The organism is Nostoc sp. PCC 7524, assembly GCF_000316645.1.
Classification (GTDB): domain Bacteria; phylum Cyanobacteriota; class Cyanobacteriia; order Cyanobacteriales; family Nostocaceae; genus Trichormus.
Map to the genome: position 1 here is coordinate 1,499,459 of NC_019684.1, position 57,671 is coordinate 1,557,129.

The 57,671-nt window shown below is 43.3% G+C and carries 40 protein-coding genes and 1 pseudogene (2 of these 41 running past the window's edge); 23 read left to right on the top strand and 18 right to left on the bottom strand.

What is annotated here, in order from left to right:
- Together NOS7524_RS29255 and NOS7524_RS06205 are read right to left on the bottom strand one after the other, a co-directional pair.
- A pseudogene (locus tag NOS7524_RS29255) lies at positions 1–8,317 on the bottom strand (hypothetical protein) (its annotated part extends 21,776 nt beyond the left edge of the window); the annotation flags it as partial.
- Positions 8,318–8,375: 58 nt separating this feature from the next.
- Positions 8,376–9,116, bottom strand: coding sequence for a SapC family protein (locus NOS7524_RS06205; RefSeq protein ID WP_015137623.1), 741 nt, complete (start codon positions 9,114–9,116; stop codon positions 8,376–8,378).
- A 945-nt stretch (positions 9,117–10,061) separates the two neighbouring features.
- On the opposite strand from NOS7524_RS06205, the gene mgtE reads away from it, so the two are divergent.
- From mgtE to NOS7524_RS27745, 3 genes are all read left to right on the top strand, one after another.
- Positions 10,062–11,414: a magnesium transporter gene (gene mgtE, locus NOS7524_RS06210; RefSeq protein ID WP_015137624.1), complete on the top strand. Its 1,353-nt coding sequence runs from the start codon at positions 10,062–10,064 to the stop codon at positions 11,412–11,414.
- Positions 11,415–11,531: 117 nt separating this feature from the next.
- The gene (locus NOS7524_RS06215; RefSeq protein WP_015137625.1) at positions 11,532–12,536 is read left to right on the top strand and encodes an aspartate carbamoyltransferase catalytic subunit; all 1,005 of its coding nucleotides are present in this window, start codon (positions 11,532–11,534) and stop codon (positions 12,534–12,536) included.
- Positions 12,537–12,810: 274 nt separating this feature from the next.
- The gene (locus NOS7524_RS27745) at positions 12,811–16,110 is read left to right on the top strand and encodes a GAF domain-containing protein (protein ID WP_015137626.1); all 3,300 of its coding nucleotides are present in this window, start codon (positions 12,811–12,813) and stop codon (positions 16,108–16,110) included.
- Between the two features lie 471 nt (positions 16,111–16,581).
- Here the strand turns inward: NOS7524_RS27745 and NOS7524_RS06225 are convergent, their stop codons facing one another.
- Positions 16,582–17,043, bottom strand: a complete 462-nt coding sequence (locus NOS7524_RS06225) for a peroxiredoxin (RefSeq protein ID WP_015137627.1) — start codon at positions 17,041–17,043, stop codon at positions 16,582–16,584.
- Between the two features lie 159 nt (positions 17,044–17,202).
- Positions 17,203–18,450, bottom strand: a complete 1,248-nt coding sequence (locus NOS7524_RS06230) for an RNA-guided endonuclease InsQ/TnpB family protein (protein ID WP_015137628.1) — start codon at positions 18,448–18,450, stop codon at positions 17,203–17,205.
- A 187-nt stretch (positions 18,451–18,637) separates the two neighbouring features.
- Here NOS7524_RS06230 and NOS7524_RS06235 point away from each other — a divergent pair, with 187 nt between their 5' ends.
- Complete coding sequence (locus NOS7524_RS06235; protein ID WP_041555589.1) at positions 18,638–19,738, top strand: acyltransferase family protein; 1,101 nt, start codon at positions 18,638–18,640, stop codon at positions 19,736–19,738.
- A 40-nt stretch (positions 19,739–19,778) separates the two neighbouring features.
- On the opposite strand, the gene NOS7524_RS06240 is transcribed toward NOS7524_RS06235, so the two are convergent.
- The 5 genes from NOS7524_RS06240 to NOS7524_RS29260 form a co-directional block, all read right to left on the bottom strand.
- Positions 19,779–20,363 (bottom strand): Uma2 family endonuclease, encoded by a 585-nt coding sequence (locus NOS7524_RS06240; protein ID WP_015137630.1) that lies wholly within the window; start codon positions 20,361–20,363, stop codon positions 19,779–19,781.
- Positions 20,364–20,457: 94 nt separating this feature from the next.
- Positions 20,458–21,486, bottom strand: a complete 1,029-nt coding sequence (gene obgE, locus NOS7524_RS06245) for a GTPase ObgE (protein WP_015137631.1) — start codon at positions 21,484–21,486, stop codon at positions 20,458–20,460.
- Between the two features lie 204 nt (positions 21,487–21,690).
- On the bottom strand, positions 21,691–22,365 hold the full coding sequence (locus NOS7524_RS06250) for a Mo-dependent nitrogenase C-terminal domain-containing protein (RefSeq protein ID WP_015137632.1): 675 nt from the start codon (positions 22,363–22,365) through the stop codon (positions 21,691–21,693).
- Positions 22,366–22,466: 101 nt separating this feature from the next.
- The gene (locus NOS7524_RS06255) at positions 22,467–23,051 is read right to left on the bottom strand and encodes a Uma2 family endonuclease (protein WP_015137633.1); all 585 of its coding nucleotides are present in this window, start codon (positions 23,049–23,051) and stop codon (positions 22,467–22,469) included.
- Between the two features lie 171 nt (positions 23,052–23,222).
- Entirely contained in the window at positions 23,223–23,447 is a 225-nt protein-coding gene (locus NOS7524_RS29260) for a hypothetical protein (protein WP_144050843.1), read from the bottom strand.
- A gap of 520 nt (positions 23,448–23,967) precedes the next feature.
- Between NOS7524_RS29260 and NOS7524_RS06260 the strand changes: the two genes are divergently transcribed.
- Positions 23,968–25,296 (top strand): hypothetical protein, encoded by a 1,329-nt coding sequence (locus NOS7524_RS06260; RefSeq protein ID WP_015137634.1) that lies wholly within the window; start codon positions 23,968–23,970, stop codon positions 25,294–25,296.
- A 33-nt stretch (positions 25,297–25,329) separates the two neighbouring features.
- Here NOS7524_RS06260 and NOS7524_RS06265 read toward each other — a convergent pair whose 3' ends face one another.
- Complete coding sequence (locus tag NOS7524_RS06265) at positions 25,330–26,694, bottom strand: DUF3370 domain-containing protein (protein WP_015137635.1); 1,365 nt, start codon at positions 26,692–26,694, stop codon at positions 25,330–25,332.
- A 156-nt stretch (positions 26,695–26,850) separates the two neighbouring features.
- The gene (locus tag NOS7524_RS06270; protein WP_015137636.1) at positions 26,851–27,363 is read right to left on the bottom strand and encodes a pyroglutamyl-peptidase I; all 513 of its coding nucleotides are present in this window, start codon (positions 27,361–27,363) and stop codon (positions 26,851–26,853) included.
- Positions 27,364–27,421: 58 nt separating this feature from the next.
- On the opposite strand from NOS7524_RS06270, the gene hisH reads away from it, so the two are divergent.
- Both hisH and rsmD read left to right on the top strand, forming a co-directional pair.
- Entirely contained in the window at positions 27,422–28,057 is a 636-nt protein-coding gene (gene hisH / locus NOS7524_RS06275; protein ID WP_015137637.1) for an imidazole glycerol phosphate synthase subunit HisH, read from the top strand.
- 155 nt (positions 28,058–28,212) lie between these two features.
- Positions 28,213–28,767 (top strand): 16S rRNA (guanine(966)-N(2))-methyltransferase RsmD, encoded by a 555-nt coding sequence (rsmD, locus tag NOS7524_RS06280; protein ID WP_015137638.1) that lies wholly within the window; start codon positions 28,213–28,215, stop codon positions 28,765–28,767.
- Between the two features lie 56 nt (positions 28,768–28,823).
- Here rsmD and petG read toward each other — a convergent pair whose 3' ends face one another.
- Entirely contained in the window at positions 28,824–28,937 is a 114-nt protein-coding gene (gene petG, locus NOS7524_RS28315) for a cytochrome b6-f complex subunit V (protein WP_011320710.1), read from the bottom strand.
- 210 nt (positions 28,938–29,147) lie between these two features.
- Here petG and NOS7524_RS06290 point away from each other — a divergent pair, with 210 nt between their 5' ends.
- Positions 29,148–29,522, top strand: a complete 375-nt coding sequence (locus NOS7524_RS06290) for a c-type cytochrome (protein ID WP_015137639.1) — start codon at positions 29,148–29,150, stop codon at positions 29,520–29,522.
- On the opposite strand, the gene NOS7524_RS06295 is transcribed toward NOS7524_RS06290, so the two are convergent.
- The 4 genes from NOS7524_RS06295 to NOS7524_RS06310 all read right to left on the bottom strand — a co-directional run bounded on the left by NOS7524_RS06295 (position 29,504) and on the right by NOS7524_RS06310 (position 32,524).
- The gene (locus tag NOS7524_RS06295; protein WP_015137640.1) at positions 29,504–29,860 is read right to left on the bottom strand and encodes a DOPA 4,5-dioxygenase family protein; all 357 of its coding nucleotides are present in this window, start codon (positions 29,858–29,860) and stop codon (positions 29,504–29,506) included. The genes NOS7524_RS06290 and NOS7524_RS06295 overlap by 19 nt on opposite strands.
- A 52-nt stretch (positions 29,861–29,912) precedes the next feature.
- The gene (locus tag NOS7524_RS06300; RefSeq protein ID WP_015137641.1) at positions 29,913–30,593 is read right to left on the bottom strand and encodes a hypothetical protein; all 681 of its coding nucleotides are present in this window, start codon (positions 30,591–30,593) and stop codon (positions 29,913–29,915) included.
- A gap of 12 nt (positions 30,594–30,605) precedes the next feature.
- The gene (gene hrcA, locus NOS7524_RS06305; RefSeq protein WP_015137642.1) at positions 30,606–31,703 is read right to left on the bottom strand and encodes a heat-inducible transcriptional repressor HrcA; all 1,098 of its coding nucleotides are present in this window, start codon (positions 31,701–31,703) and stop codon (positions 30,606–30,608) included.
- Between the two features lie 461 nt (positions 31,704–32,164).
- Positions 32,165–32,524, bottom strand: a complete 360-nt coding sequence (locus tag NOS7524_RS06310; RefSeq protein ID WP_015137643.1) for a rhodanese-like domain-containing protein — start codon at positions 32,522–32,524, stop codon at positions 32,165–32,167.
- Between the two features lie 376 nt (positions 32,525–32,900).
- On the opposite strand from NOS7524_RS06310, the gene NOS7524_RS06315 reads away from it, so the two are divergent.
- The gene (locus NOS7524_RS06315; RefSeq protein WP_015137644.1) at positions 32,901–34,556 is read left to right on the top strand and encodes a DUF3352 domain-containing protein; all 1,656 of its coding nucleotides are present in this window, start codon (positions 32,901–32,903) and stop codon (positions 34,554–34,556) included.
- Positions 34,557–34,774: 218 nt separating this feature from the next.
- Here the strand turns inward: NOS7524_RS06315 and NOS7524_RS06320 are convergent, their stop codons facing one another.
- Positions 34,775–35,380, bottom strand: a complete 606-nt coding sequence (locus NOS7524_RS06320; RefSeq protein WP_015137645.1) for a Uma2 family endonuclease — start codon at positions 35,378–35,380, stop codon at positions 34,775–34,777.
- A 302-nt stretch (positions 35,381–35,682) separates the two neighbouring features.
- Between NOS7524_RS06320 and NOS7524_RS06325 the strand changes: the two genes are divergently transcribed.
- Together NOS7524_RS06325 and cysE are read left to right on the top strand one after the other, a co-directional pair.
- On the top strand, positions 35,683–36,174 hold the full coding sequence (locus NOS7524_RS06325) for a hypothetical protein (protein WP_015137646.1): 492 nt from the start codon (positions 35,683–35,685) through the stop codon (positions 36,172–36,174).
- Positions 36,175–36,335: 161 nt separating this feature from the next.
- Positions 36,336–37,097, top strand: a complete 762-nt coding sequence (cysE, locus tag NOS7524_RS06330; protein ID WP_015137647.1) for a serine O-acetyltransferase — start codon at positions 36,336–36,338, stop codon at positions 37,095–37,097.
- Between the two features lie 203 nt (positions 37,098–37,300).
- On the opposite strand, the gene NOS7524_RS06335 is transcribed toward cysE, so the two are convergent.
- Positions 37,301–37,882, bottom strand: coding sequence for an Npun_F5749 family FMN-dependent PPOX-type flavoprotein (locus NOS7524_RS06335; RefSeq protein WP_015137648.1), 582 nt, complete (start codon positions 37,880–37,882; stop codon positions 37,301–37,303).
- Positions 37,883–38,229: 347 nt separating this feature from the next.
- On the opposite strand from NOS7524_RS06335, the gene nrdJ reads away from it, so the two are divergent.
- From nrdJ to bcp, 12 genes are all read left to right on the top strand, one after another.
- Positions 38,230–42,717, top strand: a complete 4,488-nt coding sequence (gene nrdJ / locus NOS7524_RS06340; RefSeq protein WP_015137650.1) for a ribonucleoside-triphosphate reductase, adenosylcobalamin-dependent — start codon at positions 38,230–38,232, stop codon at positions 42,715–42,717.
- A gap of 158 nt (positions 42,718–42,875) precedes the next feature.
- The gene (locus tag NOS7524_RS06345) at positions 42,876–43,094 is read left to right on the top strand and encodes a hypothetical protein (protein WP_015137651.1); all 219 of its coding nucleotides are present in this window, start codon (positions 42,876–42,878) and stop codon (positions 43,092–43,094) included.
- Between the two features lie 373 nt (positions 43,095–43,467).
- Positions 43,468–43,752 (top strand): RNA recognition motif domain-containing protein, encoded by a 285-nt coding sequence (locus NOS7524_RS06350; RefSeq protein WP_015137652.1) that lies wholly within the window; start codon positions 43,468–43,470, stop codon positions 43,750–43,752.
- A 512-nt stretch (positions 43,753–44,264) separates the two neighbouring features.
- A complete protein-coding gene (gene fbp / locus NOS7524_RS06355; RefSeq protein WP_015137653.1) occupies positions 44,265–45,314 on the top strand; it encodes a class 1 fructose-bisphosphatase in 1,050 nt (349 codons plus the stop codon).
- A 296-nt stretch (positions 45,315–45,610) separates the two neighbouring features.
- Positions 45,611–46,759, top strand: a complete 1,149-nt coding sequence (gene tal / locus NOS7524_RS06360) for a transaldolase (protein WP_041555590.1) — start codon at positions 45,611–45,613, stop codon at positions 46,757–46,759.
- 152 nt (positions 46,760–46,911) lie between these two features.
- A complete protein-coding gene (gene zwf, locus NOS7524_RS06365) occupies positions 46,912–48,441 on the top strand; it encodes a glucose-6-phosphate dehydrogenase (protein WP_015137655.1) in 1,530 nt (509 codons plus the stop codon).
- A gap of 89 nt (positions 48,442–48,530) precedes the next feature.
- Positions 48,531–49,910 carry a glucose-6-phosphate dehydrogenase assembly protein OpcA gene (gene opcA / locus NOS7524_RS06370; RefSeq protein WP_015137656.1) on the top strand — a complete coding sequence of 460 codons (1,380 nt, stop codon included), beginning with the start codon at positions 48,531–48,533 and terminating at the stop codon, positions 49,908–49,910.
- A 328-nt stretch (positions 49,911–50,238) separates the two neighbouring features.
- A complete protein-coding gene (locus NOS7524_RS06375; RefSeq protein WP_015137657.1) occupies positions 50,239–51,708 on the top strand; it encodes an aldehyde dehydrogenase family protein in 1,470 nt (489 codons plus the stop codon).
- Between the two features lie 524 nt (positions 51,709–52,232).
- Positions 52,233–52,529, top strand: a complete 297-nt coding sequence (locus NOS7524_RS29265) for a hypothetical protein (RefSeq protein ID WP_015137658.1) — start codon at positions 52,233–52,235, stop codon at positions 52,527–52,529.
- Positions 52,489–54,897 carry a glycoside hydrolase family 31 protein gene (locus NOS7524_RS06380; RefSeq protein ID WP_015137659.1) on the top strand — a complete coding sequence of 803 codons (2,409 nt, stop codon included), beginning with the start codon at positions 52,489–52,491 and terminating at the stop codon, positions 54,895–54,897. Before NOS7524_RS29265 ends, NOS7524_RS06380 begins: the two co-directional genes overlap by 41 nt.
- Positions 54,898–55,073: 176 nt before the next feature.
- Positions 55,074–57,056 (top strand): pectinesterase family protein, encoded by a 1,983-nt coding sequence (locus tag NOS7524_RS06385; RefSeq protein WP_015137660.1) that lies wholly within the window; start codon positions 55,074–55,076, stop codon positions 57,054–57,056.
- Between the two features lie 162 nt (positions 57,057–57,218).
- Positions 57,219–57,671 carry the 5' portion of a thioredoxin-dependent thiol peroxidase gene (gene bcp, locus NOS7524_RS06390; RefSeq protein WP_015137661.1) on the top strand. It continues 27 nt past the right edge of the window, so 453 of the gene's 480 nt are visible here — the first part of the coding sequence; it begins with the start codon at positions 57,219–57,221; the stop codon falls past the right edge of the window.

Below are 57,671 nucleotides of genomic sequence, written 5' to 3' on the forward strand. Positions count from 1 at the left end.
AGGACTTGGCGAGTCCACTGACTTTATTGCTGGCCAAAATTCCGCTACCACTCATGCCATTAGCACCATAGAAGGCTGCTGCTTTGGCTGTGGCATCATTACTCACTGTGGCATTGAGTTGTGCGGTGGCATCTGCTGTAACGATAATATCCCCCGCCGAGTCAACATTAGTGTCTCGAATGTAAGCCTGGGCGCGAGCCGGAATCTCGTTACCGAAGGGGGATTTGACTTCAATCCAGTGAGCGCGATCGCTGTAATCTTCGCTATTGAGATTGACGTTGGTGCGATCGCCGATTGCTTGATATACTTCCCCTGTTATTAGCTTCACCCAATCCCCATCATTGAGATTAACGGGTTCAGATATGCCATCATTCAGGTCATAATCAACCAGTAACCCTTCAAGTTCATCAGTTAATTCTGAGAGACCAAGGAGAGAATCAAGGGTATTGAAGAGAAGGTTGCGGGAGTCATAGCCCATGCTGTTGAAAGCCAACAAAACACCCACTGCATCAGCCCCAGATGTCGTGGCAGCCAGGGTTTGGGCATCCATTTGAGAGTTGTTAACAGCATCAATAATGACATTACCCCCATTCTTGGTCGTAACCTCAGCATTATCAATATAGGCATCGGCTTTAGTCAGCAGGACATTGGTGGCGATGATGCCGTTGTAAGCTTGGGACTTTCCTCTCCCAAAGATATCGCCCCCAGAAGATTCCACAGTAGTGTCAGCAATGGTTTCCATGAGGGCATTCTCAGTGGCTGAAACCTTGATATCTCCATCGGCTTCAACCACTGTATTCTTAATGGCTGCTTCTACGGTGCTATCCAGTTCAGTGAAAACTACCACACCCCCGACTGCTTGGGAGTCCGAAGGAGTAAAGTTGTTTCCTTGGGGAATAAGTTGGGTTTCTAAGACTTCTTTCCAGTAGTCAGTATTGCTGAAGTCTTCGGTAGTGAGATTGCGAGTGTCTGCTGGATTTCCACCTTTACCCATATATTCATACACACTGCCAGCATTACCCCCGGCTGTGTGATTATTGGCAAGACGAATGCGATCGCCGTATTCTAGATTCCGTTGCCCTTCGCTGCTTACAAAGTCCACAGTTAGAGCGTCACTAATCTGCTCATCAAGGACACTAGCTCCCCCATCGTTGGTGGTGATTGAGGATGAAACTAATTTGACATTGGAGTAAAGCTCTACGTTATCAACGGCGGAAACGAGGATATTGTCACCTGCATCAACACTAGGAGTATTGGGGTCAAAGGTTAAATCTTCGTTGTTAATGAGGGCAGTGGCTGAACTCTTAACTTTGTTACTGGCTACAATACCGCCAGCAGCTTTACCGCCAGCATCGAAGAGGGCTGAGGCTGCCGAACTAGCAGCATTGCTAACGGTAGCATTCATCTTGGCAGCGTTATCCGCTAAAACATTAACCTCTCCTCCTATATCCAAGGAAACGTTGGTAATTGTTGCGGTTGCATTTGCGCCAGTATCTAAGCCAAAGATATCGGAAACAAGGGGATCGCCAATCGAAGCTTCTACCGTTCCTAGCAGGACTCCACTCGCTTCCCAACCCAGTGTATTTAAGGCGACGACAGCACCAAAGGCGGTGTCTCCTGAGAGGGTAGCAGCATTAATGGTGGCATCCACACCGGAGGTATTCATCGCTGCAACGGTAATATCTCCAGTTGTGGTTACTGACCCTCCAGAGACGGCTGCATCGGCTTGGGCTTGAACAATATTCGTGGCAATTAAACCATTAGCTGCAAAAACCTTACCTTCTCCTAGCTCTTTGAAGGCACTCCCTCCTGATGCTGAGATAGAGCTTTCCATAAATGCTTGGAGTTTGGCATTCTCCACCGCTTTGACGATGACTTCGCTAGCGTTCACCGTTGTATTTCTAATGGTGGCATCCACATCACTACGAACATCGTTGAGTACCACCAAACCGCCGTAAGCGCGAGCATCGGAGGCACTCAAGTTACCAATGTTTAGCCCCAAATCTTCAACGCCAAGATTGACTTTTTCCCAGCGAGAACTGTTGAAGTTTTCCTGACTTAAATCAATTGATTCTCCAGATGTTCCACCCTGGAATTCGTAAACACTGCCCTCTGCGAGACGAACGCGATCGCCTACTAGCAGGTTTTTAGTATTAGGATCAGCATCTTCACCCACAGTGACAGAACCTGATGCTGTGGTGTATTTATAGTCGTTTGCACCCAGAGCAACCGCCACATCAACCAAAGCATTAAGATTATTCGTAGCGATCGCATCTACCGCCAAGCGGCTATCCGCAACAATTCCAGCTTTATCTTGGGCATAGACTTCAACTGTGCCACCAACTGTAACGGTGCGAGAACCAGTGTAATCGTTAGAGTAGTCAATCCAAGCTTGAGCTTCACTACTTACCTTGTTACTGGCGAGCATTCCCCCGGCTGCCATCGCTTTTTTACCATAGGCAGTGTTGATCAAGAAAGAATTGGTAGGGGTAGAGGCTTGTTCATTGCCCGTTGTCGCCTTCATGATCGCACTAGAATCTGCTAGAACGTGCAAGTCGCCGTCAGCAGTAACGGTGGAATCTTGAATGTAAGCATAAGCTCTTGCTGGATCTTCCCCAGTTAGTAGCTCTCTCCCCAGCAAGGAATCTATGGCTTGGAAGAGAACATTGGAAGCTTCCCAACCTAATGTGTTGAAGGAAACGACAACCCCGACTGATTCCTCACCCTTAGATCTGGTTAAAGAAGTTGCTTCTAGGGCAGAAACGTTAGTAGCTTCAACTCGTACTTCCCCGTCACCACCTGCTTGCTGAATACTGCTGTTGGTAATATAGGCATCAGCACTACTGCGAAGCTGATTATTGGTCAGCACTCCCCCTTTACTATTGGAGACGGAGCTTATAACACTGGTATCAATGGCTCTCAGGGAGACTGATTCAAGGGCATTGATGACGACATTTGCCAGTCCACTATTAACATCGTTTGGCGTTGCCAGAACGGCATGATCAAGGTAGGCTACAACATCACTATCAATGTCATTGCGGGCAACTACGCCATAGAAGCTTTTCGCTTTTCCAGGATCGAGCTTGTTATCTTTGAGAATAGCGGTGGAGATTGAGGAGGGGATGACATTGTTCTCGCTCAGTTCTTTCCAAAACTCAAAATTGTTGTAGTCTTCGGTAGCGAGATTGCGATTGTCCTCTGTGCTTCCCCCTGCTCCCATGTATTGATAGACTGTACCTGCCTTACCTGCAATTAAACGCCAGTTCCCATCAGTGAAATCAACATCGGTATTAAAGTCCACTTTACCCAGCAAGCTAGTGCCGTTGATGTCGGTATTTCCCAAGTATTCGTAAATTTGCCCTTCCTTCCCATTCCCCACGTCGGAGGAGAGTTCGATCCAATCCCCTTGGGTAATGACACTGGGGGCGTTCTTAGTGGTAGCGTCAACATCATCAAGGCGAACTTTGTCGCCAAATCTTAAACCTTGTGTGCCTGAGTTGCTGGTGTATTGGTAATCCCCGGTCAAGGTATTGAAGAGATCATTGATGATCCCTAGCCCCAGGTCATTTTTCTTGGAGGCTGCTGCTACCATGTTCGTGGTAGCGTCAATGGCAGCATCATCTACCGCAGAGATGGTGAGATTCCCAGCAACTTTAATGTCAACGGTGTTTGTAGCGTTCTCACCACTGTCGATGAATGCTGTGGCTTCTGAACTAACTTTGTTACTGGCAAGTACACCGCTCATGGTCATGGCATTCGCCCCGAAGAGCGCAGATGCTGCTGCGGTAGCACTATTGCTGGTGCGGGCTTCTATCTGCGCCAGGGAATTGGCGGTAACGGTGAGATTTCCATCGGTGGAAATATCGGAGTTGCGGATATATGCTTCAACTTTTGCTGGTTCTTCGTTGCCAAAGACAGGTAAGACGGGAATCCACAAAAGACTAGTGGCGTAACTTTGGGCGCTGTTAGATAAGTCTGGATTGGCGACATCACCGCCTTCGTAGCGATAGATGATATCACCCACTTTAACGCGATCATTTTCCTGTAAAAGGTCTGGCGTGTCAGTGGTTTCGTAGTCAAATTCATTGGGGGCTAATCCGAACAGAGCATCCAAGGTGTCATAGAGGAGATTCTGGGACTGATAGCCAATGGTATTAAATGCCAGAACTACACCATAGGCATCTGCTCCTGTATTGATTGCACTCTTAGTCTCTGCCCCTAGTTGGGCTGTGTTTTCTGCCTTAACTTCAATATCACCAGTGGTTATCACCTCACTATTTTCAATGTAGGCGATCGCGTCACTGAGAACACTGTTGACGGCAATTGTGCCATTGCCAGCGATAGATTTCCCTGTACCAAAGGCACTACCCCCAGAAGATTGGGCGGTGGCATCTGCTACTGCCTGGATAACTGCCTCTTCCCTGGCGGTAACGTTAACAGTATTAGCTCCAATGTCTGCATTCTTGATATAAGCAGTAGCCCCCCCATCAACTTCATTGCGAACTACCATCCCCCCAATGGCAACAGAGTTAGAATCACTCAGATTCATGCCATCGTTTTGAATCTGCGTAGCCAGAAGTTCTTTCCACAGGTCGAGATTGTTGTAGTTTTCAGTTAGCAGATCAGCCGTGTAACCATTTTCCCCCAGATAGGTGTAAGTACGTCCTGATTCACCGAGAGATTTGTCAAAGTTCATTGACAGCGAAACAGTATCACCAAAGTTTATTATCTTTGTTGAGTTACCTGGTGTTAAAGATGCTGTGGTGTAAGTTGGGTTGCCAAACAGAGGAATCAGGGCAGCAGCACCATCATTAAGAACATCAATGCCTCCAGTATTGGTTGTTACCTGGGAAGTGACAATCTTGCTATTGGAGAAGATACCAGCGCGATCAGTTGCTTTAACCGTTAGAGTTCCTTTTGCTTCCAGTTTCTTGCCGTCTGCATCCAGCGCATCTTCCACAAAAGCGAGGGCGGCACTGGCAACCTGATTACTCGCTACCAGACTGCCTACAGCTGTGCCATTGCTGTTAATTAGCGCTTGACCCGTGGAATCTGAAATGTTGCTAACAGTGGCGTTAATTTGTTGCGCTCCATCTGCTGTGACTGTGACATCGCCACTGTTGATCTTAGTATTTTTAATATAGGCTGTGGTATCAGCACCTATTACCTCGCTATCACTGCCTAACTCAATTCCTGTGAGAGTTTCAAAGGTTTTACCGAGTAAGTTACCAAGACTAAAGGCACTATCTGGGGCAATTGAGAGTAATACAGTAGGGCTAGGCTTGCCAATTGAGTTAAAGGCGAAGGTAAAAGCACCTGTGGTATTAGAACCCCCTTGTGCCTTGGCTGTAGCTTCCGATGTGGCATCAATTGACGAGGTATTACTAGCATTAACCCCAAGATTACCGTTTGCTGCTGTAATGCTACTATCGAGAACGTAGGCAGAAACATCACCGGAAATTTCGTTCAAGGCAAATGTTCCGCCAAGACTGAGGCTGGATAGGTTCGCTAATGTTCCCAACAAACCGAAATCGGTAATTGCCATTGCATTTGCTTCCGCCTTAATGGCTTGACTGTTGGCAGCATTGATGGTGATGTTGCCGTTTGTGGCATTTAGGGAAGAACTGTCGGAAACGTAAGCCTGAGTATTTTTGATGACCTTATTAGTTGCAGAGGCTTTGCCAAACTCTACTCTTGTCAGTGACGAGAGGTCTAGATTTGGCTGCTGTAAATCTCGCGATCGCGCTGTGTAACTTGAGTTATCTGTCGCCAAAACCGTAATCGCTTCGCCATTTGCCCCTGGGTCAGCATTAACGGTACTGCCAATAATGTATGCCTGGGTATCACCAACTACTGCGTTACTAGCAATCTTAGCCTCGGCAGTGTAGCTCGAATTGTTGGTTGCTAATACTTCTAGAGTTTTAGTCTGAAGATTGACATTGGTAACATTAGCAATTACATCATCCTGAGTCACGGAAGTTGAGTGAACACCCAAGAAATCAGAATCAATTGTGCTGGTAATATTCCCTGTTGCGGTTGCTAAAACCTCAACCCCCCCGGTGGCTGAGACACCATCTTTACCAACGACTGTCGTGGCTACTAAGGAGTCACCTATGTAGGCTTTGGTATCACGAGCTAGAGTAATGTCACTCTGGACTGCATCAAATCCAATTACATTACTAATGTTAGTGTCAGTGGTGATTTTGGTTTGAAGGTTTGTGTTGTCTGTGGCAATAACAGAGATGCTATTTGGATCAGAAATTACACCAGCATTGATGGTTGCACCACCGTCAATTCCAGCATAGGTAGTGATTGAGATGGGTTTGATATTTGTGGTGACATCAATACTTCCACTGAGGCTAGTTCCTGCGATATCAGCATAGTCAAGGCTGCCGTCGTCAAAGCTAGAACCGCTCTGCTCAAAAGACTCTCCTGCCAACAACTGCGCTAATAATATCAAACCATAATAATGATTTTCAATAAAGCTAGATGCTTCAGGTTGCAGAATACTATCGGGATTGACATATAAATCTAACTGTCCCAAAGTACCATTGTAACCTAATATATCGCTGGTGTGGATAGCAACCACCCGTGTAGCATCGCTACTATTGAGCCGTTCTGCTTCTCCTCGACCTAATGCGCCCTCAAACTCTGGTCCAGCAGGGTCTAGTCCAATAATTAGATTAAGGGAATTTCCAGTAAGCTCTTGATATTTTGCCCCAGCATTACCACTGACATGAGCGCCTAAACTACTACCAATTAAAGTGATGGTGGTGGGGTTAAGACCTGTTAGATTATTGGCAAGAAAGCTACCCAGGGCATTACCAACTCGCAGGGTATCATCGGCTGCGGTGGGATAGTCAAGATTACCAGCCAGATCACTCCAGTCAACGAAGATAATATTGACATTTCCGCCTTCTTTGTCCTGAATTGACTGGAATAGCTGGTCATAATTAGCACTTGATTTAATATCAGATTGCCAACCGTGAGTGACTACATAGGTCGGATTGGTTGGATTAAATTCGTTGGCATCGTCAGCATCCCAAAGGTAGAACTTAACTGAGGCATCCCCTAAGTTGTCCTCTTGTAGCAGGGCAAAGTTGGCGTTGCTGCGAGTCTGGCTATTACCGCCTAAACTTACCGATTCAACGGTTGCATCCGTAAGCTGCACGTTAAAGTCAGTATTGGTTTCAGCAATGACTTCTAGATTATCGGCTTTAATCGTAGCGGTTGAACCAATAATCGCAGTGGCTTCGGAGGTGGAGTTGACCTGAAAGGATGTATTTGAGGCGTTGAAGGTTAAGTTGTTGTGAATGCGTGCTTCTAGCTTGACTTTTCCAGCTTCGATTGTGCCATCAACGGTTATATTGGCTGTGAGTTCAACTGGTTTGAGATCGCTAGTTTGGTTGATGTTGCTAGTCGCGATCGCGCTTAATGTAACGTCTCCTGTTGTTGCAATTTTAGTAGTAGAAGGAACAATAATTGTTTCCGCGCTTAAAGATAAACTGTCACCATTGAGGTAAAGATTTCTGGCAAAATTAACTGTGTCTGCACCAGCATCTCCATCAATCTCTAAAACCCCATCTCCCACCGTAAAGAGATTATTACTATTGCCAATATTATTAAAGGTAAAAATATCGTTTCCTGTACTACCAATGATTTTCTCAATGCTAGTCGTCTTGATGTTTGCAGAATTGGTACTATCTGTAACTACAATTTCTAGAACTCCAGAACTAAACTCAGAAATACTGAAGCTTAGGGCAGTGGTAAGGTTAGCAAAACTCAGGGTATCAAATCCGCTTGAGCCATTTATTTCTAAAGTAGTTCCCCAGTCACTTTGTTGAAAGGTAAAGGTATCATCATTAGTGCTAGGGGAACCTAATAATAAAATTCCACCATAGTTATCTAAAGCTTGCTTACTCAACACAGAAAGAGATTCAAAATCCGTCCCTACTAAAGTATCTATATCCGTCCCTACTAAAGTATCTATTCTTCCTAATAATGGATCTATACTCCCTACTAACCAATCTCCCCCTACCAACGCATCTATACCTGTAATCTCTGTCAATTGACTCTCAGGTAACGCCACACTCAGGTAATCTACAGGGAAAACTCCCCTGGTGAGACTCAGATCCAACCTATTTGGGTACACAGATACAAACTCATCTAGAACAAGAGTGAATTCTGTGTTTTGCCCTAGTGGAGAATTTGCTGAAGCTAGAGGACTAGTTTCTAAGCCATCTAAAGCTAGAGGACTAGTTTCCAGTCCATCTAAAACGGAAAAATTCTGAGCATTGAGGTTAGAGAAATTTTCCATGACTTCGCAATTAAATATAGATAGAGATAGGGATTGATTGGTTGAGAATTATTCAGAGCTATTCAGCCTCAGAATTTGACACCTTAGTACCTTTCTTGGCAAGTTGAGAGAAAAGGTTTAGAGAATGGAGGTGCAGATAAATTAGTTCTAACCAGCCTGTTTGCATTAAGCCAAATACTTGTTCTTGCGAGAGTTTGTTGAGCTTGTCACGACTAATTCCCCAAAAACCACTCAAAGAAGATTTTTTCCCTTCATTGGTTGTAAACTGAGCCTGCATTGGTTCTAGTAAATCCAGTTCTTTAATCTGTTGGCAAAACGCTTCTGTCACTCGAAACTGTGCTTGATAAATCTGGAGGAAATTAATGACATTATTTAAATATTGAGTTTGATTTCCATCGCTGTCGAACAGTCGTTCCCCTGAGCCTGTTTGATTCCAACCGGAAAATTTTTCATCAATACAGAGCGTAAAGGTTTTACCATCGTCTCCGCTAGAGAACACAAAAGGATAGCGCCGGATAAAGGCAGGAATATAGTCTGCTTGCCACTCTCCTGCTTCATTAATAAATAAGTTTTTTTGCTCTTGAAGTCCTACAATCGCTGCTGGCATTAATGTTTCTTCTGTACCAACAAAAACAATAGGGTAGATTGATGCAGATTGAGCAAATTCAGCACTCAGCAAGGGAAACGAGTTCACCTGTTCTGTAAAGAAATACTTATTGTCCATTTTCAGCGACCAGTCGCGATGCTGCTCTTTGGAAATGGAAACTACGTGCTTGTAAATTAATAGCTGATTAGACAACTGCAATACTCCAAAATATTTTATTTACCGTATTCATATTGTTGTGTACCACAATATGGTATTACAATACACACTCCTTACTCTAAAATCTGTTTTCCCATATTGGGATTATGTTTAATATGATACCATCACATTAACAAAAGAGACTCTCCTAGAGTAGCTATGTAAAATTAATACATAATACCAGCTTGAATTATTTCAAGCGAGGAATGCAAGAAAAAAAAGTGTATTTTTATTGAATTTTCATTTTTATATTGCTAAAATCCTGCTATGTTAATTATTCTAGTCTGTTTTTATTGTTAATTTAACATACCTACTCTGGAAGAGGCACAAAAGATTCTGTCAGAGAGAAGTACGTTTATACTTATTGTAAATTTACTTAAATTGCATTAATAGTCTGTACCTTTTTTAATCTTTACTTTTCAGTATACATAACATATTTTCTGTTAAGGACAAGATAGAACTATATAAAGCTTCAAAAAATGAAGCTTTTGACGACTTATCCCTTACAAAATAAATATCATCTTCTAGTCTTCACAAGATAGTTGATAATTAAACAAAATATCAGTTTGACGCATATCCTCATTTGGTTATTCAATCAAGGGTACAATCTAAAATTGTCAATATTTCGCTTCTGTGAAGTTTACTGAGTCATGCTCAGATTGACTTGACATAGACATTGACAGTAGTACAATCTACAACTAAGCAAAATTCAGGCAATAAAGCAAACCTTGTGGGGAAAGCCCAGAGTTGGAGTAGTTTTCCACAATTTCTATGCGGATAAGCAAAATCCGAGTTAGGATATTTGTTTAGTAATGCCTTGATTCCATATCGAGTTCAATTTTTGAGATTTTATGGACAAAAGTCCACAAGACGGCAGTATTATCCTCCTCTGATCTGGTGAGTTAGTCTCCCAGATCAGGGGAGACTATAGGAGGTAGTATCATGCTCACACAGGATATTCGCAATTCAATCATTGATGTTGCTGATTTAAACCAGCTCAAATCTGATTTAAATCAGCTGCCGCCTGTGGATGTAGGAGAATATATTGCACAATTGCCCGAAAAACAACGAGCGATCGCTTTTCGTTTACTCAACAAAAATCAGGCAATTGATGTATTTGAATATTTACCAACAGAAATTCAGGAAGAACTCATCAATTCTCTACATGACACCCAAGTGGTACAACTGGTAGAAGCGATGAGTCCTGATGAACGGGCAGAATTATTTGATGAACTGCCTGCTGTAGTTATTAAAAAGCTATTACGCCAACTTAGCCCCGAACAACGGCAAGCAACTGCAACTATTCTCGGTTATCCCGAAGGCACAGCCGGGCGGATCATGACTACAGAATATGTACGCTTGCGGGAAGGATTAACTGTAGGAGAAGCTCTGAGCAAAATCCGCCGTCAGGATGAAGATAAAGAAACCATCTACTATGCTTACGTCACAGACGATAACCGCAAGCTGGTAAGGGTGGTATCGCTGCGACAATTGTTGTTTACCTTTCCGGAAGTTTTGATTCGTGATATTGCTAGCGATCGCGTCATTAGGGTAAAAACTGATACACCCCAAGAAGAAGTTGCCCAAATCATGAAACGCTATGACTTAATCGCTATTCCTGTAGTTGACAGGGAAGAGAGATTAGTCGGTATTATCACTATTGATGATGTCGTCGATGTTTTAGAAGCAGAAGCAACAGAAGACTTTCAAAGATTGGCAGGTGGTAGCGGGGATGAATATGCTTTGTCACCACCTCTTGTCACCATCCGCAACCGTTTACCTTGGTTGTTGGGAATTATGGCTTTGTATATTGGTGCAGCCAGTGCGATCGCGCCCTTTCAATCAGTAATTGCTGCTGTGCCAGTGTTAGCAGTAATTATGCCCATATTTTCTAACACAGGTGGCACAGTTGGCATTCAAGCCTTAACAGTCACTATCCGCAGCTTGGGTGTAGGAGAAGTCACACCCAAAGACACAATTAAAATTCTCCGTAAAGAAATTCTCGCAGGTTTAGGGACGGCGGTAGTTTTAGCACTAACCATGTTTGCCTTATCTTTAATTTGGGCTAAACCCCAAGAAAGATGGGTAGCTTTAATTGCCGGAGTAGTCATGGCAACTAATACAATAGTAGCTGTGACTCTTGGTACTTTACTGCCCATGGCCTTAAAACGGCTCAAGTTAGATCCAGCCCTCATGAGTGGCCCCTTAGTCACCACCATGCTAGATACAATTGGGTTTCTCACTTTCCTAAGTATGATTTCCATCGCTTTGAAAGTTTTTAATTTACCCAGTTAGGAAGCAGGGGGAGGGGGTAGAAGGCAGAGGCAGCAGAGGCAGCAGGGGAGAAATGTTTACCTCAATGTCCAATGCCCAGTACCCAGTCACCAGTCCCCAATCCCCAATCCCCAATCCATGCCTACCTCCACTTGGAATCGTCATCACGTCCTTTCTTTAGCTGACTTCACTGCTGGTGAATACGATACTGTTTTACAAACGGCTGCGAGTTTTCAGGAAGTGTTATCACGGCGAACAAAGAAAGTACCAGCTTTGCAAGGACAGGTAGTGGCAAATTTATTTTTTGAACCATCTACCCGCACCCGCAGTAGTTTTGAAATCGCCGCCAAACGTCTGAGTGCAGATACACTCAACTTTGCAGCTGCTACTTCTTCCATGACGAAGGGTGAAACAATTCTCGACACCGCGAAAACCTATTTGGCCATGGGAACTGATATTATGGTGATTCGCCATAAAGAAGCCGGAGTCCCAAATGCGATCGCTCAAGAAATGGATCGCCTAGGTGTGAAAGTTAGTGTCCTCAATGCTGGCGATGGACAACATGAGCATCCTTCCCAAGCACTACTAGATTTATTTACAATTTGTAGTCTAATTGACCCAGTTAACCCCAGACTGGAATTATTAAATGGTCAAAAAATTGCCATTGTCGGGGATATTCTGCATTCTCGTGTGGCACGTTCTAATATTTGGAGTTTAATTGCCAGTGGTGCGGAAGTACATTTAGCTGCTCCACCGACTTTGTTACCTAAGTTATTCGGTGAGTATATCTGTGAGGAAGGAACAGAAGTACCTCCAGGTGAACTATTTATTCATTGGCAGTTAGAACCCGCTTTAGAAAATGCTGATTTTGTCATGACGTTACGCCTACAAAAAGAACGTATGACTGCCCATTTATTACCAAGTTTGCGAGAATATCATCAGTTATTTGGCATTACTCGCGCTAAGTTACAACTATGCCAGCCTCACGTTAAAGTTTTACATCCGGGGCCAGTTAATCGGGGTGTGGAAATCAGTTCAGATTTAATGGATGATCCGGAATTTAGTTTGATTCAGTCACAAGTGACAAGTGGTGTAGCTGTACGGATGGCATTGTTGTATTTATTGGGTAGTGGCAAGATTTGAAAATTCAAAATTCGACAAGAAAGACACAAGGTATTAACTCGCGGAAATTTTCCACGCGATCGCGGCTTTCAAACTGTTGCGCTCGTCTATAAACACTTTTGATAGGTTAAGGTTTTGTTAATTTTTTATTTTATTTTTTAAGAGAATTTGTCAATTATACTAAAGATAGATTATTATATACTCAGTAATTATTAATAGATTCACTGAGGGCAGGCGTACCATTTCAGGGAAGTGTACCTTCTGCCTTATTTTAGGTATTCCCTAATTATTTGCAATGAACCCAGCAAACGAACAAGAAGCTCAAAGTAGTGTTCAGGAGCAATCAGGTGGTTTGACACAGCAGTTAATGCTACATCGTATCAGCAACCGCATTCGACAATCATTGGAACTGCAAGAAATCTTATCTGCAACCGTTGCCGAAGTTCGTTTGTTTTTGGGAACTGATCGAGTTAAAATCTACCAGTTTCAAGCAGATGGTCACGGTTTAGTTATTGCAGAATCAATTTGTGAAAATCGCCTTCCTTCTCTATTAGATCTGCATTTTCCAGCCGATGACATTCCACCCTATGCCCGCGAATTGTATTTACGCGCACGTCAGCGCACAATTATTAATTTAGATTCCCATCAAATCGGTATCAGCTCATTGGACTGTGTAGAAACAGGTGAATCTCTGGAGAATCAAGATATTCGCTATCGTCCCGTAGACCCTTGCCATCGAGAGTACATGAGTGCAATGGGTGTAAAATCCTCTGTGGTAGTACCGATTGTCATTGAAGCGACAAATTCCAGTAAGACTTTACAACCATCTTTGGCTACCAGCAACTATCTTTGGGGTTTACTGGTATCCCATCATTCAGAGTCACGGGTTGTAACCGAAGAGGATTTATTGTTTATTCAGTCGGTTGTAGATCAGGTATCGATCGCGATCGCTCAGTCGATTTTACTCGAACGTGTACGCGAACAAGCCCAACAGGAAGCCAATATCAACCGTGTTACCGCATTACTCTACACTACACCTACAGTGCAACTACAAGCAGCATTGGAGGAAGTTGTCAAGGTCTTTCAAGGATCTGGTGGCCGGTTGTATCTGTCTAGTCAAAATTCTCAACAGAATGCGGAAATCTATACCTGCGGTACACAACCACAACCCCTGGATTGGGTAACTGGTAGACCCATTGAGGAAAATATCCTGTGGCAGAAGTATCTTAGATCAGTAGTGACAAAAATTGATGACCAAGCTGATTCTCATACTGCTAGTAAACCCTGGTCGGTGCCATGGATGCGGGCAATGTATGCGCTCAAGGAAGTACCGCAAACATTAGAAACGGAGTCTGATATCTGGGCGATCGCTGACATCTACAAAGAACCTCTGTTTCGTACCCTGACTTTTGCATTTGAATCAACGCAGATTCGAGGTGTACTGATTATCCCACTTTACTTTGGTCAGGAAGTGTTGGGTAGCCTGAGTATTTTTCGAGATGAGGTTGACCAAAAATTGACCTGGGCAGGTTATCACCAACCCGACACACGCCAATTATCCCCCCGCAAATCCTTTGAGGCATGGCAGCAAATCAAAAAAGGTCAGGCACAAGCATGGACAGAGGCTAATATCCGCCTAGCTCAAGCCATGAGTGAACGATTTTCCTCTGCTGTCAAACAGTACCAACTATACAATCAAGTGCAGATTCTCAATGCCAATTTGGAGCAACAGGTAGAAATTCGCACATTGGAGTTGCAGGAATCCATAAGCATCGCCAACCAAAAGCGTACTTTGGCGGAGAAACTCGCCAAGGATCTGGCAATTTTTGCAGAGCAACAGCAGACATTGATGGGTGTGATTACCAAAATTCGGGAATCCTTGGATTTAAGCAAAATATTTCAGGCTACCACTCAAGAAGTCCGCCAACTGCTCAATGCTGATCGTGTGGCAGTGTTTCGCTTTGATCCTAACTCTGATTTTACATTAGGAGAGATTATCTCCGAAGATGTGCGTGCAGGTTATGTTTCTGCGATCGCTATCCCCGTTAGAGATGGTTGTTTTCGTAACTATGGAAAGCCAGAATCTCAGAGAAAGTTTTACATACTGGAGGACATCGAGCAAGCGGATCTTGACCCTTGCTATGTGGCAACTTTGGTGAAATTTCAGATCAAAGCCTACCTGATAGCACCTCTGTTTATTGGTGAAACACTGTGGGGGTTACTTTGTATTAACCAGTGTTCAGCTGCGCGCCAATGGCACAGAAAAGAAAAAGAATTTATCACTCAAATTGCTACACAGTTAGGTGTGGCAGTACAACAGGCAAAACTGCTAGAACAAGCACAGAATATGCAAATAGCAGCAGATGCCGCTAACCAAGCCAAGAGCGAGTTTTTGGCTAGCATGAGTCATGAGTTGCGGACACCCCTCAATGCCATCCTAGGAATGTCTGAATGCCTACAGGAAAACATTTTTGGGGAACTAAATTCATCACAAAAAAAAGCGATCGCCACAATTGAAAGTAGCGGCCAACATCTACTCGCTTTGATTAATGACATTCTGGATCTGGCAAAAATTGAGTCTGGCAAGGTGGAATTGCAGATTGCGCCAGTCTCAATCAACAACTTGTGCAGTTTCAGTCTCAGTTTTGTCAAGCAAATAGCCATTAGCAAAAACATCGAACTAAATCTAGACATTCCTGGGAATGTTGATGAGATTACCTTAGACGAATTGCGGACACGCCAAATACTCATTAACTTATTGAGTAATGCCATCAAATTCACTCCAGAAGGTGGATCGGTAACGCTCAAGGTTTGGCTAGAGGAAGCAGAGGGAGTAAATTCTTCCTTTAATTCCCAGTACCCTCACATCAAATTCTCTGTCAGCGATACTGGTATCGGTATTGCTCAAGCAGACATACCCAAACTGTTCCAATCTTTTGTGCAAGTTGATAGCAGTCTGAATCGTCAGTACACTGGTACAGGTTTAGGCCTATCCCTGGTTAGCCGCTTGGTGGAATTGCAAAACGGCAGCATTGATGTGGTGAGTACCGTTGGGCAAGGGAGTTGTTTCACTGTCACCTTGCCTTATTTTGAAATACCAGACAAGGAGCAGCCCGAAGTCTTACAGCCACAGACAATCTCCGAGGAGCAACAATCTACCCCAGAAGCTAGTTATCTCAGCAGCGATGACATACCGGAACAATTGCTGATCTTACTAGCAGAAGATAATCAAGCAAACATCGATACCTTTTCCGCCTACCTCAGTATGCAGGGATATCAAGTAATTATTGCCAAAAATGGCGAGGAGGCAATCAACGCTGCACAAGAGTACAAACCCAAGATTATCTTGATGGATATCCAAATGCCCGGAATTGATGGACTCGAAACCATACGCCGTATCCGCAATCTCTCAGAACTAGCCCCAGTCCAAATTATCGCCCTAACTGCCTTAGCCATGCCAGGCGATCGCGAGAGATGTTTGACAGCCGGAGCTAACGAGTATCTAGCCAAACCAGTTGTTTTAAAAGAACTCCAAGCCACAATCGACAGATGTTGGAACAGATCACAGAGTGATGGCAGAACGATAATACTCTAATCAAGAAAAAAGGTTTGGCTCATCACCAAACCTCTCTTTAAATCCAGTGCATAACAACATCCCGGATTAATCTACCTATTATTCCCATACCTTGGCATCTCCCCACGGGATGTATGCAAATGTCAGAAAAACTGATATTACATTATTTAAGTATTAACCTATACATCTAAGATAACTTATTTCTGGAAATACAGCAGATTCGATGTTTATGAGGTACAGCCAATAATTGAAAAGTAATAAGTAAATTTTTTACTCATTACTCATCACTCATTACTCATTACTCATCACTCATTACTCATTACTCATCACTCATTACTCATTACTCATTACTCATTACTCATCACTCATTACTCATCACGCACAATTTTGAAGAAGTTGCCAAAATGCCAAAATCTTAAATAGACATCTCCAATCCAAAATATAATGTAGAGATGTAGCAGTGCTACGCCTCTACAAGAATTTCAGATGATTTTATTTTGCCGCCAGCTGTTGCAATGTTTTTAATGCTTCCTCAACGTGACCATTAAAGTTAAACATTGAGTCAAATACATAGCGCACTATTCCCTCTTGGTCGATGACATAGGTAACACGACCAGGGAACAGACCAAACGCTGCTGTTGCGCCGTATAGCTTGCGTACTTGGTCGCCTTTATCGCTTAATAGCGTAAATGGTAGGTTGTACTTCGCTGCAAATCGCTGGTGAGATTCGCTAGAGTCGCCACTAACGCCGATGACTTCAGCACCGACATTTTGAAAAACTTCATACTGGTCACGAAAAGCGCAGGATTCTGCTGTACATCCTGGTGTATCGTCTTTGGGATAAAAATAAAGCACCACAGCTTTTTTGCCGCGAAACTCGCTCAGGCTCACTTTTGAGCCATTTTGAGCAGGCAGGGTAAAATCAGGCGCAGTGTCTCCAACTTTAACTGGCATAGGGGGTAACTAAATTGAATTTGTGTACATTTATTAATTATTTGTCAAAGTGTCGTTACCTGACCTTATATATTTGTTCGGTAATTTGTAAATCTTAATAGCTCACCGACAGCAAGCAGGGTAGTTTAGATACTCATCCAGCTTGACATCCTCCCACCACTAATTCGGAGTACCGAATATAGTGGGGGATTCCAAAGATCGCTCTTTGGGTTTCCTCTTTCCGCGACTCGACTTACTTGGAGGGATTTCTCCACCCAAGCAGAGGTCGATGTCTCCAGAGGCGTTAGTTCCGACGTGACCCGCCGTACTTAATCCTTTTTCTAAGATGTTTCGCGCTGCGTTCCAGTCCCGGTCAAGGGTGAGCATACAATGAGGACAAACATGGGTTCTTGTACTAAGAGATTTCTTAACGACCTCACCACAGTTAGAGCAATTCTGGCTAGTGTAATGAGGTGGTACTGCAACAGTCACCACACCAAACACTTTACCGAAATACTCAACCCATTCACGAAACAGCGACCAGGAAGCATCACTAATCGACTTAGCCAAGCGATGATTCTTGACCATATTCCGCACCTGCAAATCTTCATACGCCACAAGGTCGTTAGACCTCACCACGCACCTTGCTGTCTTAATAGCAAAATCTTTACGCTGGCGACTGACTTTGAGGTGCTTACGCGCAAGTTTATTTCTCAACTTGACTCTATTGTTAGAACCCTTTTTAGTCTTAGACAAACGGCGTTGCAACCGTTTCAAAGACTTTTCGCTTTTACGAAGATGTCTAGGGTTTGCAACTGTTTCTCCATTGCTATCGGTGTAGAAATGGTTCAACCCCACATCGATACCAATAGTTTTACCAGTTGGATCTCGTCTTTCTACTCGTTCTTGGTCAATACAAAACTGGGCATAGTACCCATCAGCGCGACGTACAACCCGCACTCTTTTAAACTGCTTAAGTTGGTAGAAATGCAGGTCACGAGTTCCCCAGAGTTTAAAAGTTCCCGCTTTAAATCCATCCGAGAAAGTGACGTATCTGCGGTCATCAGAAAGTCGCCACCCACAGGTTTTGTAATCAACGCTCCCATGTGTTTGCTCTTTCTTGAAACGTGGATATCCTTTCTTTCCTGGCCTAGATTTCTTGCAATTATCGCAAAAACGAGCAATAGCAGACCAGGCTCTTTCCGCACTAGCTTGACGAGCCATAGAGTTCAATTTAGCAACCCAAGGAAACTCTGTATTGGCAGCAAGTACGGCGCAGAACTTATTGAGGTCGTATCGCCCAATGCCCTTGTTATCCATCCAGTAACGGAGGCAACTATTACGCACAAAACGAGCAGTTCTAATCGCCTCATCCAGCGACTGATATTGTTTGTCTGTACCCTCAAGTTTTGCCTCAAATACCAGCATTTATGTAGACTGTTAGTACACAAAATAGTATATCATCTTGTCAAAAACTCAACTACCCTCTTCCCTAATTTTGCCTACGCTCAATCTTGGTCAGAGGGTGTCTCGTTTTTGACCCACAATTCATCTCACCGCCAAGTCTGCGACTATGGCGGGAGTCTTCTTGCAGAGCTTAGATAAAACTCTACCTATGCGCCTGACTTCACTTGACGTATTTCGCGGTATCACGATCGCGGCGATGATTCTCGTTAATATGGCGGGAGTCGCCGATGATGTCTATCTTCCCTTGACTCATGCTGATTGGCATGGTTGCACACCAACTGATTTAGTTTTTCCCTTTTTTCTGTTCATTGTCGGTGTAGCAATGACTTTTTCTTTATCCAAATATACCCAAGACAACAAACCCACCTCAGCTATTTACTGGCGGATATTGCGCCGCGCTGCAATTCTGTTTATTTTGGGTTTGTTTCTCAACGGCTTTTGGAATCAAGGCGTTTGGACTTTTGATTTCACCAGCATTCGCATGATGGGAGTTTTACAACGTATTAGCCTGAGCTACCTACTAGCTTCTTTGATAGTTCTCAAGTTACCACGCAAAGGACAATGGTTACTAGCTGGTGTGCTACTGATTGGCTACTGGCTGGCGATGATGTATATTCCAGTACCAGATTATGGTGCGGGTGTGTTGACGCGAGAAGGTAACTTTGGCGCGTATGTTGACCGATTGATCATTCCCAAAGCCCATCTATATAAGGGTGATGGCTTCAACTTCATGGGAGACCCGGAAGGGCTGTTTAGCACAATTCCTGCCATTGTAAGCGTTTTGGCTGGTTACTTTACTGGTGAATGGATACGTAAACAGCCAGTACAAACACGGACAAGCGTAGGGTTAGCATTATTTGGGATTGGTTGCTTAATGATTGGTTGGGCTTGGGGTTGGGTATTCCCTATTAATAAAAAACTGTGGACAAGTTCCTATGTCGTCTTTACTAGCGGTTGGGCGTTATTGCTCTTAGCTGCTTGTTATGAATTAATTGAAGTGAGATTAATGCGACGCTGGAGTAAACCTTTTGAAATTATGGGACTAAATGCGATCGCTCTTTTCGTCGCATCAGTTTTACTCATTAAAATCCTAGTCAGAACCAAAACCTACAACTGGATATATCAAGACATCTTCGCATCCTGGGCTGGAACATTCAACGGTTCACTATTATTAGCCCTAGCCACCGTCTTATTATGGTGGACTGTAGCCGTCCTCATGTACCGTCAACGCTGGTTTCTCAAAGTCTAAACTTTGCGCCCTTTGCGCCTCTGCGCGAAACAAATTCCTCCTACTCCTCCGCACCAAAATCAACCTTATCGTAAATATCCCCCAGCAAAACCTGACAAGGTACAGAAACCAGAGACAACATTACATCTGGATCATCATACTCAGAAAAAATCCACTTATTATTTTCAGTTTTGCAATACTGCTCAACGTGGATTTTGTACTGGTCAATCAGAATATACTCCTGAAAACTCGGAATTGACCGATAAGCCGCAAATTTTTCATCCCTGTCATAACTTCTGGTGGATTTTGATAACACCTCAGCAATAAACACTGGATTAATCAAAGTATCTCGTCTTCCTTCTGCAAATTCTAGTTTACCTGCGATCGCCATGACATCAGGATACACATACATTCTTTTTTGAGGAATCCAAAGACGCTGTCTGAGGATAAATACTTGATAAGGTTGAAGTTTAAAAGCGAAAAGTAAGGTAGCACCAAAGTTACCCACAACTGTATTATGCTTTGGCGTTTCACTTGGCACAAGAATAATTTGCCCATCAATATATTCGTGTTTTTCCTCTGAATTCACCTCCATTTCTAGGTATTCTTCAGAGGAAGAATAGCGTTGTTCTTGTGCAATGGTCATGATATTTCCACCCCCAAGGTTGCAAGTTGTTGATTTATCTAAAAAGTAGGGAGAGGGCTAAAGCCCTTACTACAAACTTTTTTACCCTGCTGAGTTAACTAAATACCTCTACTTCTTCCACAGCGTTGATTTGATCAAGAATATGCCAAAGTTCTTGTAACATTGGGTCTAAACCAGTACGAGTTACCGCAGAAATTAAGAAAACTGGAGCGTGAGACAGATGATTTAATTGCGTCGCTAATGCTTCTAAATCTACAGTTTCTCTATCAACAGCATCAATTTTATTTAATACCAAAATTTGCATTTTTTCAGCTAAACCGCGTCCATAGGCGACTAATTCTTGCTGAATTGTGTTGTAGTCTCTGATGATATCATCACTGGTTGCATCGATTAAATGCAGCAGTATCCGTGTGCGTTCAATGTGGCGTAAAAAATCATGTCCTAAACCTACCCCTTCGGCAGCACCTTCAATTAATCCGGGGATATCAGCAAAAACAGTACCGTCACCAGTAGGTTTTTTGACTACACCTAAATTTGGTATTAGGGTTGTAAAGGGATAATCAGCGATTTTGGGACGTGCAGCTGATAAAGATGAAATTAAGGTAGATTTACCTGCATTGGGTAAACCAATAATGCCTACTTCTGCCAAGAGTTTTAATTCTAGACGGAGGAGTTTTCTTTCTCCTGGCAATCCTGGGAGGGCGTATTCTGGGGCGCGGTTACGGTTGCTTAAAAAGTGCTGATTACCTAAACCACCTTTACCACCTTCTGCAATTAGTAGCTTTTGGTTAGGTTCAGTTAAATCTCCGATTAAATCACCTGTTTCGGCATCATAAATTACTGTGCCACAGGGAACTTCGATAATTACATCTTTACCGGATGCACCTGTGCAGTTATTGGGGCCGCCACGTCCGCCATTTTCTCCTTTAAAGATGTGGTTGTATCGAAAGTCTAGCAGGGTTTGTAGGTTTTCCACGGCCATGAAAATAACTGAACCGCCCCGTCCACCATTCCCACCGGAAGGGCCGCCAGCTGGTACGTATTTTTCTCGCCGGAAAGCGACAATCCCATCGCCTCCTTTACCTGCTTCTACTTCAATTTGTGCTTGGTCGATAAATTGCATAATTAGTCAATAGTCAATGGTTAATAGGAAATAGGCAATAGGCAATAGGCAATAGTTATTTACCTGCTGAAATCTTATCTACTGATAATAATGGTGCGTCATTGCTATGAACGCACCCTCAACATTCTATGTTGTATAACTAGACTTTTTTGTCTTAGACCTTCTTGTTGCTATTATGCCAAATTAATGACCAATAACTAATGACTAAATGTATGGTGTCACATCTTCTTTACATTCATCTGCCAAATAGGAGAGGGCGCGGAAACGTAAACCTACGAGTTGTTCATATAGTGGGTTAATTTTACACAATGGCGGAATGTGAACTATTTTACGTCCAAATAGGGTGACATCTCGCTCAAAGGGACATTGAGAAGGAATCATTTTACATAAGAACCGGGCGACTCTGGGATCTTTGACATCTAACCCATCTAACCAGTCGCGTAGAGGGTTGAGGGCATCAGGTGAAGGGGCTGTGAGTGCTGCTGATACTAAAGAATCTGCTTGTTCTTTGTCTTCTAGGGTATGGCTTAGGGCTTGTAGGATGTCTGCTGGTTCGCCTAGGGCTTGGCAAAATTCGTGCAGGACTTGATCTTCGCTAGGGGAATATGTACCATCTGCGATCGCTACCATCACAGCTGTACGGAGAAAATTTTCCCCAACGGGTGTATTTTTACCCAAAACGGCAGCTAATTCTGCTGGTGAAATTACTTCCAGTGATTCCCACTCCAGACAAGGGGCTAATTCATCTTTGGTGATACTAGCAATTAATTGCTGTTCTTGTTCGTCAAAGTTACCGTCAGCCCAAGCTATTGTTAGCAGTCCCCGCAACCAAGCGGCAATTTGTTCACTGCTGTAGGGAGATTTAACAACACTCGTCATAAACTTACGCCTCGTGGTTTTCTGAGTCCATGATAAGCTACTGTTCTTGAGGCTAAACTGTTACAAGGCTAACTAAGCATCTCTTAAGATTTGTTTTGCTTTTACTCTTGAGATGGCGTGATTTCAAAAGTTACATCTTCATATACGTCTGCGATCGCACATCGCAAATCTATACTAGCTAAATGTATTTCTTGTTCTTTCTCGTAGGGGTAAAGTACCCATTGTCCATCTTGGTTACGGCGAAAACAATCAACACTCATGCGATTTTGACTGACTAAAACATATTCTTGCAGTGTTTCCATGTGTCGATAGTCAGCAAATTTATCTCCTCTGTCAAAGGCTTCTGTAGAGGGTGATAGCACTTCGATAATTAAGCAAGGATAACGGATAAAATTATCAAATGCTCTATCTCGTTGATCACAACTGACAATCACATCAGGGTAGTAGTAGATATTGCGTGATTCAATATGCGCTTTGGTGTCTGAGATATAAGTTTGACAACCACTCCCACGTAAATGATTTCTCAGCCTAGAAGCAATATTTAAAGAAATTACAACATGAGTATTACTAGCCCCAGCCATTGCATAAACCTCTCCCTGGCGATATTCGTGCTTAATGGGACTGGTTTCCTCGCCTTTGAGATAATCTTCTGGGGAAATGTAGCTATAACTGGGATTTGCAACCATTTGTCATAACCTGTTGTTTAAGGAGGTTAACATACAATAACATCCTAGTACAAAAGGCAAGAGGCAGGAGCAAGAGGTATACAGGGTAAAAGCTGATTACAGAAGCTTTTTCATCTGTTTTGTCTGAATATTTATGAGCATCAAGCTGTACTACTTTATCAGGACGAAAGTCTATTGGTAACTAAACAAGTTGCGTTCGTTACCAACACAAGTCGTTTCGTGACAAATACAATTGCGTTCGTTACCAACACAAATCGTTTCGTTACAAATACAATTGCGTTCGTTACCAACACAAATCGTTTCGTTACAAATACAACTGCGTTCGTTACCAACACAAATCGTTTCGTTACAAATGCTTGTTTGTTTGTGGCAAACACTGATATTTTCGTTACCCAAACATAACTAAAGTGTATTCATTATGACTTTTTTCTTCCCTCAGCACGCTGCTCAAGGCTCCGCTACTGCTAACCAGTAGGATGCGTCAGTATGAATATTTGTTGATATAGCTAGGTTTTCTCGCACTGACGCACCCTAGATTTTGAATATTTTTTATCAAGAAAGGCAGAGGGCAGAGGGCAGGAGGCAGAAGGAATACTGGCCTCTGTCCTCTGCCGCGACCATTCCCCGAAGGGGTTCCCGCAGGGTAGGGAGCAAGGGTTTAAGACCCCCACCAAATTTTCAATTTGGTGGCTCTTGTTTAGGAGGGGTCGGAATCCCCTTCTAAACAAAACCTTCTGCCCTCTGCCTCCTGCCTCCTGCCTTCTTCAATTGAAAATTCCTTAGCACTCAGCATTCACTACTAAATTTGTGTCAACTGCCTAAATATGTATGCTGATAAATCTAGCTGTTGTTAGATGCTGTGATTCTCTCATCAGCCTTAATCTACAACTGTTGCACCGAGAGATAGAGTACACCTGTGGATGTCATATTAGAGCGATCGCACACCCTCAAACAAGCTGTAGTAAATTTTGTTTTAGATGCGGAAGGGGAACTAGCACAAGCATTAGAAACCTATGCAGCCGCACAGTCACGCCGTGGTAGTGGTGATAATACACAGCAAGATTTAATTATTGACAGTTTTATTGTAGAAGGGAGAGTTGATGATCAGTCTCCCATCGATTTATTTATCGCCAGTCAGCCAGATTTAACCGAGAGCGATCGCCTGCTGCTCAATAACTGGCATCATAGTTTTATGGGTTTATTTGCGATTACCCAAATTGAGAGCGATCGCTTAGAGTTAAGAAACTGGTTAACCGATAAATACTATATTGTTAAACCCAACAATACCCAAACATTACAAGCAATTTCTCGCCTCAAGCTAGAAGAAATCCTCTTAACTCGCATAGCACCTATTACTGATAACTACTGGACATTTTTGGGACAATACACACTTCTAGGTAAACTTGGCAGACCCAAATTAGCCGTAGCTATTGGTAATTTTAAAGAAAACTATAAACATCATCTTTATAGTGATGCTCCAGAGTTATTAGAGGCTGCTTGGCAGTCTGTAGCCCAATACCACGAGGATTTTCTAGACTTTTTTGGTAGTGATGAAATTACCTTACCTGGATATCAACTTAATCAAAAAATTGGTGAATTTCAAGAATTAACCACCGAGAAACGCTTGGCAGCCCTAGGAATTGATCAAAATCAGTCTCTTGGTGAATTAGCCGCAGAAGCTGGTGTGTCAGAAGCAGAGATTCAAGCAGCAGCTAAAGAAACTGGTGCTGATGCTAAATTAGTAGCGCAGATATTTAACAACAAAAGTGGCAACAGTAAAATGGTGATGCCAAAAGTTGATTTACCTGCGGAACTCAAACAAGCCGAACAAGTAACCGCAATTTCTCATCCCCGTTGGGGACAGATGTTTTTACCAACATACAGTAAATTACAAGCACTGTTAACAGCAGCCGATTGGCAAAGTATTGATGGTGCAGAGAAACTAATTCGTCATTACCTTGAGGATAAAAATATTAATGCCTTTATTTGGCAACGTTTAGCCCAAAAATACCCCAAGTCATTAGACAAGGCACTACAAGATTACTTGCAACGCCCAGAATTTAACCTTGCTAATGATTTAGATGCACTCTTGCAAGAATTCGATAAACCCCTCAAGCCAGATTTACCAGAAATTGCCAGTGTACCCCTACATCTACACGAGTTATTTCAAGCAGCTGTGGTAGAAGTACACAAGTCTAAACCCAAGGGAAAGGGTAAGAAGAAGTCAGCCAAAGGTTTTCAATAAATCACCCAGTCCCCAGTCCCCAGTCCCCAGTCCCTATTTTTGAGCCTGAGTAGCTACTGTTAAAACCTGTGGTGGTGACGCATCTGGGGGATAGAGAAAGTCTACCTCTACTAAAGAGCGATCGCCTGTTTTCATGTTTAATACAGCTAATGGTTCCCCAGGCTGGCCTCTCCTCTGCACTAAATGAATAAAATTAGTTTTAGGCTGGCCATTTTCGTCTCGATGTCGTATCCGCACACTGCCCCTAAAGAAGACTTGACGGGCTGGAGTAGTAAAAAAGCGCAGTCCTGGTTGTGTCAGTCGGTCTTCTTTGATGGGGGTTTGTAGCGATATAGTTACAGTCTGGGAAGTAGGAGTATTGTTATATAACGGTAACTTCAAACTATATTGAATCCCGTAATTACCATGCGCCTGATAAGCGGTATCAGGATAACGTACCAAAAGCGGCGCACTCTGAATTTGTTCTGTTCCTAAAGTGCCACCATGCAAGCTACTCAGAGGATAAGAAAATGCTTGTCCTGGTTGGGGAATCGTTAAATACTTAGCTTTGGGAGCATCAACGATAAAAGCCCGCCAATGGGTTCCACGCGCCACACCAGCCACCCGTCCATAAATACGGGGTTTACCAGTTTCTTCTAAAGGTGTGGGTACTCTATCGCGGGGGCCAGATACATCACTATTCTGTAAGAGATTTTCCCACTCTTCTAAAGTCGGCGCACGTTCACTACCATCAGCATTAGTCTTAGCAAACATAGCCAAGCTAGCTGCGTAAACTGTACCATTACTCCGCAGTCGTGCCAAAGTCGAGCGACCATTTAAGGGTGGCGTGAGTCCTCTTACCGGAATCGGCTGGTTGAGTAGCATTTGACTTTCCCCTGGTGGAATCACAATTTGGGCAGGGAAAATATCTTGTCGCCTTCCTCTAAGTACATCTAACATAACGCGATCGCCTGGCCCAGCGAACACATTACCCAAAAGATTCTGACTAAAAGAGGGCAACTGAATAAACGGCGCATCCGGTTGACTTAAATAACTCGCCCCTTGCAACACATTCACTGTCATTGGTTGGGTAGTCGGGTTATGTAAAATTATCCCTAAATATAATGAGCGTAAATCCTCCGGTGGTTCAGCCCTAGCAATGTGATGAGCAAACACATCAAATCTACCGCGAAAGGGAAAATTCAAATGGGCTGATGGTACTTTTTTCCCCTCTGGCGGAAAGGTAGAAAGTAAAATCCCTTCTTTTAAAACCAACTCTGGACTATTGCTATTAAAAGTTGGTATTGCATCCAACTGTCCTGGTAATGGGCGCACTTGTTGCGGCTGTACCACTTCTTCTGGCGGCGGTGTAGCAGGAGTTGATTGAGCAACTAAAAAACTAAGTAACAAAGGCAACATAGTATTAAAAAAATCATCTCCCTTTATAACAACAAAGTATTAGGGGCTAGGGACTGGGGACTGGGGATTAGCTATGAACAATAAATTTTCTCTTGTCTCCCTCATCTCCCTCATCCCCCTCATCCCCTCATCTCTGCCCCTCGGACGGTAATAACTCTACAAAAGTGCCAAATTGTTAATAATTAATAAGAAATCTCTCAGAATCTCTACCAAATTTTCTGGATGCAAAACTGGAACATGGACAAATATACAATGTGCTGCCAGTTTATTTTGTCCTAAGTATTCCAGTACAGAATAATAAAGACCTTCGCAAACAAACTTACCGCAGTCGTCACTAATATCAGTTGCCTTTGCTCCCACCACTAATTGTTTGACATCAATTGTAGTTTGTAAAAAGCTTTCTCCCCGACTTGCACCAAGTTCTACACTTAACTTTTGCCGACTAGCAGCCATGCCACAACAAACAATGTAATCTGGTTGGTACTCCTCTATTTTTGCCATCACCCGGTAACTGGCCAGATCAATATTAACGGGTAACAGGCGCAAAAATTTTAAATCATAGGGGAGTGATTCAAGTTTTATCACTTCAAGTAATAAAACATCCGAGGAATTTGACTGTTGATCATCGAGCCAAGTGTCAAAAGAAGTTAATAGTATTCTTTTCTTCATCAGAAATATTATTTAGAATAGAAAAATACTCCATAAATAATTTACAAGGAACAGGTCAATGCCAGTTATTGCGGTTGTAGACTATGACATGGGAAATTTGCATTCAGTTTGCAAAGGGTTAGAAAACGCGGGAGCCACTCCTAAAGTTACAGATTCCTATAAGGAATTAGCTCAAGCAGATGCAGTTGTCTTGCCAGGAGTCGGCGCATTTGATCCCGCAATGCAACATATCCGAGCGCGAGATTTAGAACAACCGATTAAAGATACAATCGCATCTGGCAAACCCTTCTTAGGCATCTGTTTAGGACTACAAATTTTATTTGAATCCAGTGCTGAAGGAACTCAACCAGGATTAGGAATTGTGCGGGGAAAAGTACGGCGGTTTGTCCATGAACCTGGTATTACAATTCCCCACATGGGTTGGAATCAGCTGCAATTAACTCAACCAAAAAGTATTTTGTGGGAGCATTTGCCCCCTCAACCTTGGGTATATTTTGTGCATTCCTACTATGTTGACCCCATTGAGGCGCAAATTCGGGCAGCAACTGTTACCCACGGTACGCAAACTATCACAGCTGCCATTGCCCATGAAAACCTGATGGCAGTCCAATTTCACCCAGAAAAATCCTCTAACATTGGCTTGCAAATTCTGTCTAATTTTGTTTCCCAAGTACGGGAAAAAATCGCCGCATAATATTAAATTGAAACTTAGAGATTCGTCACTTGTCCTCAGTCATTATGTTTTTGCTACATAATATTGACTATTGACCCTTACAGGTTCGATAGTTGCTTTCCGACGCAAGGCGACAGGAACGCATTATCTCACTATTGACTGTTGACCATTGACAAATGAGTCTAAGAATTTACGGGAATCGCCAAATTAAAACTTTACCAGGGCAAGAAACTCGACCCACCAGTGCGCGGGTTAGGGAAGCAGTTTTTAATATTTGGCAGGGAGAAATAGCAGGTTGTCGCTGGCTAGATTTATGCACCGGGACTGGTTCAATGGGTGCAGAAGCTTTGTGTCGAGGGGCAAATCTAGTAATCGGTATTGAAAAATCAAGTCGAGCCTGTGCCGTTATTCAAGAAAATTGGCAGAAATTGGCACACGATGAGCAGCAATGGCGAATATTGCGCGGTGATGTCATCCAGCAGCTAAAGAACTTATCAGGGCAGCAGTTTGACAAGATTTATTTTGACCCACCTTATGCTAGTGGATTATATCAGTCAGTATTAGAAGCGATCGCTCACCATCAATTATTAGATCCCAACGGTGAAATCGCTGTTGAGCATAATCCCCAAGCATGGACAGATATAGCAATTCCTGATTGGGAGATTTGTCGCGAAAAGGTTTACGGTAACACAGCCCTAACTTTCTACCGCATTGGGGAATCAGGGGAGTAGGGAGTAGGGAGTAGTAAAGCTTTCCCCTTCTCCCTCATCCCCTACTCAGAACTCAATCAACCACCCAACTCATTGGGGCGCTTGTATTGTTTGTAGGCGGCGTAAAACAACCCAGAGAGGGTAACGACAATCAAACCAAGAACAATGCCTGAAAGCAGGGGTTCAACCACTTTAAATCTCCTGTTTACGATTATTCAAAATTCATTTCCTGCTTTTGATTTTACCAAATTGGGGATGAATCCCGCTTCATACAATGTTTTTGGGGAATGGCTAACCAGGACAAAAGTCGTAGATGTGCTTGCAGACAGCATCAAGAACTTTTAAGCTATGTGTAGGAAATGAAAATTTTTGAAAACAACTAGACTTTTACAGCACAACTTTTGGATAACCAGCTTACTAAACCTGAAAATCTGATTCAGCAGATCGTTTTATTGGCTCTAGCGATACTGCTAGTGGTCTTTTTGGGCTTTTTTGGTGTTGAGATGGTGCGAGCCTCCGACCCATATGTCAAGAGTGTTCTGGCATTGAAAGGAGACCAAATACAAGGACACGCTATATTTCAAATCAATTGTGCTGGCTGTCATGGTTTAGAAGCAGATGGGCGAGTAGGCCCTAGCTTGCAAGGTGTTTCTAAACGCAAATCCAAGTATGGACTAATTGATCAAGTCATTAGTGGTAAAACGCCGCCAATGCCCAAATTCCAACCCAGCACTCAAGAAATGGCAGACCTTTTGAGTTATTTGGAGAGTTTATAACCTTGTAGGCAGTTGATATTCAGTTCCTGCTTATTTCCTAGCCATAGAGCGTGTGCTGTATGGTCTGTGACATCATCACCCGTCTCAGGGTGGACGAGAATATCTAACCCCTCACGGTTCAGCATTAGCCAAGGTACGACTTGAGGAAATTGGTTTGGTGAGAAGGCGACTTGATACATGGATTTTGGATGTGGCCCAATAGGCTGATCATGCCAGCGTCCAAGCTGCACTTCAAATCTAGCCCCTAATCCTTCCCGTATCCTATCGGCAATTTCACGAGTCTCGGTATCGTAGTAAACATGAGCGTGAAACCCAGTGATGATGCTGTTTTCTTTCATTACCGTTTTTGCTGAGTTGATCGAATCAGAATTTCAGTCAGTTTCTTGAAAATTAACTTGTGATTGATTGTTGCTGACTGGGTGTTAACTCTACACTGATTTCTGGCAACGAGGGACGGACAGACAAATAAATCAAGGGGCCGAATAGGGGAATGAGAGCAAATAACCAGAAAACCTGCTGATTTTGCCAGTCACGACGCACCATATCATCTCTCAATAATGCCGGAAATAATAGGCAAAGTAGGCAAAAATCTAGACTCATGACATGGATAAAGCGGCTAGTTTGCCACTGTTGGATAAAGTTATGCCAATCTCCTTCACGTAAACCATAAGTGACTAGAATCGTCGCCGCCACAGTGAGAACAATACCAGTCACACGGGAATCTAGCAGCTTAATCAAGGCGTTTTTTGACCCCATAAACTGTTGATTCGGTTCCCGTAAAGCTAAATAGGGTAATAAAGCAAATGCACCAACAGCAAAAGATGCAGTCGCAAATAACCAAGCGGGTAGTTTTTGCCCTCTGCCATCAATAAATAGTAATGCACTATAAATCATAGGCCAGATACCCATGAGGTTGAATAGTGCTATGACTAAGGGATTAATACCTTGCCACTGACCAATAGACAGATTTTTAATTAGCTCCCAGGTATCGGGACTATCGGTCGGCGCAAACACAAAAGCATAAATGATGAATCCTAGCCACAGCACCCCAAAGGCAATTTTTCTGACCATGATTTGATGTAATTAACTGAAGGCTTCTGAGAGATAATCAGCCGCAGCCGTGACAACTGCGATCGCACTTTCGTAATCAAGGCGTGTTGGCCCCAAAACTCCCACACTCCCTAATGGGACTGCACCTCGGCGATAGGTAGAAGAAATCAAGGTACAAGTACGTATCGGTTCTAATGGGTTTTCTGAGCCAATACGCACCGTTACTTTTGGTTTGTTCGTATCTTCCGCCTCTGGCTCCTCAAAGATTAATCGCCATAGTTGCTCTTGTTCTTCTTCCAATAGTTGAATAATTGTTTGCACTTGCTGGAGTTGAGAAAATTCTGGCTGACGCAAAACCTCGGCTACACCCCGCACCATAATCTGTGTCGCGGTTGGTGCTTGTGTGCGGTGAGCTAGTTCTGCTACAGAATCTTTCAGGAACTCCCCATAAAGTTGAAATTCCCGATCTAACTGACTCCAGTCTAAGTTGCTGATTTCTAACAGACTTTGACCCCGTAAGTGACTATTCAAAAAGTTAGAAACAATCTGCAACTCCCGATCAATTACTTCTGGATCAGGTTTTGTTTCTTGTCTGGTTGGGGGCAAATCCATCAGCTTAGAATGGGTTTCATAACCATCCATCACCACAATTAGCATGATCCGTCCCGCTTCAATCTGCATTAATTGCAGATGTCGCACAACGGCTGTATTGGTTTGCGGCATGGTAATCAAGCTAATACACCCACTCAAGCTAGCTAAAATCTGTGCTGCTCCTTGCAAGAGAATCTCTAAGCTCCAATCTTCCCAGTGAAGACGCTCTTGAAGTGACAATTCTACCTTTTTTGTCAGGGCTTCCGTTCGCGTAGCGTCTCGCCAAGAGGGTGTAATTAGCTGGTCAACATAAATGCGATAACCTGAGTCAGAAGGTACTCGTCCGGCAGATGTATGTGGTTGGTACAATAACCCAGATTTTTCTAGTACGCCCATCACATTGCGGATTGTGGCTGAACTAACACCCAGGTCGTACTCCTCGACCAAAGCTTTTGAACCAACAGGCTCTGCCGTAGCTATGTAATGACGTACCGTTGCCCAAAGTATATGCTGTTGTCGATTTGTCAACTGGACTTGCATAGGGTTTCTTTGACAGAAAGCAAACTTTTAATCAAGGTTTGAAAAGATTATTTGAATTAAATGCAAATAAATTAACAATAGTTAATTAAAATCATTAAATATCTAACTCTATTGTAACGACTAACATTACAGTCTTAATCCCACATTTTCGTCTAGCAGGGGTTTAAAGAAAAAATATTGATTTAAAGATGTTATTAAGTTTCTCAGTATTATCCCATAATTATATTAAATAAATTGTATTTGAAGATACTTATTTTTAGTTGATAATTTAGCCTTATTTATGGTATTGCCCATCTCCAGGGAAAATACAGTCTCTATTCACAGTGCTGTTAGTGATAGCGCGGCGTTTAGCCGATGCTGTTACTTAGTAGGGCGCGTCAATACGAATAATTTCTAGGTATTTCCAGGTTTTGTCTGACTGACGCACCCTACATAGGGGATATTTTTTGATTTGGAAGTCCCTAATACTGGGGAATTGAACGGTCAACTAAGATAGAGTAAGCATCAATACCGCCCGAAATATTTTTGACATTGGTGAAACCTTGAGCAAGTAACCACTGGCACATTTGGGCAGAACGGATGCCATGATGACATAGTACAAGAGTTTCAGCATGAGGATTAAGCATAGCCGGAACTTGATCTGCCCACTGGGAAAACTCACTCAGAGGCAGATTTACAAAGCCATTAATACTAGCAAGTGATAATTCTTGGGGTTCACGTACATCTATTAACTGAATACTTGCATCATTTTCAGCCAGACGTTGTGCTAGTTCCTCTACACTAATTTGAGAGATGGGTTGACCAGAAATATTCCCTGTCATGTGGTTTTGATAAACAGTCCAATATCATTTATGGTGACAGAAAACCTGGAACCTAGCATAAGTAATCTTGCTTAAAAGCGCCCTACCAGGGGGAAGGCAATAGGCAATAGGCAACAGGTAACAGGTAACAGGTAACAGGTAACAGGTAACAGGTAACAGGTAACAGGTAACAGGTAACAGGTAACAGGTAACAGGTAACAGGTAACAGGTAACAGGTAACAGGTAATAGGCAATAGGCAATAGGCAATAGGTAACAGGTAATAGGCAATAGTCCTGCTCCCCTGCTCATTCCTAGTCCCCAGTCCCCAGTCCCCAGTCCCCAGTCCCTAATTTTCTGGTTAAATGGCTGTAAACCGTTGTTTTAGATAGGTCTATTGTGAACACACAACGCTCAGTCTCCGGTTTTCTGATAGCTGGTGCGATCGCTTTGGTTGTCATTGCGATCGCAGGCTTTTACTGGTTGTTTGCCAAAAGTCCGGTTAGCCTCATTGCTTCTACCTCCCAGTCTGGTGCTGCTATTTTTGTGTCAAAACTAGCACCAGCGACAGTTTCGTTGTTGGCAAATCCAGAACGCTTACAGGCTTTGGAAAGTGCTGGAGAAATATCTAAACTCAAAACCAGTTTATTAGCTCAAAGTGGTTTAGATTATCGCCAAGATATTCAACCCTGGCTAGGAGAGGAAATTACACTGGCTGTTACCACCTTAGATATTGATCGTGACTCCGAAAACGGTAAGCAGCCAGGATATCTCATGGCTCTAGCCACCAAGAAACCAGAAAAAAGCCGTGAGTTTGTGGAGTTATTATTCTCTAAGCGGGTTTTAGCTGGAGCTAATCTAGCAACTGAAGAATACAAAGGTGCGAAACTTCTCTACGATGACGCACAACCAGAGCTAGAACCCTTAGCTAGTGCAGTAGTTGATGGCTTTGTTTTGTTTGCCAATGATCCTAGAGTGTTGCGTGATGCTATTAATAACGTCCAAGCCCCTGATTTAAATTTGACGAGTTCTCCCCAATACCAAAAAGCCACCCAACAGCTACCTAAAGGCTCTTTAGCTGTAGCCTTCTTCAATCTCCCCATATTGGCACAATGGCAAGGGTTAGATTTACCAGAACCAACCTACGACAGTCAAATTTTTGCTCTGACATTGAATCCTCAAGGACTGTTAGCCGAAACTACATTCTTAGCTGCAACCGAAGTCTCACCCACTTCTGCACCATTATCTCAACTTGTGGGAGCATTACAATATATACCCACCTCAGCCGGGTTGGTGATTTCTGGTTCTCATTTGAGCAATTTGGGTGACAGCGATTTAGCCAAACTCTGGATACAAGCAAAAACAGCCATTTCTGGTTCAGGAACTGATGTAATTTCCCGATTAATCAAACCAATACAAGATGTTGAAAAAAGCTGGAGTATCAACTTAGAACAAGATATATTTAGCTGGGTACAAGGAGAATATGCTCTAGCACTCATCCCCCATGCAGGACAAACAACTCCTGGCTGGATTTTTGTCACAGAAAAACTAGAAACTGTACCAGAAGGAATTGCACGTTTAGATGCGATCGCCTCATCTCAAGGACTAAATACTAATTCTTTACGTTTCAATGAGCAAAAAGTTACCGCTTGGACAGATTTAATTGCCAATACTCAAAAAAACGATACTCCAGAGCATCCATCATTCACTGTTGAAGCCAAAGTCAAAGGCATACATACAACCCTAGGAAATTATGAAATCTTTACCTCTGACCTAGAAACAATTAATGAAGTTTTTACAACCAAAGATAATTCTTTCCTCAAAAACCGTAATTTCCAAAAGACTATTGCGGCTTTTCCCGAATCCAATCAAGGTTATGTGTATCTTGACTGGAACAAAAGCCAAAATTTATTAGAGCGTCAACTACCAATTTTGAAGCTTGTGGAAGTAGTTGGTAAATCCTTTTTTGAGAAACTGCGATCGCTCACTTTTAGTAGTTATGGGAGTGACACAGGAACTCTCAAAGGCGGGATTTTCTTCCAACTTGATCATTAATCAATTAGGGGACACGGCAAATTTCGCCAGTTCCCCTTGTCAAGTCGCTTTTCTACGAGACGCTACGCGAACGCTCCAATTCAAAATTCAAAAAAGGTCATGTATTAACGGGATCTCACTGTGAAATACTGAATTGAATAATTTAAAATTTTTCCTATTGGCCAAAAACTCGTTTAATTAATTATTTCGGTGTCCATCCCATAGAGCATCAAAATCACTCAACGAGGTAGGATGTCATCAAGTTGTAGGTGTAGATTAGGCAAAATCCCAGAAGCGATCGCCTCACCAAGACGGTACTGCTGCTGGTAGTAGTCCTCACCACTCAACTGACAAACTGTAAAAGTCGGTTGTTTCGGTCTACCGATAAAAGCTACCCCACCGAGTCCTCGATAGTCGGCAATCCAGTATTCAGGGATTCCTAAAAGGGCGTATTCTTCAACCTGGCGAGCGTAATCAGTTTCCCAGTTGGTGCTAACTACTTCGACAATGAGTTTGACTGAACGGCCGAGAGTGATTACTGGTTCTTGCTGCCAAAGGGGTTCACTGGAAAGAACAGTTTCATCCAGAACCACAATATCTGGTCTCCGGGCAGTCATGGCATCAGCAAAGGGGCGAATCAGGCAAGTCCTAGGAATAAACCAAGGGAGTTGCGCGTTGGTAATAGCAATACCGATTTTGGTCGCTAGTTTGCCGCCGACAGTTTCATGGGAGCCTGTGGGTTCCATATCAACTAATTCTCCGTCAGCCAGTTCGTAGCGAGGGTTGTCGCAGTATTGGTCAATAAAATCCTCAAAGGTGAGAAGTTTTGATGGTGCATGAGTCATGAAACTGTATCCTATAACAGCGATTTACTGACCTCTGAATGACCAAATGACGCAGATGTTCAGGAAGATTTGATTTACTACATATATTAATCCGCTTTGATTGGTGATAGTGCCTCAATATAGCGATCGCACCTGGAAATATTCCAAGTTCCCATGACGGAGAGGGCAGAAAAGAATCTCAAATTCCTTTATATCAGGCAGCACATTATGAAAGTGGCATACATAAGACACAAATTACCGGAATGGCTTAATTAGAATATGTGTATAAGATCACTACTATAAGAGCCTCAAGGAGGGCTACTATGAAATATTGTCGCCCCCGATTTAATTTTAAAAGCAGTTGGATTTTAGTCTTATTTGGTGCTGTAATTGCTACGCCTGTAATCGCAGAAACACCTAATTTTGGTACATTTAGCTTATCATCAGGGTTTGAACCAGCAAAAGGAATAGTTACAGGCTTTACAGGTGGTTCTTATTCCTTGTCTGCCATCAGTAACCGCGATTGCGATAAAAATGCCTGTATCGGTTTTGCTGATCCCAAACCAGATCACATTATGGTTTTAGAAAAAAACTTTGACAAATTAACAATTACCGTCAACAGTGGTGGCAGCGATACAACTTTATTAATTCAAGGACCAGACGAAAATACGATTCGTTGTGGTGATGACACAGGTAAAAATAAAGACGCTAGCATTGTTGATAAAGGCTGGAAAAAAGGGCCTTATCACGTTTGGGTTGGTACATTTAACCCTGGAGTCAAGCGAAATTACACTTTGACAGTACAGGAAAAATAGATAAATCACTAAAGGTTATAAATCCCATCCATAATTTTTTCCCAATCCCCAATCCCCAGTCCCCAATACTTCGACAAGCTCAGTACAAGTCCCCAATCCCCAATCCCCATTAACGATATGATGGGAGAGTAGCTTGTTGTGCTTTCCGAGGATGCTATCTCGTGCTATCTACAATACGTGCTGACTTTCGTATCATCTTTGAACGTGACCCAGCTGCTCGTAATCTGTTGGAGGTCTTGTTTTGTTACCCTGGTTTGCAAGCCCTACTCTTCCATCGGCTGGCTCACTGGCTACATGGTATTGGTATTCCTTTTATCCCTCGCTTGATTTCTCATATCGCTCGGTTTTTGACCGGAATCGAAATCCACCCAGGCGCAACCATCGGGCAGGGTATATTTATCGATCACGGTATGGGTGTGGTAATTGGTGAAACAGCAATCATCGGTGATTATGCCTTAATTTATCAAGGTGTCACCCTAGGGGGAACAGGTAAAGAAAGCGGCAAACGCCACCCTACTTTGGGTGAAAATGTGGTTGTAGGTGCTGGCGCTAAGGTACTAGGAAATATTCAAATTGGTAATAACGTTCGTATTGGTGCAGGTTCTGTTGTCCTGCGGGATGTACCTTCAAGTTGCACTGTCGTGGGTGTACCAGGTCGAATTGTCTATCGTTCAGGAGTACGTGTTGCACCGCTAGAACATAACAACTTGCCAGATTCAGAAGCGGAAGTTATTCGCGCTTTAGTAAATAGAATTGAGGCATTGGAAGAGCAAATACAAACTCTACAGCACCAACAATCTACAGCTAAAACTCCAGTTTTAGTCAGCTATGTAGTCAAAGATGGTGAAATTTTAGAAGATGCTCCTGTATGTAGCCTCAGAGATAAGGTGATACAGCAGTTTTTAGATGGAGCAGGGATTTAATAGGGATTGGGGATTGGGTAAAAAATTCATGCCTAATCCTTTCCTTCTTTAAGTAATGAGTAATGAGTAATGAGTAATGAGTAATGAGTAAATACCCATTACTTATTACTCATTTAATTTGGTTCACCGATGATGACACCAAAACTGTATGAATAAAAAATGGGTAAATCTCATCAAAGTCAACAGCCTACCCCTACACCCTTTTAGGGATTAATCTCTTTGGTAGACCATATTTCGTTGTCTTCACGGTAATAGAGATGACGATTTTGCGGTTCGCCACGTAATTCTAAGTGATCTACTTGCAGTGGGTTGAGTAGGAGTAGGCAAAAATTGGGTACTGGTTGATGAGGATCTGGTGGCGATGGCTCAAAGGCTGCTTTATCTGCTCTCGATTTACCCGGATGCGGCCAAGCAAATTGTAAACGTGCAGCATCACTTAATTCTTGCCACATAGCAATCCGCGCTGATTGAAAATCAGAGGGGGATGCTTCAGAATCTACTAAAGTCAAGTAACCAGTGAGGCGGAATTGTTCTCGTGTGTTAGGGAAATACCAACAAGCTTCTGCCCAAGGTTGCTGGTTTATCTGCTCAATTTTATCACTACGGTTATCGGTAATAAATTTTAGCTGGTTGCTTTCTGCCAAGAAACCACGAAAGACGACAGTACGATTGGCAGGAGAACCATTTGCTCGAACTGTTGCTAGTTGCAGGTAACGGGCATAAACAAGGCTACGGTTGCGGTGGAGGGCATGGGCGATCGCGCTTCGCCAAGGAGCTAGTGACATGATAAAGTTTTGTTCCAATTTATCCAGACCCAGATTTAGCGCAAAGTCGGACAATTGGCAATCTTTTAGTTAAATCTGATTGCTTGATAGTGCCAATAGTTGATTTGAATTGTTATGTGGGAGAAGCTAAATTTTCTCCATACCCATGATTTTTACAATCAAATACTGTCGATAATTGCAACTCAGTGTATAAACTTTCTGGATAGGAAAAGTCATTATACATCATAAATATAGGTGGCAATTTGTACAGTCATGGCATAGCGTAAAGTGGAAAAATTTTCAATCTTTTATCCTCAATCTACTTGGCGTATAGTCGTAATCTGTTAACAAGCAACAATCCTTTTGATATGGTTCGAGAGCTGGAACTCAAACGTCAGGGTGCAAGGTTTCCCGAAACTGCACCAGCCGCTAATCCTGTATTTTTTAGAACTTATAGCCGCCGCACAGCAGCAGGGTTAAGAGAAACTTGGGATGAAGTGTGCGATCGCACTATCCAAGGTTTAGTGGAGTTAGGTAAACTCTCACTAGAAGAAGCCACTATTTTAGAAAAAACCCAACGTCAACTACAAGCCTTACCCAGTGGGCGTTGGTTGTGGGTGGGCGGTACAGATTGGATCACCAAACCAAAAAACTTTTCTGGCGCATATAATTGCACCTCTACCAATCTCCAAGACTGGAAAGCCTTCGGGTTGATGATGAATCTCGCCATGATGGGTTGCGGTACAGGAGCAGTCATAGAACCACAATATACTAATCAACTGCCTCCCATCCGTAATCGGCTCCATGTGACTGTACAGGGAGAAGTTGGTAATACACCTAAAGATTTACGTCGTGAATATACACAAACCCATATACAAGGCAACAACGTTACTATCTACGTCGGGGATAGCCGGGAAGGTTGGGTGGAATCCTACCAAACTCTCTTAGAACTCTCTACAGACGAAAGATTTACTGATGAAGTACAAGTAATTGTTGACGTTAGCGATGTCCGTCAATCCGGTGAAACCTTAAAAGGCTTTGGCGGTGTGGCAAATCCTGTAAAATTACCTGGACTTTATCAGCGTTGCGCTGCCATTCTCAATAAAGCTTTAGGTAGACGCTTAAATTCTGTAGAATGCTGTTTGTTGATTGACGAAGCTGCTGTAACAATCGTTGCGGGGAATATTCGCCGTTGTCTCCCAGAGGATGCTTTAGTTCATACATCCCACGGTTTAGTTCCTATTAGGGATGTAAAAGTGGGTGACTTGGTGCAAACGCCTTTGGGATTCCGCCGAGTTGTAGATAAATTTGACCAAGGGTTCCAAGATGTCTACGAACTTGAAACCAATGCTACATACCCTAGAGCTACTTTGAACCATCGCCAAGCAGTGTTAGCAGATGCTCAGGGTGGCATTGAATGGAAATACTTTAACAGTTTAGTGGCAGGCGATCGCCTACTGCACAACAAGCAAGTTTTACCAGGGACAGTTACTCATTTACCGACAGATTTTACTGAATCTCGACCCTCTCAAAGTCGCACAGCTAAAACTTTCGTTGTTCCCGAACTCACTGCGGAAGTAGCTTGGCTAATTGGGTTTACACATGGTGATGGTTATGTAGCTCTTGGTCGCAATAAATACGATAAACCCTATGGTCGTGTTGAGTGGTCAATGAACAGCTTGGATGCAGAACTCACAAGTAGAATACAAGCCAAAATTGAAGCTGCTTTAGCTTTATTTGGCTTGAGTGCTGTTCACAGCGTCACCAAAGGCGAAAACACCGCCAAATCTATCTGTTCATCAATTCGCCTAGCTGAGTATTTTCATCGTTACATCAAACAGCCCAATGTTCCCCTGACAGTGCCTAGCTTCATTTTGCAAGGTTCAGTAGATATCCGGGCTGCTTATCTGGCGGGTTTAATGGACAGTGATGGCGGTGTCAACAATCGACCTCCTCATTTAGTGACCTCAGTTTATCGGTTATTTATCAGACAAGTAAGTGTAGTTCTATCCAGCTTGGGTATTGCTGGCAGACTTACTACAACTTATCCACAAAATTCCAGTTGGCAAGTTAAGTACAACTTGACAATTCCCGCACTCAAGGAGCGTTATAACAGCCTCATTGCGCCCCACTCAGCTAAAGGTGAACTACGCCAAGGTTTGAAGATGTATGGTTTCACCGTTCCTGGTGCAATCATGCGGGAAGCTTACACCTACAGCGAAATGCGGGAGATGGGTTTTCAAGGTTCTCGGACTGTAGATGCCAATTATGAACGCTACATTGCTGAGGCGGATATTTCTCTAGATATTCCTGTCACTGTTAAAGGTTTGGGCAGTTACGATCATGTTCAAACTTATGATATTGAAGTGGAAGAAGCGCACTGTTTCTACTGTGATGGATACTTGACGCATAACAGCGCCGGAATGCGCCAGTTCATATCTGATGATGAACAAGGCGCAACTGCCAAAGATAACCTCTGGCAACAAGATGAAAATGGCAACTGGCGTATAGATCCTGAGCGTGATGCTTTACGTATGGCGAACCACACCAGGGTATTTCACCGTAAGCCAACCCTAGAAGAATGTATTAATGCTGTACGTAAGCAATATTACAGTGGTGAGGGTGCAATTCAGTGGGCTGGTGAAGCTGTTGCTAGGGCTAACTGTGATTTGTTAACTACACAAGCTTTGAAAGCTGATTTCATCAAAGCTTACGAACAGGGAGCAGCTAAAGACTGGTTACAAAAACGACACCCTGAAATTGATGCAAAAGAGCTAGAACACCGTCTGGCAAGGTTTGGTCTAAATCCATGCGGAGAAATCTTGGGTAGTGATTTTCACTGCGTAAGTAGTGATACCTTACTGATCACTAAAGATGGAATGCACAAAATTCAGGATGTAGTGGGATGTCAAATTAGCATTTGGAACGGTAAAAACTGGAGTCAAGTGCAACCATTTAAAACTGGTAGTTCTCGCATTCTCTATCGTGTGCGCTTCGGAGACGGTTCATATTTAGATGCAACTGAGTATCACCGCTTCTTTGTCAAAGATAGATTCAGCAAGAGTTATAAAGAAGTCCAAACTAAAGATTTGATGGATACCAGTCGGTATGCTATCCACACTGAACCATTCAAAATTAAGTATGAAGATGGATTAGATATCGATCGCAATTATGCCTACACTTTAGGGCTAGCTGTAGGAGATGGCACAACAGATCAAAAAAATCATGCCAAGATTAGGCTGTATCAAGAGAAAGTTGCTTTGAATGTCGCAGGTAATAAATCTCCTATTAGAGATTATGATTATTCACCTGCATTTACAGATGTCACAGATTTAGGTTTCTCTGGAGGATTCTTAAAAAGCCTAAAAACTAACCCAGAAGCACTGAATGTAATTGCTAGTTGGAACAGACAAGCCATATTGCATTTTATCGCTGGTTTAGCAGATACGGATGGCTCAAATACAAGTAGTAACGGCATCAGAATATATATTTCTGATTATGAGCGAGCATATCGAGTTCAGCTATTACTAACTAAATGCGGTATTCGTTCATCTGTCAATCTTTGCGCGCATAAAGGGTCAGTCACCAATTATGGTATCAGAAGTAGAGATTTATACTACTTGCAAATAACTGAATGTGGTGAAATTCCTTGTCAGCGTTTGGATGTCAGCAAAGGCACAAATGCCAAATATAAAGGTAAATGGCAAGTTGTCAAAAGTGTTGAACAATTACCAGGATTACATGATACTTACTGCTTTAATGAGCCGGAGTACCATAAAGGTGTTTTCGGTAATACTTTAACTGGTAACTGTAATCTATCTGAGATACATCTTAATCAAATTGACCCATTGAACCACAAAGAACAAGAGGAAGCTTTCACGGCTGGGGCGTTATCTGTAGCGTCACTTTTAAATCATCAATTCCAAGAACCACGCTATCAATATAGTCGGGAATTAGACCCAATTGTTGGGGTTTCTTTTACTGGTTTATTTGATTTCTTTGTCCATGCTTTTGGTGTAGATTGGTTGCGGTGGTGGGAAGCTGGTAGACCAGAAACACCCCAAGGATTAGCATTTAAACACCGGGAAGCAGAATACTTAACTTCTTGGAAAGAAATTGTGCAGCGTGTGGTGTGGGATTATTGCGATCGCCACAATATCAAACGCCCCAATCGCTGTACAACCGTCCAACCCAGTGGGACAAAATCACTGTTAACTGGTGCCAGCCCCGGATGGCATCCCCCCAAAGCCCAACGGTTTATTCGCCGCATTACTTGCCGCAAAAATGATCCAGTGGCTTTGGCTTGTCTGGATTACGGTTACAGCATTATTCCTTCCCAGTCAGATAAAGATGAACAAGGGAATTTACTCGATGATCCGTTTGATCCACGGGTGAGTGAATGGCTAGTAGAAATTCCTGTGGCTGTGTCTTGGGCTGATTTACCTGGTGCTGATGTGATTGATATCAGCAAATTTAATGCGATCGCCCAAATGGATTTCTATATGCAAGTGCAGAAATTCTACGTCACTCATAACACCTCTGCAACTATCGAGTTAAGAGAACACGAAGTGGAAGCTTTGGGAACTCGCATCTGGGAAGCCATTCAAAATGATGAAGGCTACATGAGTGCGGCACTACTAGCGAGATTTGACGATCATCAAACCTTCCCTCGTTTGCCATTTGAGCCAATCTCCAAACAGGAGTATGAGCAAATGCTGCAAGCCTTAGCCGCACGCCGCAAAACCGATGATTTCTATGCTGTCTTAAGTCGCTACGATTTCGGCGATTTAATGGAAGTCGGCCCCGCAGGCTGTGACTCTGATAAGTGCATGATGCCTGAACAAAGTCCGAATTAATTCAGCAACAAACGTGAGGGTTTTAGGGGTATAGGGGTTCATGAAAGGATGATTCTGTCCTGATGCCCATGCCCCATGCCCCATGCCCCATGCCCAAATTTACACGTTACGATTATTTAAACAGTGCTAATTTTTGCAACATTTTCAGGAGAGTCTGAATGTTTATCAATGAGTTGTCTCCCCTATTTAAAGAATTGACTCAACATCCAGTTTCCTTTTTGGGTGGATTTGTCTCTGGCGTGTTGAGACTTAACCTTGCAGATGATCCCGTCAAAAGCTGGCTGGATAAACAAGTAGGCTTTAGCGGTTATTCTACCCAAACCACCGAAGCACACAACGGTAAAGCTACCGGGCCTCAATCCATTTCGATTGAATAAATTAATGTGAATACGTAGATAAATATGTAGAGACATAGCAGTGCTACGTCTCTACAAGATCAATGGTGATGCCTCATCAATATTTGTAATCTGGAAAACAAAATTCCTATAACTATAGAAACATATAAGAGTTACTAATTTTATGTTATTGGAGATTGTAAAATCTCTCACTTTGAAGAATGTCACAATCAGTTATTATATGAGCGTATGCGTAAGTTCAGCCGCACTTAAGGTTTAGTTGAAGATAATGCTAGCAATCTGTATGCTGCCCTACAACATTGGCCATCTGTGACGAAAAAAGAGAATATGCAAGGTTTGCAATCTGTTTAATCGCTGAACTAATCGCTCTTAGTTGAAAATTACGTGATCCCACATGACTATCTACGTTGGAAATCTCTCCTACCGCGCTACTGAAGCAGACTTGAGAGCCGTATTTGCAGATTACGGCGAAGTCAAGAGAGTTGTTTTGCCTACCGACCGAGAAACCGGACGTATGCGTGGTTTTGCCTTTGTTGAAATGAATGAAGACTCCCAAGAGGATGCGGCCATCAGCGAATTAGATGGCGCAGAATGGATGGGTCGTCAACTCAGAGTTAACAAAGCCAAACCGCGAGAAGATAACCGACGAGGTAGTTGGGCTAAAAATCAAGAGCTTTAAGCTCAACGGAGTTACTATCATAGCAAATTCTAAGGTACTTGCACAACCCCCAGAAGAATTAAATCTCCTAGAAATAATTCTCAAGGCATTAAAAGTATCAACATCAATCCGACGAGTCGTGTGTAGCAGTCCATCATCATAACTTGTCGGATTTCATTTACTTTGTGCCTCTCTAGGTTTAATACCTTTTGCGCACTAGATAATCACCACTAAGAGTATTTATTTCTTGAAAGATTGCCGATTCAAGGCTGATTAGCAGAAAAATTTTAGAGTAATACTTAGGATCTAAACTTTTTAGATTGTACAAGGCACTAAGTATAGTTACTCAAATTTTTTTTGCCTACAATTGCGATCGCCCCCAGTACAGCAGCCAGAAAAAATCCATTTCTTTAGTTTATCTAAAATCACATCTAAGTTATCAAATTATCTTTCTAAGATAGAGGCAGCAGCTATGAGTTGCCGCGCATCAAATTACTGACCCAACAACAGCCAGTCCCTAGGGAGTACATAAAATGACTAAAGCGTCAGAATCTTTAGACTTGTCTATTAACGACGCTACAGACAAGAGTTTAGATCGTGATTGTACAACCTTATCACGACACGTACTACAGCAACTACAGAGTTTTTCCCCAGATGCACAAGATTTAAGTGCGCTGATGAATCGTATTGCTCTGGCTGGCAAACTAATTGCACGTCGCCTGAGTCGTGCAGGATTAATGGAAGGCGTTCTGGGATTCACTGGGGAAGTCAACGTCCAAGGCGAATCCGTCAAAAAGATGGATGTTTATGCCAACGACGTATTTATCTCAGTGTTTAAGCAAAGCGGCTTAGTGTGTCGCCTAGCTTCCGAAGAAATGGATCAACCCTACTATATTCCCGAAAACTGCCCCATAGGTCGTTATACCCTACTGTATGACCCAATTGATGGTTCATCAAATACCGATACAAACCTCAGTTTGGGTTCCATCTTTTCCATCCGTCAACAGGAAGGAGATGATACAGATGGCCAAGCTAAAGACCTCCTGAGCAACGGACACAAGCAAATTGCGGCGGGATACATCCTTTATGGGCCTAGCACCATGCTGGTCTATACTATTGGTAAAGGTGTTCATTCTTTTACCCTTGATCCCAGCCTAGGGGAATTTATCCTCACCGAAGAAAATATCCGCATTCCCAACCACGGTGCTGTTTACAGCGTTAACGAAGGTAACTTTTGGCAATGGGAAGAATCCTACCGAGAATACATTCGTTACGTCCATCGCACAGAAGGCTATACCGCTCGTTATAGTGGCGCAATGGTGAGTGATATCCACAGAATTTTAGTGCAAGGTGGTGTATTTCTCTATCCAGGCACAATCCAAAAACCAGAAGGTAAATTGCGTCTATTGTATGAATCTGCGCCCCTCGCTTTTTTGATTGAGCAAGCTGGCGGCCGTGCTACTACAGGCTTAGTAGAAATATTAGACGTAGTGCCAACAAAACTGCACCAACGCACCCCACTAATTCTGGGTAGCAAAGAAGATGTTGCCAAGGTGGAGTCATTTATTCAAAACGGTCATTAGAGGCAGGAGGCAGGAGGTAGGGAGCAGAGGAGCAGAGGAGCAGAGGAGCAGAGGAGCAGAGGAGCAGAGGAGCAGGGGAAAAATTCCCACTCAGCACTCACAACTTTGCACTCAACACTCAGCACGTTGCTCAACGCCGCGCTACCCCTAACATAACTCAGCACTCAGTTTATCTCAGCCGGCCGATGCAATAAGTGATGGGCAACGCCAAAATGCAAAAGTTACCATCAAAGCTTTTATTTGATGGTGTTTGCCAAATTCACTTAGAACATCATTCATGGAGTGGAACAAAAGCTATGGCCACCACTAATCATTTATTAGAAATCAAACAATACGGCCAAAGTATTTGGATGGATAATTTGAGCCGAGACATTATTCAATCAGGGGAACTCAAAGACTTAGTTGAGAACAAAGGTATTTGTGGCATTACCTCCAATCCTACTATTTTTGAGAAAGCGATCGCCAATAATGCCATTTACGATGCTGATATAGAAGCAGGCATTCGGGAGGGATTACCAACTTACAAAATTTATGAGTCCCTAGTGTTTGCAGATATCCGTAATGCCTGTGATATCTTGCGTCCTGTATATGAAGCCTCGAATAGACAAGATGGTTATGTGAGTATCGAAGTTCCACCAACCATCGCCCATGATACCCAAGCCACAATAGCTGAAGCCCGGCGTTATTTCCAAGAAATTGGTCGGGAAAATGTGATGATTAAAATCCCTGGTACAGAAGCAGGATTACCAGCAGTAGAACAGGTAATATCTGAGGGTATTAATGTGAATATTACCCTGCTATTTTCTGTCCAAAGCTATATCAACACAGCAGAGGCTTATATTCGGGGTTTAGAAAAACGGATGGCAGAGGGTAAAGATATTAGCAAAATAGCCTCCGTCGCTAGTTTCTTCCTCAGTCGCATTGACAGCAACATTGACGACAAAATCGATGCCAAATTGAAACGCGGTGTTGATGATCAGAATGTACAAGCTAAACTGACAGCTGTCAAAGGTAAAATAGCGATCGCAAATGCCAAGATTGCTTATCAAGAGTACAAAAAAATTATTGCAGATAGTCGCTGGCAAGCCCTAGCCGCCAAAGGTGCAAAAGTGCAAAGATTACTGTGGGCCAGTACCAGCACCAAAGACCCCCACTATAGCGATGTCATGTATGTCGATGAGTTGATTGGCCCAGATACCGTAAACACCCTACCACCAGGGACAATTGACGCTTGTGCTGACCACTGTGATGTAGCTAGCCGTATAGAAACAGGAGTAGACACAGCTTATCAGTTAATAGAGAGCCTCAAAGACCCTGACATCAATATCAATCTCGATACTGTCATGGACGAACTATTAATTGAAGGCATTAACAAATTTGTTCAACCTTTCCAGTCCCTAATGAACTCTTTAGAGAACAAAGTCAAGTTATTGTCACCAGTATAGGGACTGGGGACTCTTAAGAAGCAGGGGAGCAGGGGAGTAGAGGAGCAGAGGAGAAAAATCCCATCCCCAATCCCCAACCCCCAATCCCCAATCCCCAGTCCCCAGTCCCCAGTCCCCAACCCCCAACCTCCCACATAGAATCGAAAACTGTTATGGTTAGTCTCCTAGAAAATCCTTTGCGCGTTGGTCTGCAACAGCAAGGGATGCCCGAACCTCAAATCATTGTCATCTTTGGCGCTTCTGGTGATTTAACCTGGCGCAAACTCGTCCCAGCCCTTTACAAATTGCGGCGGGAGAGACGCATTCCCCCAGAAACTACTATTGTCGGCGTAGCACGTCGTGAATGGAGTCACGAATACTTCCGCGAACAAATGCGGAAAGGTATGGAAGAGGTTCATGGCGGTGTTGATCCCGAAGAACTCTGGCAAGATTTTTCTCAAGGTCTGTTCTACTGCCCTGGAGACATAGATAATCCTGAGAGTTACCAAAAACTGAAAAATCTCTTAAGCGAATTAGACGAAAAACGGGGTACAAGAGGTAACAGAATGTTCTACCTCTCCGTTGCGCCTAACTTCTTTCCGGAAGCAATCAAACAACTAGGGGGAGCAGGAATGCTAGACGACCCCGACAAACATCGTCTAGTTATTGAAAAACCCTTTGGTCGGGACTTGGCATCTGCCCAAAGTCTCAATAAGGTAGTACGGAAATATTGCCAAGAAAACCAAGTCTACCGCATCGACCACTACTTGGGGAAAGAGACAGTTCAAAACTTGCTGGTATTCCGGTTTGCCAATGCAATTTTTGAACCATTGTGGAATCGTCAGTTTGTTGACCACGTACAAATTACCGTAGCGGAAACCGTAGGTGTAGAAGACCGGGCTGGCTACTACGAAAAATCCGGCGCACTGCGGGATATGTTGCAAAACCACCTGATGCAGCTGTACTGTCTCACCGCGATGGAAGCACCCAACTCAATGGATGCTGACAGTATTCGCACGGAGAAAGTGAAAGTTTTACAAGCTACACGCCTAGCTGATGTCCATAACCTGTCACGTTCAGCTATACGTGGTCAATACAGCGCCGGCTGGATGAAAGGTCAACCAGCACCGGGGTATCGGGAAGAACCAGGAGTTGATCCCAACTCCACAACCCCGACCTACGTAGCAATGAAGTTTATGGTTGATAACTGGCGTTGGCAAGGTGTCCCCTTCTATTTGCGGACTGGAAAGCGGATGCCGAAAAAAGTCAGTGAGATTTCCATCCACTTCCGCGATGTGCCTTCTCGGATGTTCCAATCCGCCGCGCAACAAAGAAACGCCAACATTTTGGCCATGCGGATTCAACCCAATGAAGGAATTTCTCTGCGCTTTGATGTAAAAATGCCAGGGGCAGAATTCCGTACCCGTTCCGTAGATATGGACTTTAGCTATGGTTCCTTTGGAATTGCCGCTACTTCCGATGCCTACGATCGCCTATTCCTTGATTGTATGATGGGCGACCAAACATTATTCACCCGCGCCGATGAAGTAGAAGCAGCTTGGCAGGTAGTTACTCCCGCCCTTTCCGTTTGGGATGCGCCCGCCGACCCCGCCGTTGTGCCGCAATACGAAGCAGGTACTTGGGAACCCGCAGAGGCAGAGCTTCTGATTAATCAAGACGGTCGTCGCTGGCGCAGACTCTAAAAATTAGTCATTAGTCATGAGTCATTAGTAACAAGTAATGACTTGATGACTAATCTCAACTTCACAACTGACACACTTGCAAATTCTCTATGACTCCCCAAGCTTCCACAATTTTCTCACTTCAGGCACCCAAGGATATTTCGCTCACCGAAATAGAAGCGGAACTGAATCAGATTTGGCAAAGTTACGGCATCACAGGTGAAGATGGTGCCTTACCTGCGGCAACACGCGCTACTACTTTTACCCTAGTAGTATACGAACCAGAAGAAACTCAGTATCTGTTGGCAGCTTTGGGATTCTACAACGGCCCCATTGATGGCATTTTAGGTCCACAAACAGATACAGCTCTGCGCCAAGTGCAGATTAAATATGGACTGACAGAAACAGGAACAGCCACAGCCGAAACCCTAGCTAAATTACGGGAAGAATTCGCCAAACGTCAAGGTAACGAAATTATTGGGGAAACTCCCAACGGACTAGCTCCCTACAGTTTCAACACCAGCAGTCCCAGAATTGCTGACGAAATTGCCCTCCGTAATCCTTGCCGCATCATTGCCTTGTGTCCCATTGCGGGTGAAGATGAAGGTGTAAAAGCCCAAGTTTCGGCTTACTGCCCAATTCAAAAGCAATCTTCCAGCACCCTTGTCTGCTGCGAATACATTACTCTCACTGGTACTACCGCCGCATTGGAACGCATAGGCGGTATGATTCCGGCCTTATTGATTGGTGGCTTACCCAAGTTTCTGTGGTGGAAGGCTACACCAGACCCCAACAACAGCCTGTTTAAACGGCTAGCAGCAGTTTGTAACAACGTCATTGTCGATTCTTGCAACTTTAACGAGCCAGAAACAGATTTAATCAGCCTGCAAGAATTGGTAGACATAGGTATACCTCTAGCTGATTTGAACTGGCGTAGACTCGCCGCATGGCAAGAGTTAACAGCAGAAGCCTATGATCCTCCCCATCGTCGTGAGGCGCTCACAGAAATTGACCGCATCACCATTGACTACGAAAAAGGCAACCCATCTCAAGCACTGCTATTTTTAGGTTGGCTGGCGAGTCGCCTGCAATGGTTGCCAGTTTCCTATGAAAAAGAAAGTGGAGATTACGATATCATCCGCATTCGCTTTGCCAGCCCAAATCAACGACAAGTAGAAGCGGAATTGGCAGGAGTGCCAGTTGCAGATGTGGGTGAGATTGTGGGTGATTTGATTGCCCTGCGTCTGAGTTCAACCAATCCCAAAGCAGATTGTGGTACTGTCATCTGCTCTGAAACCGGCGGTTGTATGCGGATGGAAACCCACGGTGGCGCTCAATCAGCAGGTTTATTTCAACAAGTCAGTTCCCTGTCAGAACAAAAAGCAGAAGCATTACTCAGTCAACAGGTACAACGCTGGGGTCGTGAAGCACTGTTTGAAGAAAGCCTGACAGTTATCGGTCAAGTATTGAAGTTAGGTGCAAAGAGTTAAGTTTGCTGACAAATAAGAATAGTCTCCGACAACTAAAGAAAGAATCTACAGCCTTCAGATTGCCAGAAATCTCTGAAGGCATTTCTTTGTGTTAAGCAAATGCAAAAATTTTCTAAAGAAACATAGGTGACAGGTGACAGGGAAGAGAGAAGAAGAGTGTTTCTTTCATTTGTAGCGTCGCCATATAGATTAGAACATCAAGCAATCATAAAACCGTTACACTAAGAGACTTTGGAGTCTGTCCCCTGTCCCCTGCTATAACTGTTGTATATTCAGAAATATAAGTAATAGATTTAAGCAAATTTTTTGATAGCTACAGGAGGGCCTGATGGTGACAGCAAAGGAACCGCAACAACAGGTAAAAATTGGCCCAACTCGACTGCTAATTAACAATGAGTGGATAGAAAGCGTTAGCGGTCGCAGGTTTGAGACGATTAACCCAGCCACAGGTGAGGTCATCTGTGAAGTAGCAGAAGCAGATGCGCCAGATGTAGATAAGGCAGTAAAAGCAGCCCGTACCGCCTTTACCAGTGGGGAATGGTCAAAGCTATCAGCTGCCCGTCGGGGTGAGTTGCTTTACAAGTTAGCTGATTTAATAGAACAAAATATTGATGAATTGGCGCGGCTAGAAACCTTAGACAACGGTAAGCCACTGCAAGATTCATTGGGTGATTTGGAATTAGTGATTGCCTGCTATCGCTACTATGCAGGTTGGGCTGATAAGGTACAAGGTAAAACTATCCCCATTGGCGGGTCGTACTTCTGTTACACTCGCCATGAACCTGTGGGCGTAGTCGGTCAAATTATCCCCTGGAATTTCCCCTTGTTGATGCAGGCGTGGAAGCTAGCACCAGCTTTAGCAACAGGTAATACTGTTGTGTTGAAGACGGCGGAACAGACACCATTATCAGCGTTGCGGGTGGGAGAATTGATTGTAGAAGCTGGTTTTCCCCCTGGTGTGGTGAATATTTTATCAGGATATGGCCCCACAGCCGGAGCAGCGATCGCTCGTCACATGGATATTGATAAAGTCGCGTTTACCGGTTCCACTGAGGTAGGGCATCTAATTATGGAAGCGGCTGCCAAAAGTAACCTCAAGCGGGTAACTCTGGAATTGGGCGGCAAGAGTCCCAACATTGTGTTTGCTGATGCTGATTTAGATGCAGCTATTACAGGCGCACACGATGCCATCTTCTTTAACCAAGGTCAGTGTTGCTGTGCAGGTTCGCGGCTATTTGTGGACGAAAAATGTTATGACGATTTTGTCGCCAAGAGTGTAGAAAAAGCCCAAAGCCGCATTGTCGGCGACCCCTTTGATAGCAACACCCAACAAGGCCCCCAAGTAGATAAAGACCAATTCGACAAAGTGATGAGTTATATCGAATCGGGGATGAGACAAGGGGCGCAAATGTTATGTGGTGGTAATCAAGTGGGAGACAAAGGTTTCTTTATTGCCCCTACGGTGTTTGCTGATGTCCGTGACGATATGCAGATTGCCCAAGAAGAAATCTTTGGACCGGTGATGAGTATTATCAAATTCCAAGACATCGAGGAAGTAATTCAACGGGCAAATAACACCATATACGGACTCGCCGCCGCAGTTTGGACACAGGATATTACTAAAGCCCATGCGATCGCTAACAACGTCCGTGCTGGTACAGTATGGGTAAATTGCTACGACGTATTTGACCCAGCCGCACCCTTTGGTGGTTTTAAGCAATCCGGTATCGGTCGAGAACTGGGTGAATATGGTTTGCAACAGTACACCGAAGTTAAAACTGTCACCATCAAGTTGTAAATATTGTTTTGCTCAAGATAAATAGATATCTCCAAAAAAGAATGTAGAGACGAGAATCCCTCTAGCGATGGAACGTCTCTACAAGGTTTCTGGAAAACGCATATTTAATTTCTGGCGATGTCTACTGAATATAACAATCCGATTTGATTTTTGTATCCCTTACGGGAGACGTAGCCAAGGATGGACATTTGGTAAATTTTGATCTAAATAGTTGGCTGAATATCGGCATTAAAAGTAAGCACAAAGGTTTTACCAGTTATCAGTTATATAGCAGAAGGTAATAGGCAATAGGCAATAGGCAATAGTAAATTCCACGCCATGAATAAGTTTGAGCTTTTAATCATGTCCTAATCTAGGGTGTTGACTTTGTACATTTTCAGGGGTTAAAAATTCATGCCTAATCCTTTCCTTGTTTAAGTAATGAGTAATAAGTAATAAGTAATAGGTATTTACTCATTACTCATTACTCATTACTCATTTAATTTGGTTCACTGATGATGACACCAAAACTGTATGAATAAAAAATGGGTAAATCTTATCAAAGTCAACAGCCTAGTCCTAATCTCCTTGTCTACAGCTATAGCAGTTGCCATATAGATGAGGACATCAAGCAATCATCAACCCGTTACACTAGAAGGCTTTCAATTCTGTTACCCTTCTCTACGAGACGCTTTCAGCGAACGGGTTCGCCGGTCGCACCCTTACGGGAAGGCTTACGCCAACATGGGGGAAACCCCCAAGACCGCGCCGGCTCACCTGTCACCTGTCCCCTGTCATCTTATGAATTGGAAACAACTTCTACTAAACCTCCGCCTAATTAAACTGCGACGCTTTTTTGGTTCACTATTCTATCCTATGCAAAGGGATTTATTAGAGCGTCCGTTTCTCAGTTCAAACCAAGTGTTTGCAGAAATTGGTGATATCTTCAAGGCTGAACCTATAGCGAGGGGGGCAAAATTTTACTTTGAAAAAGTTGAACTAGAAATTTATTTTTTAGCTGCTGATTTAGTGCGTGTAAATTGGCAACCTGGAGTACCACCTATTCCTTATGCTATGGCTGGCAAAGATTGGCCAGAAGTCGCAGTGGAATTTCAGGAAATGGGCGATCGCTGGCTGATCTCCACTAAAGTATTACAAGTAATAATTAATCACAATGGTGGTCTCACTTTTCAAAATCACCTAGGCCAAATCATCCGCCAAGAACTACCTCCCCAACTCAAAACTGCCGGCTGGCTGCATCAAGCCAAACTACTTCCTGAAGAACATATATATGGACTAGGCGAACGCGCCGCACCCCTCAACCTGCGAACACCCCAAGATGGTAAACCCTCCACCACCAGTTATTTGATGTGGAATTATGATGCTGGTGGTAGATATGGCCCAGGTACAGACCCGCTTTATCTGTGCATTCCCCTTTACATGGGTTTGCATGAGTCTGGTAGTTACTTGATTTTCTACGAAAATAGCTACAAAGCCACATTTAGCTTCAACGGTTACGCCGCCGCCGACTTTGAGGGCGGAGCTTTGCGCTATTACTTGAGTGTCGGCTCACCAGCGCAATTACTAGACCGTTACACACAATTAACCGGTCGTCCCGCCATGCCTCCCCGTTGGGTACTTGGCTATCATCAGTCACGCTGGGGATATGAAACAGAACCAGCCATCCGCGAAGTCACCCAGGGATTTAAGACTCATAATTTGCCTCTCAGTGCCATCCATTTAGATATAGACTGCCAAGAAGAATTTCGCGCCTTTACTATCGACCCTGACCGCTTTCCCAAGTTAACTGAATTTAACGAAGAATTAGTAGACACAGGAGTACATTTAATTGCGATTGTGAATCCCGGAGTAAAAGCCGACCGCAAAAGTGAATTATTTGAAGAAGGGCGATCGCAAGAAGTATTCTGCAAAACCATCAATGATCAACTCATTATCGCCCCTGTCTGGCCAGGACTGTGTGCTTTTCCTGATTTCACCAACCCCAAAGCCCGCCACTGGTGGAGTCGTCAGTATGAATATCTCTTAGATTTAGGCTTCACCGGTTTTTGGCATGATATGAATGAACCAGGGATTTTCGTCCTCTGGGGAGACCCGTCCCTACCCCAGCATTCCACCCTACATTTTCTCGAAGGTAGAGGCGGCAATCATCTTGAAGCTCATAATGTCTATGGTTTGCTACAAGCCGAGGCTGCCTATGAAGCTTTAAAAGAATACAAACCAGAACTTCGTCCCTTCATTGTCTCCCGTGCAGGTTGGGCAGGTTTACAACGTTATGCCTGGACTTGGACAGGAGATATTGAAACCAGTTGGTCTGGACTACGCATCACCATCACTACCGTATTACACATGGGTCTTTCTGGCATTCCCTACAGTGGGGCTGATATCGGCGGGTTTAAGGGTAATCCCAGCGCCGAACTATATTTGCGTTGGTTTCAGATGTCATGTTTTTTACCGTTCTTTCGTACCCATAGCGCCAACAACGTCAAACCGCGTACACCGTGGGCTTTTGGCGAACCAATTCTGAGTATCGTCAGAGAATTCTTATGGTTACGTTATCGACTTCTGCCTTACCTCTACACCTTAACTTGGGAAACAAACCAAACTGGTCATCCCCTCGTGCGTCCTCTATTTTGGGCTGACAGTAAAAACCCCCAACTGTGGGCTGTGGAAGATGCGTTTTTCTTAGGTGATGCGCTGTTAATTGCTCCTATTGTTGAGGAAGGTGCAACTTCCCGCTCAATTATCTTACCCCAAGGGCATTGGTATCACTTTTGGGATGATGCCCCATTCCCAGGTGGAAATCAAATTGACATTGCTGCACCACAGGAGCAAATCCCTGTGTTTGTCAAAGCTGGTAGTGTGTTACCAATCGAAGAAAATCAACAACTCATCCTCCATATTTATCCCCCTGTGACTGGCGTTGGTGGAGGTAGAGTGTATAGTGATGCGGGTGATGGCTACGGTGCTTGGCGGTTAGATGAATTTTATCTTCAGCGACATGAGCAAAATTTAGAAATTACATGGCAACAGCAAGGAAATTACCCTTTCCCCTACAAAAACGTTAAACTCCATGTTCATGGTTTAGAAGTACAAACAGCTTGGATAGACACTCAAGAAGTTCACTACCAAAACAATTGTTTAGAAGTAGAGCAATTTCAACAAATCATACTGAGTTACAGTCAAAGATAATAACTTGGGCTGGGATTGGGGATTGGGGATTGGGGACTGGGGGCTAGGTAAAAATTCTTTCTCCCCTGCACCCCTGTTTCTTCCTAACCTCTAGTTCCTTCTTTAATACAAACTTTATGTGTGTAGGACATTAGAACGGTTAAACTATTCTGATAAAACCGTTACCTGCCGAAGCGATGAGCCTCTGCATAAATCCCCGATGCTCAAATCCACAAAATCCTGATAATGTTTTATTTTGTCAAGCTTGTGGTTCAGAATTGCTCCTAGAAGGATGTTATCGAGTAGTTAGTCTTCTAGGTGGTGGTGGTTTTGGTAAAACTTTTGCAGTTTATGATACACGTACTCACACAACTAAAGTTCTTAAGGTTTTAATTAACAATCATCCCAAAGCCATCGAGCTATTTCAACGAGAAGCAGAGGTGTTAGCCCTCTTAAATCATCCAGGAATTCCGCAAGTTGAGGCTCATGGTTACTTTGTTTATTTTCCGAGAAACAGCCCAGAGCCATTACACTGTCTAGTAATGGAAAAGATAGAGGGCTTAGATTTAGCGGCATACCTCAAACAAAGAGAATCTCGACCCATTGACCAAAAGTTAGCTTGTCAATGGTTGAAAGAAGTTGTGATCATTCTCCAGCAAGTTCACCAGCAGGGTTTATTTCACCGCGATATCAAACCATCCAATATTATGCTGCGGGCAGATGGTCGTCTGGCACTAATTGATTTTGGCACAGCTCGGTCAATTACAGGTACATATATCGCTAAACAAGCAGTTGGGCAGGTTACAGGTGTAATTTCCGCAGGTTACACACCATCAGAGCAAATTAACGGCCAAGCTGTACAGCAGTCAGACTTTTTTGCTTTGGGTCGGACTTTTATATATTTGCTGACAGGAAAAGAACCCACAGATACGGCAATTTATGACTGTTACAAAGATGAATTAAACTGGCGTAATCAAACAAACATTTTGCCACAGTTTGCAGATTTACTCGATCAAATGATGGCGCGTTTACCTAGTCAGCGTCCTCAAAATACTCAGTTAATTTTGCAAAGGTTAGCAGAGATAGAAACTCAGTTGCAGCCACCTGCAACACTTCTACCCCCAGAACCCAAAAAATGGTCAAGGCGGCGGTTAGTCAAGGTTTTTGGTTTTGGTGGTGTTGGTTTAGTAGGTGCGATCGCCTTATCCAAATTCATCCCAGACTGGACTCTGGTGGTTTCTCAAGTTGGTGATGGTGATTATCAAACCATTACTGAAGCGATTGAAAATGCTCAATCAGGGATGCGGATTTTGGTGCGTCCTGGTGTTTACAAAGAAAGTCTGGTGTTAGATAAAGCATTAACGATTGTTGGTGATGGTGCCACAGCAGACATTATTATTGAGAGTACAGACTCAAATTGTTTACTCTGTAAAACTGACCAAGCAGAAGTTCGCGGTTTAACTTTGCGTGGTCGTGCTGGTGAGAAAAATCAGCAATATTTTACTGTAGATATTCCTCAAGGAAAAATACTTTTAGCCAACTGCCAAATTACATCTGATTCACTGTCTAGCATAGCTATTCACGGCTCTACATCTGATCCCGTGATTCAAAACTGTCAAATCCGTGATGGCAAACAAAGCGGTATTTACGTCTATGAAAATGGACGTGGTACTATCGAAGACTGTGAACTGGTGAATAATTCTACAACTGCAATTACCGTTGATACGGGTGCTAATCCTCTCATCCGTCGCTGTAAATTACACAGTGACAAAGAAGGCGGGATTTTATTCCGCAATCAAGGTTTAGGGACTGTAGAAGATTGTGAGATTTTTAACAACAACTTATCCGGAATAGAAATTAGAGACGATAGCAATCCCCTCATCCAAAGATGCCAAATCCACAATAACAAAGAAGGTGATGGTATCCTGATTCATCAAAAAGGTCGGGGAACAATAGAAGATTGTGATATCTTCAGCAATGGTTTTTCAGGCGTAGAGATAAGAGATGGGGGCAACGCCGTTGTCCGGCGGTGTAGGATTACTAAAAATAAATACAATGGTGTATACGTGCATAAAAACGGTGCAGGTACAGTAGAAGACTGTGATTTGACAGGAAACCTTCAGAACGCTATTTTCGTTGATTCTACTTCTCAGTTACAACGTAGCGGCAATATTGAGTAGTTAAGGAATGTAGGGTGCATCAGTGCGAGAAAACCTAGCTGTACCAAGAAATTATTTATACTGACGCACCCTACTAACCTATTTTTTAGTGTTTCCTAAAGAATAGCGATCGCCTAATCTCGGTACAATCTGAAAGCGATTGTTATATCTCACCATCCCATCATGAGCAACATTCCCGAAGTCGGACAACCAGCACCTGATTTTTCTACCCCTGATCAAAATAACAACCCTGTCAGCCTTAATGATTTTAACGGTCAGTGGCTCATCATTTATTTCTATCCCAAAGATGACACCCCCGGTTGCACCACAGAAGCTAAAGATTTTACGGATTTGCACCCAGAGTTTAGCCAATTAGGAGCCAAAATTTTAGGAGTAAGTCGCGATTCCGGTAAAGCACATTGCAAATTTATCGACAAACATAACTTGACTATTACCTTATTAAGTGACCCAGAACATCAACTGATTGAAGCTTATGGTGCTTGGCGGTTAAAGAAATTTATGGGCAAAGAATATATGGGTGTAGCACGTTCAACTTTCCTAATTTCACCTGATAGCATCATTGCCTATGCTTGGCCTAATGTTAAGGCTAAAGGTCACGCTCAAGCAGTGTTAACC

Coding starts and splice junctions, on each gene's coding strand:
- fbp (WP_015137653.1), top strand. CDS start 44,265: ATGACTAAAGCGTCAGAATCTTTAGACTTGTCTATTAACGACGCTACA.
- hrcA (WP_015137642.1), bottom strand. CDS start 31,703: ATGCAAGTCCAGTTGACAAATCGACAACAGCATATACTTTGGGCAACG.
- NOS7524_RS06270 (WP_015137636.1), bottom strand. CDS start 27,363: ATGAAGAAAAGAATACTATTAACTTCTTTTGACACTTGGCTCGATGAT.
- NOS7524_RS06380 (WP_015137659.1), top strand. CDS start 52,489: ATGAATTGGAAACAACTTCTACTAAACCTCCGCCTAATTAAACTGCGA.
- NOS7524_RS06375 (WP_015137657.1), top strand. CDS start 50,239: ATGGTGACAGCAAAGGAACCGCAACAACAGGTAAAAATTGGCCCAACT.
- NOS7524_RS06345 (WP_015137651.1), top strand. CDS start 42,876: ATGTTTATCAATGAGTTGTCTCCCCTATTTAAAGAATTGACTCAACAT.
- NOS7524_RS06310 (WP_015137643.1), bottom strand. CDS start 32,524: ATGACAGGGAATATTTCTGGTCAACCCATCTCTCAAATTAGTGTAGAG.
- NOS7524_RS06295 (WP_015137640.1), bottom strand. CDS start 29,860: ATGAAAGAAAACAGCATCATCACTGGGTTTCACGCTCATGTTTACTAC.
- rsmD (WP_015137638.1), top strand. CDS start 28,213: ATGAGTCTAAGAATTTACGGGAATCGCCAAATTAAAACTTTACCAGGG.
- NOS7524_RS06320 (WP_015137645.1), bottom strand. CDS start 35,380: ATGACTCATGCACCATCAAAACTTCTCACCTTTGAGGATTTTATTGAC.
- NOS7524_RS06335 (WP_015137648.1), bottom strand. CDS start 37,882: ATGTCACTAGCTCCTTGGCGAAGCGCGATCGCCCATGCCCTCCACCGC.
- NOS7524_RS06255 (WP_015137633.1), bottom strand. CDS start 23,051: ATGGTTGCAAATCCCAGTTATAGCTACATTTCCCCAGAAGATTATCTC.
- mgtE (WP_015137624.1), top strand. CDS start 10,062: ATGCTCACACAGGATATTCGCAATTCAATCATTGATGTTGCTGATTTA.
- NOS7524_RS06250 (WP_015137632.1), bottom strand. CDS start 22,365: ATGACGAGTGTTGTTAAATCTCCCTACAGCAGTGAACAAATTGCCGCT.
- NOS7524_RS06300 (WP_015137641.1), bottom strand. CDS start 30,593: ATGGTCAGAAAAATTGCCTTTGGGGTGCTGTGGCTAGGATTCATCATT.
- NOS7524_RS06225 (WP_015137627.1), bottom strand. CDS start 17,043: ATGCCAGTTAAAGTTGGAGACACTGCGCCTGATTTTACCCTGCCTGCT.
- NOS7524_RS06265 (WP_015137635.1), bottom strand. CDS start 26,694: ATGTTGCCTTTGTTACTTAGTTTTTTAGTTGCTCAATCAACTCCTGCT.
- zwf (WP_015137655.1), top strand. CDS start 46,912: ATGGTTAGTCTCCTAGAAAATCCTTTGCGCGTTGGTCTGCAACAGCAA.
- obgE (WP_015137631.1), bottom strand. CDS start 21,486: ATGCAATTTATCGACCAAGCACAAATTGAAGTAGAAGCAGGTAAAGGA.
- NOS7524_RS06230 (WP_015137628.1), bottom strand. CDS start 18,450: ATGCTGGTATTTGAGGCAAAACTTGAGGGTACAGACAAACAATATCAG.
- nrdJ (WP_015137650.1), top strand. CDS start 38,230: ATGGTTCGAGAGCTGGAACTCAAACGTCAGGGTGCAAGGTTTCCCGAA.
- NOS7524_RS06325 (WP_015137646.1), top strand. CDS start 35,683: ATGAAATATTGTCGCCCCCGATTTAATTTTAAAAGCAGTTGGATTTTA.
- opcA (WP_015137656.1), top strand. CDS start 48,531: ATGACTCCCCAAGCTTCCACAATTTTCTCACTTCAGGCACCCAAGGAT.
- NOS7524_RS06235 (WP_041555589.1), top strand. CDS start 18,638: ATGCGCCTGACTTCACTTGACGTATTTCGCGGTATCACGATCGCGGCG.
- NOS7524_RS27745 (WP_015137626.1), top strand. CDS start 12,811: ATGAACCCAGCAAACGAACAAGAAGCTCAAAGTAGTGTTCAGGAGCAA.
- NOS7524_RS29265 (WP_015137658.1), top strand. CDS start 52,233: ATGGGTAAATCTTATCAAAGTCAACAGCCTAGTCCTAATCTCCTTGTC.
- tal (WP_041555590.1), top strand. CDS start 45,611: ATGGCCACCACTAATCATTTATTAGAAATCAAACAATACGGCCAAAGT.
- NOS7524_RS06350 (WP_015137652.1), top strand. CDS start 43,468: ATGACTATCTACGTTGGAAATCTCTCCTACCGCGCTACTGAAGCAGAC.
- NOS7524_RS06385 (WP_015137660.1), top strand. CDS start 55,074: ATGAGCCTCTGCATAAATCCCCGATGCTCAAATCCACAAAATCCTGAT.
- NOS7524_RS06240 (WP_015137630.1), bottom strand. CDS start 20,363: ATGACCATTGCACAAGAACAACGCTATTCTTCCTCTGAAGAATACCTA.
- hisH (WP_015137637.1), top strand. CDS start 27,422: ATGCCAGTTATTGCGGTTGTAGACTATGACATGGGAAATTTGCATTCA.
- NOS7524_RS06215 (WP_015137625.1), top strand. CDS start 11,532: ATGCCTACCTCCACTTGGAATCGTCATCACGTCCTTTCTTTAGCTGAC.